Source organism: Luteibacter sp. P1_D3 (assembly GCF_056406135.1).
Map to the genome: position 1 here is coordinate 386,086 of NZ_JBFUAT010000001.1, position 46,396 is coordinate 432,481.

At 64.9% G+C, this 46,396-nt stretch carries 48 protein-coding genes and 1 riboswitch (1 of these 49 cut by a window edge); of the genes, 19 read left to right on the forward strand and 29 right to left on the reverse strand.

Annotated features, from left to right (window positions below):
• The 3 genes in view from AC1DYM_RS01825 to AC1DYM_RS01835 are tightly spaced (at most 8 nt apart) and all read left to right on the forward strand, a layout consistent with a single transcriptional unit that may run on beyond the window.
• Positions 1–50 carry the 3' portion of a cytochrome b gene (locus AC1DYM_RS01825; RefSeq protein ID WP_477335368.1) on the forward strand. It extends 535 nt beyond the left edge of the window, so only the last 50 of its 585 coding nucleotides appear in the window; its start codon lies off the left edge, out of view; the stop codon is at positions 48–50.
• Positions 47–607 (forward strand): YceI family protein, encoded by a 561-nt coding sequence (locus tag AC1DYM_RS01830; protein WP_477335370.1) that lies wholly within the window; start codon positions 47–49, stop codon positions 605–607. Before AC1DYM_RS01825 ends, AC1DYM_RS01830 begins: the two co-directional genes overlap by 4 nt.
• Before the next feature lie 8 nt (positions 608–615).
• Positions 616–1,962 carry a DUF697 domain-containing protein gene (locus tag AC1DYM_RS01835; protein WP_477335372.1) on the forward strand — a complete coding sequence of 449 codons (1,347 nt, stop codon included), beginning with the start codon at positions 616–618 and terminating at the stop codon, positions 1,960–1,962.
• 117 nt (positions 1,963–2,079) lie between these two features.
• On the opposite strand, the gene AC1DYM_RS01840 is transcribed toward AC1DYM_RS01835, so the two are convergent.
• Complete coding sequence (locus AC1DYM_RS01840) at positions 2,080–2,319, reverse strand: glutaredoxin family protein (protein WP_477335374.1); 240 nt, start codon at positions 2,317–2,319, stop codon at positions 2,080–2,082.
• Between the two features lie 73 nt (positions 2,320–2,392).
• On the opposite strand from AC1DYM_RS01840, the gene AC1DYM_RS01845 reads away from it, so the two are divergent.
• Complete coding sequence (locus AC1DYM_RS01845; RefSeq protein ID WP_477335376.1) at positions 2,393–3,775, forward strand: L-serine ammonia-lyase; 1,383 nt, start codon at positions 2,393–2,395, stop codon at positions 3,773–3,775.
• 100 nt (positions 3,776–3,875) lie between these two features.
• On the opposite strand, the gene AC1DYM_RS01850 is transcribed toward AC1DYM_RS01845, so the two are convergent.
• Positions 3,876–4,256: a hypothetical protein gene (locus AC1DYM_RS01850; RefSeq protein ID WP_477335378.1), complete on the reverse strand. Its 381-nt coding sequence runs from the start codon at positions 4,254–4,256 to the stop codon at positions 3,876–3,878.
• 159 nt (positions 4,257–4,415) lie between these two features.
• Here AC1DYM_RS01850 and AC1DYM_RS01855 point away from each other — a divergent pair, with 159 nt between their 5' ends.
• Together AC1DYM_RS01855 and AC1DYM_RS01860 are read left to right on the forward strand one after the other, a co-directional pair.
• Positions 4,416–6,086 (forward strand): APC family permease, encoded by a 1,671-nt coding sequence (locus AC1DYM_RS01855; RefSeq protein WP_477335380.1) that lies wholly within the window; start codon positions 4,416–4,418, stop codon positions 6,084–6,086.
• 78 nt (positions 6,087–6,164) lie between these two features.
• On the forward strand, positions 6,165–6,647 hold the full coding sequence (locus AC1DYM_RS01860; RefSeq protein ID WP_477335381.1) for a DUF3800 domain-containing protein: 483 nt from the start codon (positions 6,165–6,167) through the stop codon (positions 6,645–6,647).
• A gap of 115 nt (positions 6,648–6,762) precedes the next feature.
• On the opposite strand, the gene AC1DYM_RS01865 is transcribed toward AC1DYM_RS01860, so the two are convergent.
• From AC1DYM_RS01865 to metX, 3 genes are read right to left on the reverse strand one after another with little or no spacing between them, the layout of a single operon-like run.
• Positions 6,763–7,830 carry a homoserine dehydrogenase family protein gene (locus tag AC1DYM_RS01865; protein WP_477335383.1) on the reverse strand — a complete coding sequence of 356 codons (1,068 nt, stop codon included), beginning with the start codon at positions 7,828–7,830 and terminating at the stop codon, positions 6,763–6,765.
• Entirely contained in the window at positions 7,827–9,020 is a 1,194-nt protein-coding gene (gene metB / locus AC1DYM_RS01870) for a cystathionine gamma-synthase (protein WP_477335385.1), read from the reverse strand. Before metB ends, AC1DYM_RS01865 begins: the two co-directional genes overlap by 4 nt.
• A 3-nt stretch (positions 9,021–9,023) precedes the next feature.
• Positions 9,024–10,061, reverse strand: coding sequence for a homoserine O-succinyltransferase MetX (gene metX, locus AC1DYM_RS01875; protein WP_477335387.1), 1,038 nt, complete (start codon positions 10,059–10,061; stop codon positions 9,024–9,026).
• A gap of 92 nt (positions 10,062–10,153) precedes the next feature.
• A riboswitch (SAM riboswitch) is annotated at positions 10,154–10,267 on the reverse strand.
• 229 nt (positions 10,268–10,496) lie between these two features.
• On the opposite strand from metX, the gene AC1DYM_RS01880 reads away from it, so the two are divergent.
• Both AC1DYM_RS01880 and AC1DYM_RS01885 read left to right on the forward strand, forming a co-directional pair.
• A complete protein-coding gene (locus tag AC1DYM_RS01880; protein WP_477335389.1) occupies positions 10,497–11,525 on the forward strand; it encodes a cysteine synthase A in 1,029 nt (342 codons plus the stop codon).
• Between the two features lie 159 nt (positions 11,526–11,684).
• A complete protein-coding gene (locus tag AC1DYM_RS01885) occupies positions 11,685–13,286 on the forward strand; it encodes a peptide chain release factor 3 (protein ID WP_477335391.1) in 1,602 nt (533 codons plus the stop codon).
• Between the two features lie 6 nt (positions 13,287–13,292).
• On the opposite strand, the gene AC1DYM_RS01890 is transcribed toward AC1DYM_RS01885, so the two are convergent.
• Positions 13,293–14,951, reverse strand: coding sequence for an FAD-dependent oxidoreductase (locus AC1DYM_RS01890; protein WP_477335393.1), 1,659 nt, complete (start codon positions 14,949–14,951; stop codon positions 13,293–13,295).
• Positions 14,952–15,084: 133 nt separating this feature from the next.
• On the opposite strand from AC1DYM_RS01890, the gene AC1DYM_RS01895 reads away from it, so the two are divergent.
• The 5 genes from AC1DYM_RS01895 to AC1DYM_RS01915 all read left to right on the forward strand — a co-directional run bounded on the left by AC1DYM_RS01895 (position 15,085) and on the right by AC1DYM_RS01915 (position 22,110).
• Positions 15,085–15,990, forward strand: coding sequence for a lysostaphin resistance A-like protein (locus AC1DYM_RS01895; protein WP_477335395.1), 906 nt, complete (start codon positions 15,085–15,087; stop codon positions 15,988–15,990).
• 73 nt (positions 15,991–16,063) lie between these two features.
• A complete protein-coding gene (locus tag AC1DYM_RS01900) occupies positions 16,064–19,717 on the forward strand; it encodes a response regulator (RefSeq protein ID WP_477335397.1) in 3,654 nt (1,217 codons plus the stop codon).
• A gap of 1 nt (position 19,718) precedes the next feature.
• A complete protein-coding gene (locus AC1DYM_RS01905; protein ID WP_477335399.1) occupies positions 19,719–20,558 on the forward strand; it encodes a CheR family methyltransferase in 840 nt (279 codons plus the stop codon).
• Positions 20,555–21,124 carry a chemotaxis protein CheB gene (locus AC1DYM_RS01910; RefSeq protein ID WP_477335401.1) on the forward strand — a complete coding sequence of 190 codons (570 nt, stop codon included), beginning with the start codon at positions 20,555–20,557 and terminating at the stop codon, positions 21,122–21,124. Before AC1DYM_RS01905 ends, AC1DYM_RS01910 begins: the two co-directional genes overlap by 4 nt.
• The gene (locus AC1DYM_RS01915) at positions 21,121–22,110 is read left to right on the forward strand and encodes a diguanylate cyclase domain-containing protein (protein ID WP_477335403.1); all 990 of its coding nucleotides are present in this window, start codon (positions 21,121–21,123) and stop codon (positions 22,108–22,110) included. Before AC1DYM_RS01910 ends, AC1DYM_RS01915 begins: the two co-directional genes overlap by 4 nt.
• Before the next feature lies 1 nt (position 22,111).
• Here the strand turns inward: AC1DYM_RS01915 and AC1DYM_RS01920 are convergent, their stop codons facing one another.
• Positions 22,112–22,987, reverse strand: coding sequence for a LysR substrate-binding domain-containing protein (locus AC1DYM_RS01920; protein WP_477335405.1), 876 nt, complete (start codon positions 22,985–22,987; stop codon positions 22,112–22,114).
• Between the two features lie 91 nt (positions 22,988–23,078).
• Here AC1DYM_RS01920 and AC1DYM_RS01925 point away from each other — a divergent pair, with 91 nt between their 5' ends.
• Positions 23,079–24,092 carry a YeiH family protein gene (locus tag AC1DYM_RS01925; RefSeq protein ID WP_477335407.1) on the forward strand — a complete coding sequence of 338 codons (1,014 nt, stop codon included), beginning with the start codon at positions 23,079–23,081 and terminating at the stop codon, positions 24,090–24,092.
• A gap of 136 nt (positions 24,093–24,228) precedes the next feature.
• Here the strand turns inward: AC1DYM_RS01925 and AC1DYM_RS01930 are convergent, their stop codons facing one another.
• A complete protein-coding gene (locus AC1DYM_RS01930; protein ID WP_477335409.1) occupies positions 24,229–25,632 on the reverse strand; it encodes an aspartate aminotransferase family protein in 1,404 nt (467 codons plus the stop codon).
• Complete coding sequence (locus AC1DYM_RS01935; RefSeq protein ID WP_477335474.1) at positions 25,629–26,342, reverse strand: MtnX-like HAD-IB family phosphatase; 714 nt, start codon at positions 26,340–26,342, stop codon at positions 25,629–25,631. The genes AC1DYM_RS01930 and AC1DYM_RS01935 overlap by 4 nt, the downstream gene beginning before the upstream one ends.
• A gap of 134 nt (positions 26,343–26,476) precedes the next feature.
• On the opposite strand from AC1DYM_RS01935, the gene AC1DYM_RS01940 reads away from it, so the two are divergent.
• Positions 26,477–27,241: a MipA/OmpV family protein gene (locus AC1DYM_RS01940; RefSeq protein ID WP_477335411.1), complete on the forward strand. Its 765-nt coding sequence runs from the start codon at positions 26,477–26,479 to the stop codon at positions 27,239–27,241.
• A 24-nt stretch (positions 27,242–27,265) separates the two neighbouring features.
• Here the strand turns inward: AC1DYM_RS01940 and AC1DYM_RS01945 are convergent, their stop codons facing one another.
• From AC1DYM_RS01945 to AC1DYM_RS02000, 12 genes are all read right to left on the reverse strand, one after another.
• The gene (locus AC1DYM_RS01945; protein WP_477335413.1) at positions 27,266–28,045 is read right to left on the reverse strand and encodes a lysostaphin resistance A-like protein; all 780 of its coding nucleotides are present in this window, start codon (positions 28,043–28,045) and stop codon (positions 27,266–27,268) included.
• A gap of 88 nt (positions 28,046–28,133) precedes the next feature.
• Positions 28,134–28,448, reverse strand: coding sequence for a non-heme iron oxygenase ferredoxin subunit (locus AC1DYM_RS01950; RefSeq protein ID WP_477335415.1), 315 nt, complete (start codon positions 28,446–28,448; stop codon positions 28,134–28,136).
• Complete coding sequence (locus tag AC1DYM_RS01955) at positions 28,445–28,978, reverse strand: GNAT family N-acetyltransferase (protein WP_477335476.1); 534 nt, start codon at positions 28,976–28,978, stop codon at positions 28,445–28,447. The genes AC1DYM_RS01950 and AC1DYM_RS01955 overlap by 4 nt, the downstream gene beginning before the upstream one ends.
• Before the next feature lie 149 nt (positions 28,979–29,127).
• A complete protein-coding gene (locus AC1DYM_RS01960) occupies positions 29,128–30,375 on the reverse strand; it encodes an aminotransferase class V-fold PLP-dependent enzyme (protein ID WP_477335417.1) in 1,248 nt (415 codons plus the stop codon).
• Between the two features lie 31 nt (positions 30,376–30,406).
• A complete protein-coding gene (gene sufD, locus AC1DYM_RS01965; RefSeq protein ID WP_477335419.1) occupies positions 30,407–31,738 on the reverse strand; it encodes a Fe-S cluster assembly protein SufD in 1,332 nt (443 codons plus the stop codon).
• Positions 31,735–32,520 (reverse strand): Fe-S cluster assembly ATPase SufC, encoded by a 786-nt coding sequence (gene sufC / locus AC1DYM_RS01970; RefSeq protein ID WP_477335478.1) that lies wholly within the window; start codon positions 32,518–32,520, stop codon positions 31,735–31,737. Before sufC ends, sufD begins: the two co-directional genes overlap by 4 nt.
• Before the next feature lie 17 nt (positions 32,521–32,537).
• Positions 32,538–32,945 (reverse strand): ACT domain-containing protein, encoded by a 408-nt coding sequence (locus tag AC1DYM_RS01975; protein WP_477335421.1) that lies wholly within the window; start codon positions 32,943–32,945, stop codon positions 32,538–32,540.
• Positions 32,946–32,947: 2 nt separating this feature from the next.
• Positions 32,948–34,408: a Fe-S cluster assembly protein SufB gene (gene sufB / locus AC1DYM_RS01980; protein ID WP_477335480.1), complete on the reverse strand. Its 1,461-nt coding sequence runs from the start codon at positions 34,406–34,408 to the stop codon at positions 32,948–32,950.
• 14 nt (positions 34,409–34,422) lie between these two features.
• On the reverse strand, positions 34,423–34,875 hold the full coding sequence (locus AC1DYM_RS01985) for an SUF system Fe-S cluster assembly regulator (RefSeq protein WP_477335423.1): 453 nt from the start codon (positions 34,873–34,875) through the stop codon (positions 34,423–34,425).
• Between the two features lie 279 nt (positions 34,876–35,154).
• Complete coding sequence (locus tag AC1DYM_RS01990; protein WP_477335425.1) at positions 35,155–35,532, reverse strand: hypothetical protein; 378 nt, start codon at positions 35,530–35,532, stop codon at positions 35,155–35,157.
• 277 nt (positions 35,533–35,809) lie between these two features.
• A complete protein-coding gene (locus AC1DYM_RS01995; RefSeq protein ID WP_477335427.1) occupies positions 35,810–36,019 on the reverse strand; it encodes a hypothetical protein in 210 nt (69 codons plus the stop codon).
• A 10-nt stretch (positions 36,020–36,029) separates the two neighbouring features.
• Complete coding sequence (locus AC1DYM_RS02000; RefSeq protein WP_477335428.1) at positions 36,030–36,959, reverse strand: MlaA family lipoprotein; 930 nt, start codon at positions 36,957–36,959, stop codon at positions 36,030–36,032.
• Positions 36,960–36,978: 19 nt separating this feature from the next.
• Between AC1DYM_RS02000 and AC1DYM_RS02005 the strand changes: the two genes are divergently transcribed.
• Positions 36,979–37,692 (forward strand): response regulator, encoded by a 714-nt coding sequence (locus tag AC1DYM_RS02005; RefSeq protein ID WP_477335429.1) that lies wholly within the window; start codon positions 36,979–36,981, stop codon positions 37,690–37,692.
• Complete coding sequence (locus AC1DYM_RS02010; RefSeq protein WP_477335431.1) at positions 37,689–39,032, forward strand: sensor histidine kinase; 1,344 nt, start codon at positions 37,689–37,691, stop codon at positions 39,030–39,032. The genes AC1DYM_RS02005 and AC1DYM_RS02010 overlap by 4 nt, the downstream gene beginning before the upstream one ends.
• A gap of 46 nt (positions 39,033–39,078) precedes the next feature.
• On the opposite strand, the gene AC1DYM_RS02015 is transcribed toward AC1DYM_RS02010, so the two are convergent.
• The 3 genes from AC1DYM_RS02015 to AC1DYM_RS02025 are packed head-to-tail and all read right to left on the reverse strand — an operon-like array spanning position 39,079 to position 40,453.
• Positions 39,079–39,474: a hypothetical protein gene (locus AC1DYM_RS02015; RefSeq protein WP_477335433.1), complete on the reverse strand. Its 396-nt coding sequence runs from the start codon at positions 39,472–39,474 to the stop codon at positions 39,079–39,081.
• Positions 39,475–39,503: 29 nt separating this feature from the next.
• The gene (locus AC1DYM_RS02020) at positions 39,504–39,971 is read right to left on the reverse strand and encodes a hypothetical protein (RefSeq protein ID WP_477335435.1); all 468 of its coding nucleotides are present in this window, start codon (positions 39,969–39,971) and stop codon (positions 39,504–39,506) included.
• Between the two features lie 23 nt (positions 39,972–39,994).
• Entirely contained in the window at positions 39,995–40,453 is a 459-nt protein-coding gene (locus AC1DYM_RS02025) for a hypothetical protein (RefSeq protein WP_477335437.1), read from the reverse strand.
• Positions 40,454–40,909: 456 nt separating this feature from the next.
• Here AC1DYM_RS02025 and AC1DYM_RS02030 point away from each other — a divergent pair, with 456 nt between their 5' ends.
• Both AC1DYM_RS02030 and AC1DYM_RS02035 read left to right on the forward strand, forming a co-directional pair.
• On the forward strand, positions 40,910–41,248 hold the full coding sequence (locus AC1DYM_RS02030) for a P-II family nitrogen regulator (RefSeq protein ID WP_063572994.1): 339 nt from the start codon (positions 40,910–40,912) through the stop codon (positions 41,246–41,248).
• The gene (locus tag AC1DYM_RS02035; RefSeq protein ID WP_477335439.1) at positions 41,238–42,572 is read left to right on the forward strand and encodes an ammonium transporter; all 1,335 of its coding nucleotides are present in this window, start codon (positions 41,238–41,240) and stop codon (positions 42,570–42,572) included. The genes AC1DYM_RS02030 and AC1DYM_RS02035 overlap by 11 nt, the downstream gene beginning before the upstream one ends.
• Positions 42,573–42,739: 167 nt before the next feature.
• Here the strand turns inward: AC1DYM_RS02035 and AC1DYM_RS02040 are convergent, their stop codons facing one another.
• From AC1DYM_RS02040 to AC1DYM_RS02060, 5 genes are all read right to left on the reverse strand, one after another.
• Positions 42,740–42,952: a hypothetical protein gene (locus AC1DYM_RS02040; RefSeq protein WP_477335441.1), complete on the reverse strand. Its 213-nt coding sequence runs from the start codon at positions 42,950–42,952 to the stop codon at positions 42,740–42,742.
• A 126-nt stretch (positions 42,953–43,078) separates the two neighbouring features.
• Complete coding sequence (locus tag AC1DYM_RS02045; protein WP_477335443.1) at positions 43,079–44,356, reverse strand: nucleotide sugar dehydrogenase; 1,278 nt, start codon at positions 44,354–44,356, stop codon at positions 43,079–43,081.
• A 77-nt stretch (positions 44,357–44,433) separates the two neighbouring features.
• Complete coding sequence (locus tag AC1DYM_RS02050; protein ID WP_046965996.1) at positions 44,434–44,925, reverse strand: RidA family protein; 492 nt, start codon at positions 44,923–44,925, stop codon at positions 44,434–44,436.
• A 2-nt stretch (positions 44,926–44,927) separates the two neighbouring features.
• Positions 44,928–45,341, reverse strand: a complete 414-nt coding sequence (locus tag AC1DYM_RS02055) for a c-type cytochrome (protein ID WP_477335446.1) — start codon at positions 45,339–45,341, stop codon at positions 44,928–44,930.
• Positions 45,338–46,396 (reverse strand): flavin monoamine oxidase family protein (locus AC1DYM_RS02060; protein ID WP_477335448.1); only part of this gene is annotated, 1,059 nt, incomplete at its 5' end. The genes AC1DYM_RS02055 and AC1DYM_RS02060, both read right to left, overlap by 4 nt.

Consider the following 46,396-nt stretch of genomic DNA (forward strand, 5'->3'; position numbering starts at 1 on the left):
TCGGCCGTGCAAAGCGGACGCCCCCCACCTCTCCCGGAGATACGCCATGACCTCGACCCTCCGCCGCCTCTCGGCGCTTGCCCTTGCCCTCGCCCTCCCCCTGGCCGCTTCCGCGGCGGACTACAAAGTCGGCCCGGGCAGCACGCTGGGCTTCAGTGGCAAGTTCCAGGGCCAGCAGTTCGACGGTACGTTCGGCAAATTCGACGCCGCGATCAGCTACGACGCCGCGAATCTGGCTGCCTCGAAGTTCGATGTCACCGTGGATACGTCGACGGCGAAAACCGGTGACGGCGATCGTGACAACGCCCTGCCCGGCTCCGATTTCTTCGACACGAAGAAGTTCGCCACCGCGCACTACGTCACGACCGGCTTCAGCAAGAACGCCAAGGGCGACGTCATCGCCAACGGCAACCTCACCCTGCACGGCGTGACCAAGCCGGTCGCGCTGAAGGTCGTCTTCTCGCCGAACGCCGGCGGCGCACGTCTCTCCGTGACGGGCACGTTGAAGCGTCTCGACTTCGGCGTCGGCAGCGGCGAGTACAAGGACACTTCGACCATCGCCGACGAGGTTCTGGTGAATGGTTCACTGAACTTGCTGCCGAAGTAAGCGCCGCCATGGCGGGTTTCCGCGAACGCTTTCGCGGTCTCGCCGACCGCTTCCGCCGCAGCGCGCCCCGCGCTCCTGCGGCGGAAGCGATGCGCGGCGGCCCCGTGGCAGCCAGCCTGCGCGGCCTGCTCGACGACCCCGCCATTCCGGCGAGTGTGCGCGAGGCGATGGCCTCCGATTTCCGTCGTGTCGAGACCATGCTCGACCGACTCCAACGCGACGAGCTCCATGTGGCTGTCTTCGGCCGCGTCTCCGCGGGCAAGTCCGCCCTCGGCAACGCGCTGCTGGGCCGGGATGCGTTCGCGGTGGGCGTGCTCCACGGCACGACCACCGAGGCGGACGCGGCCCGCCTGGACGAGGCGAGCCGTGCCGGCCTGGTGCTCATCGATACGCCCGGCATCAATGAGCTGGGCGGCGAAGCACGCGAAAAGCTCGCGTTCGAAGTCGCCGAGGTCAGCGACCTGATCGTCTTTGTCGCCGATGGCGACCTCACGCGCGAAGAGCGCGACGCGTTGCGCACGCTCGCCTCGACGCAACGCCCCTTGCTGCTCGTGTTGAACAAGGCGGACCGCTACTCCGACGAGGAACGCGAAGGCCTGCTCGAACAGCTGCGCCAGCACGGCGCCGGTCTGGTCCGACGTGAAGACGTGATCGCGGTGGCGGCGCGGCCCAGCGCTCGTGAGGTCGTCGACATCGATGCGCAAGGCCACGAACAACGCAAGCCGGAAGCTGCGCCTGCGGATGTCGCCGCGTTGAAGATCCGTCTGCTCGCCATCGCCGAACGCGAAGGCAAGACCCTCTCGGCCATCAACGCCGGCCTCTTCGCCGGACGACTCACCGACCAGGTCACCGAGCGGGTCGCCGCCACGCGTCGCGATGTGGCGTCCGGGGTCATCCGGCAGTACTGCATCGCCAAGTCCGTCGCAGTGGCGCTCAACCCCATCCCCGTCGCCGACCTCCTGCTCGCGGGAGGCCTGGACGCGGCGATGGTGGTGCAGCTGGGGCGGGTCTATGGACTTCCCCTCACGCGCAGCGAGTCCGGTCGCCTCGTTGCCGTGATCACCACCCAACTCGCCGCGCTCATGGGAGCGGTCTGGGGCGTGCAACTGGTGGCGTCCGCTTTGAAGGGAATTAGCGGCGGCCTGTCCGTGGTCGTCACGGCGGCTGCCCAGGGGGCCCTCGGCTGGTACGCCACCGTCCTGATCGGACGCGCCGCCGAGCACTACCTCATCACCGGCAAGTCCTGGGGCGAGCATGGGGCCAAGCGAGCTGTCGCCGATATCGTCGCCAGCCTGGACCGCGATTCCATCCTGCGCGAAGCCCGCGAGGAGATCCTCCGCCTCCTGCGAAATTAAAGACGTGTAGGAGCCGATTCATCGGCGAATGGTGAACAAACCCGCTGCGCAGCAGCGCTCCCACAAGGTTGCTGGCCTCAGTCAGCATCGGGGGAGAGCTCGCCGATGAATCGGCTCCTACCGCGACCCATCCTCACCCGCGAATGATCTCGCGGCTTCCACATCGAACGGCCAGTCCAGCTCCGCCCCGTCGCTGCGCCGTAACACCGGGACCCGCGCACCATAACGTGCCTCGAGCCTATCGTCCTCATCGATCCAGACGGGCGTGAAGTCCGGAAACCGTGCCTGCGCCAGGACATCGAGCGCAAGGTCGCAAAGATGGCAATCGTCGCGCTGGAACAGGGTGAACTCGGACATGCGCAGGTGTATGGGGTCAGTGGCGGGCAGGCGTAGAATAGCCGGCTACTCCCCGTAGCCAACTCCCCAAGCCATGGCAGTCAGCGTTTTCGACCTCTTCAAGATCGGTATCGGTCCGTCTTCCTCCCATACCGTCGGGCCGATGCGCGCAGGCGCACGCTTTGCCGAGCACTGGCTGGCCGAGAAAGGCGTCCTCGAACGCGTCGCGCGCGTGCGCTGCGAACTGTTCGGTTCGCTGGCGATGACGGGTCGCGGCCACGGTACGGATAAAGCCGTGCTGCTTGGCTTCGAAGGCGAATGGCCGGACAAGGTCGACCCGGACGCCATCCCGGCGACGCTGGAGCGCATCCGTTCCAGCAAGCGCATCCGCATCCTCGGCCGCCACGAAATCGTCTTCGATGAGAAAGCCGACCTGGTTTTCAACAAGCGGCAGAAGCTCCCGTTCCACACCAACGGCATGCGTTTTTCGGCCTACGATGCGGACGGTAACGAGCTGGCGACTCGCGACTATTACTCGGTCGGTGGCGGCTTCGTCGTCAATCCCGACGAGGCGGCCGAAGACCGTATCGTCGCGGACACCAGCGAGCAGCCCTTCCCCTTCAGCAGCGGCGACCAGATGCTCTCGCTGTGCGAAGAGCACGGTCTGACCATCGCGCAACTGATGATGCGTAACGAAAGCATCTGGCGCCCCGAGGCGGAAACCCGGGCCGGGCTGCTGGTCATCTGGAAGGCCATGCAGGACTGCGTGTCGCGGGGCCTGCGGTCGCCGGGCACCCTGCCGGGCGGCCTCAAGGTCCAGCGCCGCGCCCCGTCGATGGTCGCCGAACTGCGTTCGCAACCGGAAGCCGCGCTGCGCGACCCGCTCACCATCCTCGACTGGGTGAACCTCTATGCCCTGGCAGTGAACGAAGAGAACGCGGCAGGCGGCAGCGTGGTCACCGCACCGACCAATGGCGCCGCGGGCATCGTTCCCGCCGTACTCCACTACTACCGTCACTTCTGCCCGAACGCGTCGGAAGATGGTGTGATTGAGTTTCTTCTCACGGCAGGCGCCATCGGCATCCTCTACAAGGAGAACGCCTCCATCTCCGGCGCCGAGGTCGGTTGCCAGGGTGAGGTGGGCGTCGCGTGTTCGATGGCCGCCGGTGGCCTCACCGCCGCGCTCGGCGGCAGTGTCCGCCAGGTGGAAAATGCCGCCGAGATCGGCATGGAGCACAACCTCGGCCTCACCTGCGACCCGATCGGCGGCCTGGTGCAGATTCCCTGCATCGAGCGCAATGCGATGGGCGCGGTCAAGGCGATCAATGCGAGCCGCATGTCGCTCAAGAGCGACGGCAAGCATCACGTCTCGCTGGACAAGGTCATCGCCACCATGCGCGACACCGGGCGCGACATGAAGGACAAGTACAAGGAAACCTCGCGCGGAGGCCTGGCCGTCAATGTCATCGAGTGCTGATAGGTAGCGGCGAAGCCAGCGGTTGTGGGAGCCGATTCATCGGCGAATGGCAAATAACCCCGCTGCGCAGCAGCGCTGATCCCTGGTTGCTGGCCTCGACTCAGCGCGTCGGGCACATCCGGGGCAGCCGGCCGACGGTCTCGACACGGACCGGCTCGTCCTGTCCCCACCAGTTCGCGACCGCCGAGTAGCAGATGCGCAGCTTGCCCCGGCGGGTGTCGAAGCGCTGCTTGCTGGTATAGGCGAAGCACGACACCGAGGCCAGATGCCCCATCTCGCGCATCGTGATGGCGCAGCGCCGCACGGATTCGACCGGGTCCTCGCCAGGGTAGAGAGTGAAGTAAAAACCCTTGGCAGTACGGTCGTAGGACTCTGAATCGATCAGCCGGCCTTTGTCGTTCCATTGCTCATCGGTTGCGGCAACGCCGCATACCGAAATCGCAATGAACAACACGCCGCTGGCGACCACCTTCGAACGCATCCGAACCCCTTTAGCCCTACCGCGTCGGCCAGTGTATATCGACGCGAGCCCGGTTGGGCGACGGCGCGCGCTGGCTGACATGCGCGGCCGGGGCTGTCATGATCCCGCCCTTGTGCCGCCATGGGCCGGGTTCCCCCGTCCCGTCCGACCGGAGTCATCATGTCCCACCACGCTATCCGCCGCGACGTCGGCGCTTTCGCCCTGATGCTGACCGGCCTGGGCTCGATCATCGGCTCAGGCTGGCTGTTCGGCGCCTGGCACGCCGCCCAGCTCGCTGGTCCCGGCGCCGTCTACGCCTGGATCATCGGCGCCRTCATCATCCTCTTCATCGCCCTGACCTACGCGGAACTGGGTGCGATGTTCCCCGAGTCCGGCGGCATGGTGCGCTATGGCCACTACTCCCACGGGTCGCTGGTCGGCTTCATCGCCGGCTGGGCCAACTGGATCGCCATCGTCTCGGTGATCCCCGTCGAGGCCGAAGCCTCCGTCCAGTACATGGCCTCCTGGCCGTGGGAATGGGCACAGTGGACCAAGGGCCTCTACGTCGTCACCGCCGGCCACGGCGAGCTGACGCCGCCGGGCCTGGCGATCGCCGCCGTGCTGGTGATGGTCTACTTCTTCCTGAACTTCTGGAGCGTGAAGCTGTTCGCCAAGAGCAACACGGCGATCACCGTCTTCAAGCTCGTCGTTCCGGCGGCCACGGGCATCGCGCTCATCTGCACGAGCTACAACCCGGGCAACTTCCACATCGGCGCTACCGGCGGCACGCACGCCATCGACATCTCGTCGATCCTCACCGCCGTCGCCATCTCGGGCATCGTCTTCAGCTTCAACGGCTTCCAGAGCCCGGTGAACCTGGCCGGCGAAGCACGCAATCCCGGTCGCAGCGTGCCCTTCGCGGTGATCGGCTCGATCCTGCTGGCGACCGTGGTCTACGTGTTGCTGCAGATCGCCTTCATCGGCGCCGTTCCGCCCGACCAGCTCGGCAAGGGCTGGGCCGGCCTCGAATACGCCTCGCCGTTCGCCCAGCTGGCCACGGCCCTGATGATCAATTGGATGGCGATCCTGCTGTACGCGGACGCCTTCGTCAGCCCCAGCGGCACGGGCGCCACCTACACGGCAACCACCGCGCGCATGATCTACGCCATGGAGCGCAACGGCCAGCTGCCGAAGATCTTCGGCCACATCCACCCGCGCTTCGGCATTCCGCGCCCGGCCATGTGGCTGAACCTGGTGGTGAGCTTCCTGTTCCTGTTCTTCTTCCGCGGCTGGGGCACCCTGGCAGCGGTGATCTCGGTGTCGACGATCATTTCGTACCTCACCGGCCCGGTCAGCGTCATGACCCTGCGTCGCACCGCACCGGAGATGAAGCGTCCGCTGCGCATCCCCGGCCTGCCGCTGCTCGCCGCCCTCGCCTTCATCTTCGCCACCGAACTGCTGTACTGGGCGAAATGGCCGCTCACCGGCGAGATCATCCTGCTGATGGTCATCGCCTTGCCGCTGTACTTCTATTACACCGCCAAGAGCGGCTGGGACGACTTCCGCCGTCACCTCGCCGGTGCCTGGTGGCTCATCGCTTACCTGCCGACGATTGCACTCGTGTCTTACGCGGGTAGCTCGACCTTCGGCGGACACAACTACATCCCTTACGGCTACGACCTCGCCGTCGTCGCGGTGATCGGCATCGTCTTCTATTTCTGGGGCATTTCCGCCGGCTGGCGGACGCCGATGGTCGAAGCCGCGCGCTTCAACCACGACGAGATGCACGGGGATGAGCCGGTGGTGCCGCCCAGTGCGGATGAGGCGGCCAGGGTTACGGGCCAGCGCTGATACGAAAAATCGCCCTTCGGGGCGATTTTTTTGTGTGGTCGACCAATCAAATAAACGAGGAAAGTCTGACGCTCAAGAATGCCTGAGCTCTCGGTCATAAACGTTGTGATAGACAAGCACGGCAAGACGGATGACCGCGATGTCTTTGACCTTGCGTGGCAAACGCTCTTGCAGCGATTTGAGAACACTCTCACGCGCAACAACTTTCCTCATGCGACGGCGAAGGGGGAATGCGGAATGGTCTTCGCCGACGGCCATCCCTCCGCAAAGCTAATCGCGATGTACGCCCAAATGCGCTACTGCAATCTGGTGCCAAATCAGACCGGGGGTGGTTACAGGAACATCGTGATGAGAAATGTCATCAAGGACCCGTGCTTCCGGGACTCTGCTCACTCGCTCCTGATACAGGCCGCGGACCTGATTGCCTTTCTGCTCTATCAGCAGGAGCAACCAAACCAGTACATGCGGAAATCAGGAGGCCGAGGATACTTTTCACGCCTCGCACCGATCTTGTTCCGGCGTGCCTGCCCCGCGGATGCACAGGGCATCGTGCGGCTATAAAAAAGGGGCGCTTGAGAGCGCCCCGGAGACATCCTACTAGGTGGACCAGCCACCGGCCGGATGTGCGATTGAATCTACTCTGGCAGCAGATCGGTTGCAAGGTCTACGGAAGCGTCTACAACGCCAGCACGTCGCCGAGCAGCGCTTGCGCCGTAATTTCCGGCCCGGCGCCCGGGCCCTGGATGACCAGCGGGGTCGCGTGATAGCGCGTGGTCGTGAGCGCGAACTGGTTGTCGGTACCCGAAAGACGCGACGCGGGATGCTCTGGGCCAACTTCGAACAGTCCGACGCGAGCGCGACCGCGCTGATTCAACCTCGCCAGGTAGCGCAACACTTTACCGTTGGCTTTCGCCGCGACCTGTCGCTGATGCAGTGGCTCGTCGAGCTCTTCGAGGCGATCCAGAAACGTTTTAGTGTCCAGCGTGCGCAATGCTTCCGGTACGAGACTCTCGATTTCCACCTCTTCGCTGCCCAGCGAAAACCCGGCGTTGCGCGCGATGATCAACAACTTGCGTGCCACGTCTTCGCCAGAAAGATCTGAGCGAGGATCGGGCTCGGTGAAACCGAGGCGACGGGCATCGCGCAGCAAGGCGGAGAATGGACGGCTACCGTCGTACTGGTTGAACAACCAAGACAACGACCCGGAGAAAACGCCTTCGAGGGTCAACAGGCTGTCGCCGCACTGGCGCAGGCGACGCAGGGTCGACAGGACCGGCAGGCCGGCACCGACGGTCGCGGCGTCGCCATAGATGCTTCCGTTCGCAGAGGCCGCCTGAAGCGCGCGCCAGCCCGAGAGCTGGCCACCGGCAAGCGCCTTGTTTGCCGTCACGACGTGATACCCCGCCGAAAGCCACTCGGCATGACGGCTCGCCTCGATCGCGCAGGCCGTGGCGTCGATCACCACCTTACGTTCTGCGCCCGTCTCGTCCAGCGCGGCGAGCAGCGACGCATTCTCGCGCCCATCCCTGCCCTTGCTCAGCCGCTCGGCGATCTCGCCAGCGACGACACCACCGGCGAACGCGTGCTGCCGCTTCGAATTGGCGGCACCGACGAGGCGTAGCGAGCGTGCCGCTGGCGTGGCTAACAGCGTCAGCAGCGCGCGGCCCACGACACCCGTGCCCAGCAGTACGACAGCCGTGCGCGGCGGCACGTCGACGACAGGAGCCGCGACCACCGCGCTCATGCGCCGACCTTGCGTTTCGAGGTGACGGAGGCGACCGCTGCGGCACGGGCCAGTGCCGCATCGAGGTCGGCCAGCAGGTCGTCACCGTCTTCGATGCCAACCGACAGACGCAGAAGACTGTCCGAAATGCCCGCCACCGCACGAGCCTCGGGAGCCATCGATGCGTGCGTCATCGTTGCCGGATGAGCGACGAGGCTTTCCACGCCACCGAGCGACTCGGCCAGCGAGAAATAGCGCAGGCCGTCGACGAAGGCTTCGATCGCGTCATTGCCGCCGGCGACCTCGAAGCTGAGCATCGCGCCGAAGCCCTTCTGCTGACGCTGAGCCAACGCGTGACCCGGGTGCGAGGCAAGACCAGGATAGTAAATGCGCGAGACGGCATCGTGCTTGTCCAGTCGCTCGGCGATGCGGCGGGCATTCTCTTCGTGTGCGCGCAGGCGGACGGCGAGCGTGCGCACGCCGCGCAGGGTGAGGAAGCTGTCGAACGGCGAGCCAGTGAGGCCATTGCAATTACCCCACCACTTCAGCTGCTCGGCGACGGCCTGGTCCGCGGCGATGACCGCGCCGCCGACGACGTCGCTATGGCCGTTGATGTACTTCGTGGTCGAGTGCACCACGATGTCGGCGCCGAGCTTCAGCGGCTGCTGAAGGGCCGGCGACAGGAAGGTATTGTCGACCACGACGAGTGCGCCCACTGCGTGCGCGGCCTGCGATACGTGGCGCACGTCGGTGATGCGGAGCAATGGATTCGACGGCGTTTCGATCCAGACCAGCGCGGGCTTCGCGGCGAGGCCATCCGCGAGCGCCGTAGGGTCGGTGAAGTCGACGAAGCGAACGCTGAAGCGACCCTTCTTCGCCCAGGCGTCGAGCAGACGCCAGGTGCCGCCGTAGCAATCATGGGCGGCGAGCACGAGTGCGCCGGCTGGAACGAGTTCAAGGGCGAGCGCCACGGCCGACATGCCGCTACCGGTCACGACTGCACCGGCGCCCTCTTCGAGCTCGGTCAGTGCTTCACCGAGGAGATCGCGCGTGGGATTGCCGCTGCGCGAATAGTCATAGGCACGCTTGCGACCGAAACCTTCGAACGCGTAGTTCGTGGACAGGTGCAATGGCGGCACGACGGCGCCGTGCTGCGTGTCGGATTCGATGCCGGCGCGCACGGCGCGGGTACAAAGGCGGGATTCGGTCATGACTTAGTGGTCTCCGCGACAGTCGTTGAGTGCGTGACGCAGCACGGGAGCGAGCTGCACGGTTTCTTTCAGGAAGGCGTCGTGGCCATAGGGCGATTCCACGACTTCGAGGGTGGCGGTGCCGGCGAGACGACGCTGCAGTTCGCAGAGGTCGGCCAGCGGCACGAGACGATCGGACGGGAAGCCGACCAGGGTGGTCGGTGCCGCGACACGCTCCGGCGCCACGTCGTGCAGATCGATCGATTCGGACAGGGCGAGGAAGCGTTCCGCCTCGAACCGTTCGACGAAACGACGACCGGCGTGCTCGAGGTAATCCTCCACAGGGAAGTGGAAGCGACCGTCGCGCAGCTCCGGACCGGCGGCGAAGCGACGCGAGAACTCCTCGCTACCGCGGTAGGTCGTCATGGCCAGCTGCCGTGCGAGGGCGAGTGCCTCGTCCGTACGGCCGGACTCCACGCCGAGCCGAACAATGCTGCGCTGGATCGAACGCTGCGCGGTGGACAGCGGATGCGGACGGTGGGCGCCAGCAAGGAGGACGAGCGACCTGAGCTTGTCCGGGTGATTGGCCGCGAAGGCAAGCCCGGTCATCGCGCCGTAGGACGAGCCAACGAAGGCGTGCACGCGACCAATGCCCAGCTCGTCGACCAGTGCCGCCAGCGCCGCGGCCTGGTCTTCGCTCGAGACCGAGTCGGCGCCGCCGAGATCGGCCGGCACCAGCCAGTCGATCGACAGCACGCGGTAGTGATCGAGGTCGAGGGCAGCGCCACGACCGACCAGCTCCTGCCACCAGCCGCTGGATCGCTCGCGCCCGGTGCAGACATCACGGTCGGCGGAGATGCCGCCCTGCACGATGATCGTCGGCGCGTGAGCCGCGCCACACCACAGATAGTGGACATCCACCTGGACCGCGTCGCTGCCGTACTTCGGCGTGAACGAGACCTGGCGGGTACCGCGCTGCTCGGTGAGATCGGCCGCGGTGCGCGGCGCGGACGAGACGACCGCTTCGGAGAGGGATATCACGGTATGTGGCTCTGCTGACATGTCCGGGTTCCTGCGTTCGGGATCGAGCCCCGCGGGGAACCGGCAGTCGGAGGTGCCCTGAGCGGATGCGCGAACGCATGCCCGCAAAGGACATCCCATCTATCGGCTGACGTGAAGACACGCCCCGCAGGAGTTGGCACCGTCGCGGAAATCCGCAGGTTGCCCCGGCTTCAAAGGGCCTGTCCCTCAGCCGGTCTCGATGAGTGAAACCGACGATACGCCCGCTCCAGACATGTGTCAACAGCCGTTTAGACGTCCAGATGTCCAGAAGGCTGTACGTGCAAACACTGCGTGGATGGCATGGAAGCCCTTGTAGGAGCCGATTCATCGGCGAACAGGCATTGCTACGTAGCCAAGCCTGATCGCCGATGAATCGGCTCCTACAGGGGGCGTGACCCGCCGACAACGACGCCTGGAAGGCGCTAGCATGGGGCCATGACGACCTACGCCAGCTTCGCCGCCGCTGTCGGCAACACACCCCTCCTCCGCCTGCGGCATGCCTCGGAGGCCACCGGCTGCGAGATCCTGGGCAAGGCCGAGTTCCTTAACCCGGGCGGCTCGGTGAAGGACCGTACCGCGCTCGGCCTGCTCGACGATGCCGAGCGGCAGGGCCTGCTACGCCCCGGCGCCACCCTGGTCGAGGGTACGGCCGGCAATACCGGCATCGGCCTGGCCCTGCTCGGTGCCAGCCGCGGCTACCGCACCCTGGTGGTCATGCCAGACACCCAGAGCCGGGAAAAGATCGACGCGCTTCACGTCGCCGGCGCCCAGGTCCGCCTGGTCCCCGTGGTTCCGTTCACGGACCCCGGCCACTACGCGCGAACCGCCCGCCGGCTGGCCGAGGAAATGAATGCGGCAGACCCCGGCAGCGCCTGGTTCGCCAATCAGTTCGACAACACCGCCAATCGCGACTGGCACGAAGCCCACACCGGCCGGGAGATCTGGGAACAGACCGGCGGCCGGATCGACGGCTTCGTCTGCGCGGCCGGCACCGGGGGCACGATTGCCGGCGTGGGCCGGGCCCTGAAACGCCACCGTCCCGGCATCCGGATCGCCCTGGCCGACCCCGCCGGCTCGATCTTCGCCCGCTATGTCCAGACGGGAGAGCTGGTCGGGGAAGGCAGTTCGATCAGTGAGGGCATCGGCAACAGCCGCATCACGGCCAATTTCGAGGGAGCGCCGATCGACGTCGCTTACTCCATTCCGGACGACGAGTCGGTCCCCGTGCTCCACGACCTGCTCCACCGCGAGGGCTACTGCGTTGGCGGCTCGAGCGGCGTTAACGTAGCCGGCGCCCTGCGGCTGGCCCGCGAACTGGGCCCCGGCCATACCATCGTCACCGTCCTGTGCGACGGCGGCATGCGCTACCAGGCCAAGCTGTTCAATCCGGACTTCCTGCGCAGCAAGAGCATCCCCGTGCCGGCGTGGCTCGACGAGGCTTTTCCGGCCGCCGCGGACCGGTAGGAGCCGATTCATGAGGGAGCCGTTTCAGCGGCGAATGGGTGCTTGCCACACCCTCGCCCGCTGCCGCGGGATCGCCGATGAATCGGCTCCTACCAGGCACGGGAGGCGTGAACGCCTGATAGAATAAGCGGTTAGCCTATCCATTCCGGCCCGAAGACCATGTCCTCACACCTCACCGAAACCCGCCGTCGGCGCAGCTTCGCCATCGTCAGCCACCCTGACGCCGGCAAGACGACCCTGACCGAAAAGCTGCTGCTGTTCGGCGGCGCGATCCAGATGGCCGGTTCGGTGAAGAGCCGCAAGGCGGCGCGCCACGCCACGTCCGACTGGATGGCACTGGAAAAGGAACGCGGCATCTCGGTGACCTCGTCGGTCATGCAGTTTCCGTACGACGACGCCATCGTGAACCTGCTGGACACCCCGGGCCACGCGGACTTCTCCGAAGATACCTATCGCGTGCTCACGGCGGTCGACTCGGCCCTGATGGTGATCGACTGCGCGAAGGGCGTCGAGGAACGCACCATCAAGCTGATGGAAGTCTGCCGGCTGCGTGACACGCCGATCATGACCTTCATCAACAAGCTCGATCGCGAGGGTCGCTCGCCGATCGAACTGCTCGATGAAGTCGAGTCCGTGCTCGGCATCGCCTGCGCGCCGCTCACCTGGCCGATCGGCATGGGTTCGCGCCTGAAGGGCGTTTACCATGTGCTTCTGGACGAAGTGCATGTCTTCGAACCGGGCAAGAACGCCACCCGCCAGGACTCGACCATCTTCAAGGGTCTCGACCATCCGGATCTCGCCGCGCGCATCGGCCAGGCCGCGCTGGACGAACTGCGTGAGGAACTCGAACTGGTGATCGGCGCATCGAATCCGTTCGACATCGATGCCTACCTCGCAGGCAAGCAGACACCGGTATTCTTCGGCTCGGCAGTGAACAACTTCGGCGTGCAGCTGCTGCTCGACTTCTTCGTCGAGCACGCGCCGTCGCCGCGCTCGCGTGACACGCTTACGCGCGAAGTGAAGCCTGAAGAAGAGAAGCTCACCGGCTTCGTCTTCAAGATCCAGGCAAACATGGATCCGGCCCATCGCGACCGCGTGGCGTTCATGCGCGTGTGCTCGGGCACGTACACCGCGGGCATGAAAATGCAGCAGACGCGCACCGGTAAGGAAGTCCGCATCGCCAATGCGCTGACCTTCATGGCCTCCGATCGCGAGATCGTCGAGCGCGCCTATCCCGGTGACGTCATCGGCCTGCACAACCACGGCAGCATTACCATCGGCGACACGTTCACCGAAGGCGAAGCGCTCTCATTCACCGGCATCCCCAACTTCGCGCCGGAGCTGTTCCGCCGTGCGCGTCTGCGCGACCCGATGAAGATGAAGGCGCTGCAAAAGGGTCTTGCACAGCTGTCCGAGGAAGGCGCCACGCAGTTCTTCCGCCCGCTGATGTCGAACGACCTCATCCTCGGCGCGGTCGGAGTGCTGCAGTTCGATGTCGTCGCGTACCGGCTGAAGGACGAGTACAACGTCGACTCGGCGTTCGAGCAGGTAGGCGTCTCCACCGCCAGGTGGATCCACTGCGACGATCCGAAAAAGCTCGAGGAATTCCGCGAGAAGAACGCCGGCAACCTGGCGATCGATGGCGCAGGCGAGCTGGTTTACCTGGCCCCGACCCGCGTGAACCTGCAGCTCGCCCAGGAACGCTGGCCGACCGTGCGCTTCGCCGCCACCCGCGAACACGCCGCCTCAGTCGACGTGTAACACCGTTTACAACGGTGGATTGAGGAATCGGTGGATGGCCTGGACCACCACCGAGCCCTCGCCCACGCCGGACGCCACGCGCTTGACCGACCCCGAACGCACGTCACCGACCGCGAAGACACCGCGTAGCGTCGTCGCATAAGGCGACGGGGTGGCATAGCCGTCCGCATCGCGACCGGTGAGCACGAAACCTTTCTTGTCCAGATCCAGGCAGCCCTGCAACCAGGACGTATTCGGCTCGGCGCCGATCATCACGAACAACGCGCCGATTTTCTTGCGTTCCTGCGCGCCACCGGCACTGCACGACCAACCCACTTCACGCAGGTAGGCATCGCCGTCGAGGTGATCGATCTGGCAGTGCGTGTGCAGGGTGATGCGTGGGGACTGCAGGATGCGCTGCACGAGATAGTCCGACATGGTCGCGGCCAGTCCATTGCCGCGAACCAGGATGTGCACGTGCGCGACCGTCCGGGCCAGGAACATCGCTGCCTGCCCTGCGCTGTTGCCGCCACCGACCACGGCGACTTCTTCGCCGGCGCACAGCTGCGCCTCCATGGCGGTGGCCGCATAGTGGATACCCTGCCCTTCGAAGCGCTCGTAATCGACATGCTCGAGCTTGCGATAGCGTGCACCGGTGGCGATGACGATGGCACGGGCCGACGCGACGCTACCGTCATCCAGGGTGAGCCGGTACGGGTGACCACCGCAATCCACGCTTTCCACGGTGCGCGCGATCGCCATGTGCGCGCCAAACTTCATCGCCTGCACCTGTGCGCGGCCGGAGAGCGCCTGACCCGAAATGCCGGTGGGGAAGCCCAGATAGTTCTCGATCTTCGAACTGGTGCCGGCCTGGCCGCCGGGCGCGAGCGCTTCGATGACCAGGGTGTCGAGCCCTTCGGAGGCCGCGTAGACGGCGGCGGCCAGGCCGGCCGGTCCGGCACCGACCACCACGACGTCGTGGACGTGATCCTTATCAAGCTCGATGCTGATCCCGAGGTCATCGGCGAGCTCGCCATTGGTCGGGCAACGCAGCACGCGCCGGTCCGGCATGATCACCACGGGGCATTCGCTGGGATCGAGCCCGAAGCCGTCGAGCAGGTGCCGGGCGTCCTCGTCGATATCCGTGTCGAGCAGACGGTACGGATAGCCATTGCGGATCAGGAAGCTGCGCAGACGGGCGGTATCCGCGGCATGTGCCGAGCCCGCCAGGATCACGCCGCCCTGGCCGCTCTGGATCAGTCCCACGCGGCGCAGGATGAAGGCGCGCATGATGATTTCGCCGATGTCCGGCTCGCCCGAGACCAGCTTGCGGAAGCTGGTCGGATTCATGCGCACCAGTCGGGTTTCCATGCCCGCCCGTCCGTTGACCATGATCTTGCGTTCGCTGAAGAGGTCCACCTCACCGGTGAACTGATTGGGCCCATGCACGACGAAGATGTTCGGCGTGCCGTCCTCGGCCGTGTCGTAGACCTCGATGGCACCCTCGATCACGAAGAAATAGTCGACACGGCGCTCGCCGCGACGGAACAGCATCGTGCCGGCGGGCACGACCTCCTCCACCCCGTATTTCACCAGGCGCGCGGACATCTCCTCGTTGAGGTGGGGAAAGGTCTGCTCACGGCGATTCATCGGGCTCGACGGATCGTTTTCGGAGGGTATGGCCATCGTGCAATTCCAGTGGGTATCGGGCGCGACAGCCCGCGGCTGTCACGTTAGCGGACGCGCCGCCGGCCTTCTTGTATCGGAGCACCATCATGCCTGCGTAGACTGCGGCCGCAAGCCCCACACCGAGACATTCATGTTCGCTGCCGAGACCGTCGTCACACCACCGGGCCGCCCGGCCCGCCTGCTTCGATCGCCGGTCGCCAGGCTGGTCGTGTTCTTCACCTTGCTGAAGCTGTTCCAGTGGGTCGCCGGTGAAGCGTGGACGGCGCTGGGGCTACCCGCCGGCTTCATCCCCTTTCGCGACACCACGCTGACGATGGAACTGCTGCGACTGGGACCCATCGTGCTGGCCTACGCCCTGTTGGTGGGACTCGTGGAGCGGCGTCGGGCCGACGAACTCGCGGTGGCGAAGGCCGCGCCCCACCTGCTCCTCGGCCTGGCGGGAGGTGCCCTGTGTTTCTCCCTGATCGTGGCGGCCCTGTGGGCACTGGGCGCCTTCGTCGTCGAGGGCGTGAACCGCGACGTCGACTGGGTCGGACGCCTCCTCGTCATGGGGCTCGGGGCGGGTATCGGCGAGGAAATCATCAGTCGCGGCGTCCTCTTCCGCCTCATCGAGGAAGGCCTCGGCACCTGGGCCGCGTTGCTGATCTCGGCCGCGGTATTCGGCGGCCTGCACGCCTGGAACCCCAACGCGAGCGCCTGGAGCGTCGTGGCCATCGCCCTGGAGGCGGGCCTGCTGTTCGGCCTCCTCTACCATGTCACCCGCTCCCTCTGGGTCTGTATGGGCGCCCATGCCGCCTGGAACGTCGCGCAGGGGCCGCTCTACGGCATCCCCGTCTCGGGGTTCGAGCAACGTGGCCTGCTCGCGTCGCACATGCAGGGGCCCGACTGGCTCACCGGCGGTGCGTTCGGTGTCGAAGCCTCCATCGTCGCCCTCTGCATCTGTTCGCTCGCCACCGCCGTATGTCTTGCCGTGGCGATGCGCCGCGGCAGCCTCGTCCCGCCGCCGTGGCGGAGGCCCGGCGCTCAACCTGGCTGAGCAAACGCCGTTAACGTGCAGAACACCACCGAACGGTGGCATTGTTATCTCCTGAACCCCAACCGGTCATCGCATGTCTTCCAACGAAAAGCAGCGCAACTGGCTCGCCGACCAGCCGCTACAACGCAAGATCGTCATCGCCATCGGCGCCCTGCTGGCCCTCTTCATCGCGGCCTGCATTGCCAACCTCGGGTCGCTGTGGCGCGAAAACGACACCCGGGACTGGTCCAAGCACACCTACGTGGTGTTGCTCACCCTCGACGACGTGAACAACGACGCACAAATGCGCCAGGTCGCATCGCGCGGGTTCCTGCTCACCCAGTCGGACACCGAGTACGCCGACTTCGAGACCGCGGACCGGGACCTCGTCCGGAGCCTGGCCAGCCTGCGCCAGCTCACCGCCGACAACCCGCTGCAGCAGTCGCGCATCGACCGCCTGCAGGACATGCTCGACCGCTGGAAGGCCGAGGTCACGAAGTATGCCCTCGAGCCCATGCGGGCCATCGGCAATGCCGATACGCCGGAGGGTGCGGTTGCGCGCGAATCCATCCGCCACGACTACCTCAGTCACCGCACCGTCATCATGACCGACGTGCGCAAGCTGATCGACGAGATGTCGGCGACGGAACGCGTCCTGCTCGACACCCGTAATGGCGCGCTGGACGACGTCCTCGTCGCGACCAAGTACATCGACATCGTGTCGCTGCTGGCCTGCCTGGCCTTCGGCCTGTTCGTGATCAGCATGACCTTCCGCCTGATCACCCGCCCGATCGTGCGCATGACCGAGCTGATGTCGCGCCTGGCCGCTCATGACCACAGCATCGAGGTGCGCCAGCTCACCCGCCGCGACGAGATCGGCGAGATCGCACGCGCCCTGCAGGTCTTCAAGGAAATGTCGATCGAGACCGCCGGCCAGACCTGGCTGAAATCCACGGTGACCTCGATCTCCAACAAGTTGCAGGGCGCGACGACGTACCGCGAGTTTGCCGACGTGCTGGTGACCGAACTGGTTCCCGTGATGAAGGCCGGCCTGGGCGTCTTCTACCTGTTCCACGAAGAGACGGCGCGCCTCGAGCGGCTGGGCACCTACGGCTTCAAGGAACGCCGCCATGTCACGGCCGAGTACCAGCTCGGCGAGGGGCTGGTCGGCCAGGCGGCAGTGGAGCGCCGCACGATCGTCCTGCAGGACGTCCCCGAGGACTACACCCGTATCCATTCCGGGACGGGCGAAGGCGCACCGCGCAGTATCGTGGTGCTGCCTGTCACCTCGCGCGAAAGCCTGCTCGGCGTCGTGGAGATCGGCAGCTTCACCCACCTCACCGCCATCGAGGATCGCCTGCTCGAAGAGCTGATGCCGATCGTCGCGCTATCACTGGAAAACCTCGGCCGCGCAATCAGCACCCGCGCACTGCTCGAGCAGACGCAGAGCCAGGCCGACGAGCTGCGCGCCTCGGAAGAGGCCTTGCGCAGCCAGCAGGAAGACCTGCGCTCGACCAATGAAGAACTGAAGACCAAGACCAACGAGCTGCAGGAACAGTCGCAACGACTGGTCGCCTCCGAGGAAGAGCTGCGCGTGCAAACCGAGGAGTTGCACGCCTCCAACGAGGAACTGCGCGAGAAAAGCGTCACCCTCAACGAACAGAAAGACGCACTCGAAGCCTTGCAGAAGGACACCCAGGGCAAGGCCGAGGAGCTTGCACGCGCGAGCCAGTACAAGTCCGAATTCCTGGCCAACATGTCGCACGAGCTGCGCACCCCGCTGAACAGCCTGCTGATCCTCTCTCGCAGCCTCGCCGACAACGACGAGGAGAACCTTTCGGGTGAGCAGGTGGAATCGGCACGGATCATCCACGATGCCGGCTCCAACCTGTTGCGCCTGATCAACGACATCCTCGACCTGTCCAAGGTCGAGGCCGGCAAGATGGACCTGGTAGTCGACACCTTCCCCCTGGCCGATCTCTCCCGCACGCTCGCCCGCACGTTCAACCACGTGGCCCAGGAGAAGAAGCTGGCCTTCACCGTGGACATGGATCCGGGATTGCCGGCCACCATCCGCACGGACGGCGCCAAGCTGGAGCAGGTCGCCAACAACCTGCTCAGCAACGCCTTCAAATTCACGGCCCGGGGCAACGTGCGCCTGCACGTCTCCCGTCCGCAGCCAGGTGCCGTCCTTCCCGCTGGACTCGCGCCGGAGACGACGATCGCCATCGCGGTCAGCGACACCGGCATCGGTATTCCGGACGACAAGATGCAGCGCATCTTCCATGCCTTCGAACAGGTAGATGCGAGCACCAGCCGCCAGTACGGTGGCACGGGGCTGGGCCTGGCCATTTCGCGTCGCATCGCCATGCTGCTCGGCGGCGACATCGTACTGGCGAGCGAGGCGGGGCAAGGCAGCACGTTCACTGTCTACCTGCCTGAAGAAGCCCCCGACACCGGCCGCCAGGCCGAGGCCGTGCCGCTGCAGCAGGCCGCAGCCGAAGCGACGCTGCCGCTATCGCCCGGGCTGATCACCGAGACCATCGACGACGACCGCGCATCCATCAGTCCCGGCGACACGGTCATCCTGGTGATCGAGGACGATCCGGCCTTCGCTCGCATCCTCGCCGACATGGTCCATCGCAAGGGCCATCGCGTGCTTGCCGCAGGCGATGGCGAATCCGGGCTCGCGCTGGCAAAGCGCTATCGCCCCACCGGTATCCTGCTCGACGTCATGCTCCCCGGCATGGACGGCTGGACTGTCATCGAACGCCTGAAGGGCGACGTCGCCACGCGGCACATTCCTGTGCACTTCATCTCGGCGACCGACGACGCCACACGCGGCATGGAACTCGGCGCCGTCGGCTTCCTGACCAAGCCGGTCAGCCGTGAATCCATCGCGACTGCCTTCGACCGCATGCTGCATTTCGCCACCGGTCGCACGCGTCATCTGCTCGTGGTCGACGACGACGCCAGCGCGCGGACCGCCGTGCGCACCCTCCTCAAGGACGACTCCGTCGTGATCGAGGAAGCCGCATCGGGCGAGGAAGCCCTGGCGAAGACGTCGCAGACCGTGTTCGACTGCATCGTGCTCGATCTCGGCTTGCCGGGCATGTCCGGCATCGACTTCCTCGAACACCTCTCGCGCGGCGGCCACACGCCGCCGGTGGTGGTGTATTCGGGACGCGACCTGAGCCGCGAAGAGAGCATGAAGATACGCCAGTACACTGACAGCATCGTGGTCAAGGGCGCGCGCTCGCCGGACCGCCTGCTCGATGAGGTGAGCCTGTTCCTGCACTCGATTCGCCACGGTGGCGGCGCACGCGACGAGGCCGCCACCGCAGCCGGCGGTGTCGACGAAGCCGGCCTGCGCGGCCGTCGCCTTTTGCTGGTCGACGACGACATGCGCAACCTGTTCGCCTTGTCGAAGGTGCTACGTGCCAAGGGCATCGACGTGGTGATGGCGCAGGACGGTCAGAAAGCGCTCGATACCATGGACAGCGACAAAGGCATCGAACTGGTCCTCATGGACATCATGATGCCGGTGATGGACGGCTACGAGACGATGCGTGCGATCCGCGCCCGGCCGGAGGTCGCCAAGGTACCGATCATCGCACTCACCGCCAAGGCGATGCGCGGAGATCGCGAGAAATGCCTCGAGGCCGGTGCCAGCGACTATCTGTCCAAGCCGATCGACGTCGACCGCTTGCTGTCGATGATCCGCGTCTGGCTACCGACCAGGAGCTGAGGTGGATATCGAAGACATCGAGGTCCAGCTCTTCGTCCGCGCCATGCAACTGCGCCATGGCTACGACTTCAGCGAGTACGCGCCCGCGTCGCTGAAGCGGCGCATACAGCAGCTGGTTCGTACCCATGGCGTGGCTTCGATCAGCGAGCTGAACAGCAGGCTCCTTCACGAGGACGGTTTCGTCGCCCGCGTGATCGAGGGCCTGTCGGTGCCGGTGTCCGAAATGTTCCGCGATCCGCCCGTGTTCCGCGCCCTGCGGGACAAGGTGTTTCCGGTGCTGGCGTCGTACCCGGAGATCAATATCTGGCAAGCGGGCTGTGCGCATGGCCAGGAAGTCTATTCGCTGGCGATCCTGCTCGAGGAAGCCGGACTGTACGAACGCTCGCGCATCTACGCCACAGACTTCAACGATGCAGCGCTGGCCATCGCCACGGATGGCATCTACGCGACGCGCGAGGCGCGCGACTGGTCTCGCAACTACATGGAGGCCGGCGGAAGCCACTCACTGAGTGACTACTACAGCGCGCGCTACGACTTCATCAAGCTCGATAAGCGTCTTCGTCGCAACGTCACCTTCTTCAACCACAACCTGGTCACCGACGAGGTGTTCTGCGAAGCACATCTGATCCTGTGCCGGAACGTGCTCATCTACTTCAGCAATCCCTTGCAGGATCGTACGCTCGGACTGTTTCGCGACAGCCTGGTCCGCGGCGGTTTCCTCTGCCTCGGCACGCGCGAGAACATCGACTTTTCGCCGGCAGGCGCCGGCTTCACGGACGTGGAGCACGCGCTGCGCATCTACCAGGTCGGCGGTACCGGCGCGCGGGCGCTGAGCCGATGAAGCCGCGGCAGGCCATCGTGATCGGCTGCAGCGCCGGGGGACTGACTGCCCTTCAACGCGTGCTGCCCGGCATCGACACCCGCCTTGGCGCACCCGTCGTCGTCTGCTGTCACACCGCATCGGCCGACGTGACCATCCTGGTCGACCTGCTCGGTCGATACGCCAGCCTGCCCGTCGTCGAAGCCACCGAAAGAGCCCCCGTCGATCCCGGCGTGATCCACGTCGCCCCAAGCGGCTATCACCTCATGGTCGAGCCGAACTTTCATTTCTCGCTCAGCGTCGATGCGAAGGTCGCCTACGCGCGCCCTTCGATCGACGTGCTTTTCGAAACCGCGGCGGACGCCTGGCGCGATGGACTCATCGCCGTGCTCCTGACCGGGGCCAACTCCGACGGTGCCCAGGGCCTGGTCGCCGTCCGTCATGCCGGTGGATACGCCATCGTGCAGGACCCCCTGACCGCGGAATCGGATGTCATGCCCCGCGCCGGCCTCGAGGCCGCGGGTGCCGATGCCTGCCTGCCACTGGAAGCCATTGCGGCCAAGCTCAACGAACTATGCCTTTCATGAATACGAATCGCCCCAAGATCCTCGTCGTCGACGACACCCCCGCCAACCTCGTCGCCATGCGACGCCTGCTCGCCCGTGCGGACGCCGACATCTTCGAAGCCGCGAGCGGCAATGAAGCGCTCGCCCTTTGCCTGGACCACCAGTTCGCGCTCGTCCTGCTGGACGTGAACATGCCGGAGATGGACGGCTTCGAGGTGGCCCAGTTCATCTCCGAGAGCGATCACCTCAGCGAGACGCCGATCATCTTCGTTACCGCGGCTTATGCGGATGACATCAACCGCATCAAGGGCTATACGGCGGGCGCGGTCGACTACATCGCCAAGCCGATCAACGACGTCATCCTGCAGTCGAAGGTGAAAATCTTCCTGGAGCTCTATCGCGCCCGCGCCTTGCTGCAACAGGCGCTGGACGAGCTGTCGACGCGTAACCAGCAGCTCACCTCCGAAGTCGCCGAGCGCACGCGGATGGAACAGCTGGTCCGCCACCAGGCGACCCACGACGCACTGACCGGCCTGCCCAACCGCATTCTCTTCCGCGAGCGCCTGGAGGATGCCATCGTCGCCGGCGATGCGGACGGTGGTTCGTTCGCGCTGGCTTATATCGATATCGATGGCTTCAAGGGTGTCAACGACAATCACGGACACGCCGCCGGCGATGCCTTGCTCAGGGCCATTGCCGGGCGACTCGGCGGCCGCACGCGCGATACCGACACCGTGGCGCGCCTGGGCGGTGACGAGTTCGCCGTACTCCTGAACGATGCGGCCGATGCGGACGCCGCCCTGGCCCGTTGCCAGACGCTATGCGATGCGATCGCCGAGCCATACACGCTCGACGTCAATGGTTCACGGCTGGGCGTCACGATCGGCGCGAGCATCGGCGTGACGCTCTTCCTTCCGGGTGACGCTTACGACCGTCTCGTGGTCGCCGCCGATACGGCCATGTACGACGCCAAACGATCGGGCAAGAATCGCTGCGTGCTCGGCTGAATCAAAGGCTGGCCAGGAACGCTTCCAGCACCGCCCCGCGATAGCGCTGCCGATGCAACAGGATCGACAGCGTTCGCTTCAGGTCGAGGAAGGGCGTCGGCAGGACCACGAGCCGTTCCGTCTTCACCGCATCCACGATCGCCACCTCGGGCAGGCACGCCAGGCCGAGGCCGGCGATCACCGCCTGCTTGATCGCCTCGGACTGGTCCAGCTCCAGCACGACCTTGCCCTCCGGTAGCGCGGCCAGCGCCTGCTCGCTGAGTGCACGTGTCGCCGAGCCGCGTTCGCGCAGCACCCAGCGTTCGCCCGCAAAGTGCTCGCGCTTGAGCCGGGCCTTCCCGGCGAGCGGATGGTCGGGACGCGCACATACCACGAGGCGATCCTCGCGCCATGGCCGGGCTTCGATCGAGGGGTGATTGACGGGCCCTTCGACACAGCCAATGTCGAAATCGTGATCGAGCACGCCCTGGGCGATGCGCGCCGTATTGGCGACGCCCAGCCGCAACGCCACGCCGGGGTGCTCGGAAGCGAAAGGGCCGATCAGATCGCCGACCAGATAATTCCCGACCGTGTTGCTTGCGCCGATGCCGATATCGCCGGTGAGCTCCGCCACCGAGCCTTCGGCCCGGCGACCGAACTCGGCGTGGCGTTCGACGAGCTCCCGTGCCAGCGGCAGCAACTCACGGCCGCGATCGTTCAACCGGAGTCGCCCTCGCTCACGCGCAAACAGTGGCGAGCCGATCTGTCGCTCCAGCTCGGCGAGCGCCATGCTCGCCGCAGGCTGACTGAGGAACAGTCGCTCACTGGCAGCGCGTACGCCACCCACCGTGGCGACAGCCACGAAGACTTCAAGTTGGCGGGGGCTGACGGCATGCATAAGCACTTCTTATACGCCTTATCAGACATTTTCAATATCCTTATGCCACCAGGCGCCGGACAATGGCTTATCGCCTGAAGGAAACGCCGCCGTGTCCGCCGTCACCGTCCCGCCCCCCTCCGCACCCCGCCTTTCCGGCATTCTCCTGGCCCTGTCCGTCGCTGCCGTGGCGTTCGGCCTGGGTCGACTGATGCCCCTGATCGGCGGCGCCGTCTGCGGTATCGTCCTTGGCATCCTCGTCCGCCACTTCGCGCCGCCGGAAGAACGCTTCCAGCCGGGTATCCGCTTCGCCTCGAAGCAGGTGCTGCAGTGGTCGATCATCGCGCTAGGTTTCGGTCTCAGCCTCACGCAGGTCGCCCATACCGGCATGGAGTCCCTATCGGTCACGCTGGCCACGGTAGCCGCGGCGGGACTCGCCGCATGGATCCTCGGCCGCGTCCTCGGCGTGCATGACAAGTTGAAGCTGCTGATTGGTGTCGGCACCGCGATTTGTGGTGGCTCGGCGATCGCCGCCGTGGTTCCGATCATCAAGCCGGACGAGCACGACACCGCCTTCGCCATCTCGACGATCTTCCTGTTCAACCTGGTCGCGGTGCTGCTCTTTCCGGCCCTGGGCCACTGGATGGGCCTCTCCGACCTGGGCTTCGGCCTCTGGGCGGGCACCGCGATTAACGACACCTCCTCGGTGGTCGCCGCCGGTTACAGCTACAGCCACGCCGCCGGTGACTTCGCGACAATCGTGAAGCTCACGCGCGCTACGCTGATCATCCCGATCAGCCTCGGCATCGCCCTGATCGTCGCCTGGCGCGAGAAGCGCAGTGGAGCGACCGACTTCAGCCTGGCGAAGATCTTTCCCTGGTTCATCCTCTGGTTTCTCGTCGCCTCAGGCATTCGTACGGCCGGCCTCGTTCCCGAAGTCGCCCTGCCCGTCATTCACTTCGTGGCGGAGTGCCTGATCATCGTGGCGTTGACGGCCATCGGCCTGTCGGCCGACCTGCGTCGCATGGCATCGACAGGGCCGCGACCGATCCTGCTGGGGCTCGGCGTCTGGGCAGCCGTCGCGCTGACAAGCCTCCTGGTGCAGCACCTGATCGGCCGCTGGTAAAAAAAATGTGGGAGCCGCTTCAGCGGCGAAAAGCCAACAGGGCGGTGACGCCGCAAGGCCAATCGCCGATGAATCGGCTCCCACATAGAACATCAAACATCGCCGATAAATCGGCTCCCACAGGGACTGCCGGGTATCAGCCCCGCTTGGCCAGCGTCAACAGCTGGTCGAGCAACGCGATGGCCAGGTCGATTTCGTCGTGCGAGATATCGAGCGACGGGGCGAACGTGATCACGTTCTTGTACCAGCCGCCGACATCGAGCACGAGACCGATCTTCTTGCCGTTATGGGTGAGACCGCCGGCCAGGCCGATGTCGACCATGCGGTCGAGCAGCGCCTTGTTCGGCGTGAAGCCGTCGTCGGTGCAGATCTCGGCACGCAGCGCGAGGCCCAGGCCGTCCACGTCACCGATTTCCTTGTGACGCTTCTGCAGGTCGCGCAGGCCGTCGAGGAAGTGCTTGCCCTTCTCGGCGACACGCGTGCCGTAGTCGAGCTCGTAGCCCATCTTGATCACTTCCAGGCCCAGTGCGGTACCGAGCGGGTTGGAATTGAACGTGGAGTGGGTCGAACCCGGCGGGAAGATCTCGGGATTGATCAGCTCTTCGCGCGCCCAGATGCCGGACAACGGATTGAGGCCATTGGTCAGCGCCTTGCCGAACACCAGCACGTCCGGATTGACGCCGAAGTGCTCGATCGACCACAACTTGCCGGTGCGCCAGAAACCCATCTGGATTTCGTCGACGACCATCAGGATGCCGTACTTGTCCAGGACCTTCTTGAGGTCGATGAAGAAGTTCTTCGGCGGAATCACGTAGCCGCCGGTGCCCTGGATCGGCTCGACGTAGAACGCGGCGTATTCGGCCTCACCGACCTTTGGATCCCACACGCCGTTGTATTCGGTTTCGAACAGGCGCTCGAACTGGCGCACGCAGGCGTCGGAATACTCTTCCGGCGTCATGCCCTTCGGGCGACGGAACGGATACGGGAACGGGATGAACTGCGCGCGCTCGCCGAAGTGGCCGAAGCGACGACGGTAGCGGTAGCTGGAGGTGATCGAGGAAGCGCCGAGGGTGCGACCGTGGTACCCACCCTCGAAGGCGAACATCAGGCTCTTGCCGCCACGCGCGTTGCGCACGATCTTCAGCGAATCTTCCACGGCCTGCGCGCCGCCGACGTTGAAGTGRCAGCGACCGTCGAGACCGAACTTCTGCTTGGCGTCGACCGCGATGGTCTTGGCGAGTTCGATCTTGCCCTGGTGCAGGTACTGGCTGGCCACCTGCGGCAGCAGGTCGATCTGCGCCTTCAGGGTGTCGTTGAGTCGCTTGTTGCCGTAACCGAAGTTCACGGCCGAGTACCACATCTGCAAATCGAGGAACGGGATGTTCTCGCTGTCGTAGATGTAGCTGCCTTCGGCGTGACGGAAGATCTTCGGCGGGTCCACGTAATGCACGGTGTCGCCAAAGGAGCAGTATTTCGCTTCGTCGGCGAGAAGGGTCGCGTCGTCGATGACGACCTGCGGGGTCTYGGAGAGGATGGTCATGCGGAAATTTCCTGGACGTTCGTCGCGGTAATGGGCATAGCGGTCTGCGGCAGCAGCGTGCCGTCAATCAGGGCGGGAAGCAGTTCGACGGCTTCGTCGAAGCTGGCAATCGGCACATAGGGAATACCGGCGGCGCGGCAGTGCTCGATGAGGCGGTTCTTGGCGAAAACGAAGTCGACGCGATCGGCAGCGCAGAAATCCGACGCGCCATCGCCGATCAGCAGGGTCTTGCCGCCACGCGACTTGGCGACGTCGACGCGAGCGCACTTGCAGGTGCCACTGCGGCAACCGGCGGCGCTGAACGGCGAGGTGAGGTTCCACGCGCGCGTGTCGACCTGGTTCAGGTGATTGGCCACGGTCGGCAGGCTGTCGATACCGTGATGGGCGAGGATGGCGTGAATCGCATGGTCGAGGCCGTCACTGACGATCTCCATGGGAATGCCGTACTCGATCGTCGCCTTCACGAACGCGGCAAAACCGTGATCGATGTGCAGGCCGTCGAGATGGCGATCCAGCTCGGCACGGCTCATGTCGAGCAAGGCGACCTGGCCGGCCATGCACACGGCCGAACCGATCACGCCGGCGCGCCAGTCGCGCTCGAGGATTTCCCAGCCCGGACGGCCGAACCGGTCCAGCAATGAGTCGATGACGTCCTCGACGGCGATCGTGCCATCGAAGTCGCAAAGGATGTTCCAGTCAGGTGAGCTCAGCACAACGTAAGCAGCCGTTTTTCGGGATGCTGCGCAGGCTACGTGGCCTCCCTTTCCCACCCCTTTCCCGTGAAGACAGCGTGAGCTAAGGCGCTTGTGGCATCCTTCACGCCTCCCCATCCCGGCTTTTGCGCATGCGTCGTCCGTGTTTTGCCGCCCTGTCCCTGCTCGTGGCCTGCGCGGCCGTCCACGCCGAAGACGATGACGCGCCGACCTATGCCTTTGGCGCGGGTGCGCAGCGCCTGCCCGCCTGGCAGGGATCGAAGGATCACCGCAACCAGGCCATCCCGTATATCGACATCGAGATCCCCGGCGTGGGCGAACTGTCGACCTCGGATGGGCTCAAGGTCGACCTTCTCCACGGCGAGCATTGGCATGGGGGCGCCTATGGCAGCTGGCTGTGGGGCCGCACGCGCGATGCCCTGGGCCCGCTCGGCGGCAAGGTCCCCTCGCTTTCGCCGCGCTTCCAGGGGGGCGGCTACCTCGAATACGCGTTCACCAAGAAGTTCACCGTGGGCGGCCATGTCGCCCATGACACCGATGGCGCCGGCGCCTATGGCGCGCTTTACGCCGACTACCAGCTGCCTGATGTCTGGTACATCCAGCACTCGCTCGAGCTGCAGGTGCAAGGCATGAATGGTCCGGCCATGCGTCGCTTCTTCGGTGTCACGCCTGCCGAGGCCGCCAACCTCGGCACGCCTGCCTGGCGCCCCGGCGCGGGTGGCCAGTCGGCGGATATCGAGTACGACGCGTTCATTCCGACGTCACTGCAGACCGGCTTTGCACTTGCCGTGAGCTACGGGAAACTCTACGGCGGCGCCGGCTCGAGTCCACTGGTCAGCCGCTTCGGGTCCACCCGTCAGGTCACCGAAACACTCGCCTTCGTCTACCACTTCTGAGGCGTCGGGCCCTGAGGCGTTGCGTCAGGCCAGGTCGGCGTCCAGCCCATCGCGTTCGAATGGCGACGGAAGCGCAAACAGCACCGCCAGCATGACCAGGTGCGCCGCCGCGGAAAGGCACGGCGCCCACGTGTCGGACAGCACGTCGTGCGGAAGGATGTCGCCGATCAGCACGTTGGCCAGGTTCCAGCCCCAGTGCATAMCGACCGCGAGCCATAGCGACCCCGTGCGCGCCACGGCTGTCGCATACGCGAGGCCGAAACAGAACAGCGTCGCCCATTCGGTCGGTCCGCGCTGCAGCCGGTAGATATGGTCCAGGACATAAAGCACGCTGGACGCGAGCACGAACACCCAGGGCTGCCAGCGGATGCGGGCGGCACGATAAGGAAACCCACGCGTGATGATGTCTTCGGCCAGCGAGGGAACGAAGGTCACCAGCAGTGCCCAGGGAATCGACGACAGGAAGGACACCGCTGCGGCGGGCGCCGCCTCGGGCGCCCGCGCGGCATAGACGTTCAACGCCATGCCCACGCAGACCGCGACGTACTTCATCAGCAAGGCCAGTGCGAGACCGCCTGCCAGCAGGAGCGGCGCGGTGCGACGCCACTCCAGCGCGTAGGCCTCGTAGCCGCGGAAACCGAGCCAGCGACCCAGCGGCCACGCGGCTCCGAGCACGGCGAGCAGGAAGGCCGCCTGGACGGCCACGCTACCGAGCAGGCGAGCACCGATACCTTCGGCGGCCTGGTACAGGACGAACAGGAGCGCGAACGCGAGCGCAATGCGCCTACGGTCGTTAGAAAACATGGATTCCCCGGTACGATGTCGCCGGGACCAAGCTTAAGGCGTGAACGCGTTGCGCGCCATAGTCTGTAGCCAGGTGTCGCCGCGCGGCTCAGCGGTCGTCGCGGGTCCAGATGGCGTCGTCGCGCTCCTGCACCGGGAACACCGTGACCGGCTCGTACGCCGGCGGGCAAGTCACCTCGCCCGTACGCAGATCGAACCGCGCGCCGTGGCGTACGCACTCCACGTCGAAACCGACGACCGGGCCACCGGCCAGTTCGCCGCCATCGTGCGTGCAAACGTCTTCGATGGCATAGAGGGCGCCGTCGATGTTGTAGACGGCGATAGCCGTATCACCATCCCAGACGACCTTGAACTCGCCCGGCAGGAGTTCGCTACGCGTACCGACGCGAATCCAGTGACTCATCGGCCCAGGTCCTTGACCAGGTACTCGAAGCGAAGATCGTCGCGCTGCGGCAGGCCGAAGCGCTCGTCGCCGTACGGAAAGGCCTTGGTGCGACCCGTGCGGACGTAGCCGCGGCGCTCGTACCAGGCGATCAGTTCGGCGCGGATATCGATCACGGTCATCTCGATCCGTTCGCAGCCCCATTCCTCGCGCGCGATTCGCTCGACTTCCTCGATCACCAGCCGGCCGATGCCTGCGCCCTGGAGCGGCGGGTGCACGGAGAACATACCGAAATAACACACCGGCCCCTGGTGCTCGATATAGCAGGAGGCACCGATGGCGCCGTCGCGCTCGAACAGGACGAAGCGGCCGTTCTCGCCGACCAGGAGCGCGTCGATCTCGGTGACATCGGTGCGCCGGCCATGCAGGAAGTCGGCCTCGGTGGTCCAGCCCGCGCGACTGGCGTCGCCGCGGTAAGCGGACTCGACCAGGGCGGCGATCAGCGGGGCATCGGCGGCGGTAGCGGTTCGGAACGTATGCGTCGGCGTCATGAGCGGGCGGCAGTAGTTTTCAGGTAGGAGCCGATTCATCGGCGAACAGGTGCTTGCGATCATGCCGAAAATTCCGCTCCGCAGGAATCGCCGATAAATCGGCTCCTACCAAGAGCGGGCGGGCCGACGACGAATCGGATCGGCCTGCCTCAAAGCAAGAGCTTGCGTACCTTGCCGATCGCCTCGATGAAACCATCCACCTCGGCCTTCGTGTTGTAGAAAGCCAACGACGCGCGCAGGGTCGCGGGTACGCCGAAGAAATGCATCAACGGGTGCGCACAGTGATGGCCCGATCGGACGGCCACGCCCTGCAGGTCCAGCAGGGTCGCCATGTCGTTGGCATGGGCGCCCTCGATCAGGAACGAGATGACCGGTTCCTTTTCTTTCGCGCGACCGAAGATCCGCACGCCGGGCAGGTTCTCCACCGCCTTCGTGGCATACGCCAGCAGGTCCTGTTCGTAGGCCGCAAGGCGATCGAAGCCAAGGTTCTCGATGTAGCCGATGGCAGCCGCCATGCCCGCGAAGCCAGCGATATTCGGCGTGCCGGCCTCGAACCGATGCGGCGGATCGGCGAAGACCGTGCCTTCGAAACGCACCTCGCGAATCATCTCGCCGCCGCCGAAGAACGGAGGCATCGCCATCAGGTGTTCACGCTTTGCCCAGAGCGCGCCGGTACCGGTGGGCGCCAGCATCTTGTGACCGGTGATGGCGTAGAAGTCACAGCCAAGGGCCTGCACGTCGATGCGACGGTGCGGTGCCGCCTGCGAGCCGTCCACCAGCAGCGGAATACCGCGCTTGCGGCATTCGCGCGCGATCTCGCGAATCGGGTTGACCGTTCCCAGCACGTTCGAAACGTGCCCGACACAGGCGAGCTTGACCTCCGGCGTGAGCATCTCGAAGAACCGCTCGAGGATCAGGTCGCCATTCGCGTCGATCGGCGCCGCCTTGACCGTCGCGCCGGTACGCTCGGCGACCAGCTGCCAGGGCACGATATTGGCGTGATGCTCCATCACCGTAGTGAGGATCGCGTCACCCGGTTTCAGGCGCGGCAGCGCGTAGCTGTAGGCGACCAGGTTGATCGCCTGCGTCGTACCGGAGGTCAGGATCACTTCGTCGCGCGAGGGCGCATGGATGAAACGCGCGATCGCATCGCGCGCACCTTCGTACGAAGCCGTCGCCTCCTCGCCCAGCGTATGCACCGCACGCGCCACGTTGGCGTTGTGCTGGCGATAGTGGCGATCCACCGCCTCGATCACCGACACCGGCTTCTGGCTCGTGTTGGCGTTGTCGAAGTAGATCAGCGGCTTGCCGTGGACGGTGCGCGACAGCAGCGGAAAATCCTCGCGGATGCGCTCTACATCGAGCGGCAACACCGCTGGCTCGGGCTTGGCGTTCATGGCTGGCTCCGGTATTCGGTGTTCGGTGTAATTAGGCGAGCGCCTCGGAGGGACTGGTCGGCAGGTGACCGACCAGCAGGTCGCCCAGGTGCTCGCGCAAGGCCTCGTTCGGCAGCGATTCGAGCGCGGCGCGGCAGAAGGCCAGCGTGAGCAGGCTCCGCGCCTGTGCCAGCGGGATGCCACGCGACCGCAGGTAGAACAGCGAGCGTTCGTCGAGCTGGCCGATCGTCGCGCCGTGCGCGGCCTTGACCTCGTCGGCGTAAATCTCGAGCTCCGGCTTGGTGTCGATCTCGGCCTGGGCCGACAGCAACAGGTTCTTGTTGCTCAGCGAGGCATCGCTGCCATCGGCACCTTCCGCCACCACGATGGCGCCACGGAAGACACCGCGCGCGCGACCGTCCGCGATCCCGCGCCAGAGGGCATCCGACGCGGTATCGCGCGCGTTGTGGCGCACTTCGAGCTGGGTATCGGTGTGCTGGCGGCCGCTCAGGGCAAAAACGCCGCGCGAGTCGAAGCGCGCACCGTCACCGACCAGTTCGGTCGTGAGTTCGTGGCGAACCAGGGCGCCACCGAGCTCAAGCGCATGGACGGTCGCCGCCGCGGCAGCTTCGACGCGCACGTGGCTGCGACGGACGAGCGTGGTCGTCGCCGATGCGTCCTGCAGGAGCACCATGCCCAGCGTCGCCCCGTCGCGCACGACGACGTCGGTAACGACGGTACCCAGCTGGGCGGCATCACCCTGGGAGACGAAATGTTCCACGACATCGGCGCGGGCGCCCTGCCCCACGTCGATCAGCACGCGAACGTGCCAGGCGGTGTCGGCCTGCGTGCCACTGGAGACGTGGACGATATGCAGCGGCTTCTCGATCGTGGCGTTGCCGGCGACGTGCAGGACGACCCCATCGACGGCAAGCGCCGCATTCAGGTGAGCGAAGGCATCGGCCGCGCCACGACGATAACGATTCGCCAGTGCGAAACGAAGCGGCTCCGGCTGTGCGGCAAGCGCGACGCCGAGCGGCGAGAGCGAGACGCCCTCACCGGCGTCCAGCGACGAAAGATCCGCACGGAACACGCCGTCGACGAAGACGATGCGTGCGCCGTCGACACCCGGCAGCGCATAGCGCGACGGATCGACAACGACGCACTTCGCCACACCGGCGTCAGCGAGCGCGAACGCGCGCTGCGACAGCGCCCGCAGTGACGTGTACTTCCAGGCCTCATTGCGGGCCTCGGGCAAGCCGGTCTCGGCGAGCGTGTCGAGATTTTCGCGACGCGCGGCATCGAGCCAGGCAATGCCGCTGGGCGGTACGGCCGCGGCGGCATCCAGTGCCGCCCGCACGAACGGGGACGGCGCGGGATTCATGCCGGAGCTCCGGCCAGATCGGCCTTGCGCAGTTCCGGATGGTGATCCGCCAACCAGGCGTAGCCCTGCTCCTCGAGTTTGAGCGCGAGGGACTTGTCGCCGCTCTCCACGATCCGTCCACCCGCAAGCACATGCACGAAATCGGGCTCGATGTAGTCCAGCAGGCGCTGGTAGTGGGTGACGATCAGGAACGACCGGTCCGGCGACCGCAGGGCGTTGACGCCTTCGGCGACCTGCTTCAGCGCATCGATGTCGAGGCCGGAGTCGGTCTCGTCGAGAATCGCCAGCTTTGGCTCCAACACGGCCATCTGGAAAATCTCGTTGCGCTTCTTCTCGCCGCCGGAGAAGCCCTCGTTCACCGCGCGATGCAGCAGGTCGTCGGAAATCTGCATGACCTTCAGCTTCTCGCGCACCAGCTTCAGGAAGCGCATGGAGTCCAGCTCTTCCTCACCACGGAACTTCCGCTGCGCGTTGAGCGCGGCACGCAGGAAGTAGGTGTTGTTGACGCCGGGARTCTCCACCGGGTACTGGAAGGCGAGGAACATGCCGACGGCAGCGCGTTCTTCCGGCTCCAGCGCCAGCAAGTCGCGACCATCGAAGTTTACCGAACCGTCGGTGACCTCGTAACCATCACGTCCGGAAAGAACATTGGCCAGCGTGGATTTACCCGCGCCGTTCGGACCCATGATCGCGTGCACTTCACCGGGCTTCACGGCGAGCGAAAGGCCTTTGAGGATCTCCTTGCCTTCGACGCGGGCATGGAGGTTGTCGATCGTAAGCATGTGCATGGTGCTATCCATCAGGGCGTGAGGTGCGACAGCGCGTCGAGCGCGTCATCGCGGCGATCCCAGGGCACGAAGAGGTGATCGTGCAGGAACGCGGAAACGGGGTTGCAGGGAATGCCGCGCTTGGCCAGCGCAGCGGAAACGGCGGCCATCAGGCCGACCGCGGTAAGACTCGACTGCACGCGCAGGGTGATGCGCGCCCACAGCATGCGGTCGTTTCCGGGGGTCTCGTCATCGACGTCGACGATCAACGTCGTGCCCTCGGCTTCGCGGAACATCATCAGGGCGTCGGCCATGCGTTCCCGCGCCTTCTCATGCGAGGCGTGCAGGAAACGCTTGGGCACCGGATCGAGTTCCGGATCGAGCGCGGCCAACAGGGCGCGCAGATCGGTCAGGCCCGGAGCGGAGCCGGCAATACCCATGCTCAGCCCACCGCGCCTTCGAGGGAGACCTCGAGCAGCTTCTTGGCTTCGACGGCGAATTCCATCGGCAGCTCACGGAACACCTGCTTGCAGAAGCCGTCGACAATCATCGAGACCGCGTCTTCCTCGCCGATACCGCGCGAGAGGCAGTAAAACAGCTGGTCGTCGGAAATCTTCGAGGTGGTCGCCTCGTGCTCGACGATCGCGCTGGGGTTCTTCACTTCCATGTACGGGAAGGTGTGCGCGCCGCACTTCTTACCGATCAGCAGCGAATCGCACTGCGTGTAGTTACGCGCGCCATCGGCGCCCTTCTCGATCTTCACCAGGCCACGGTAGCTGTTCGAACTACGGCCGGCGCTGATGCCCTTGGCGACGATCTTCGACTTGGTGCCCTTGCCGATGTGGATCATCTTGGTGCCGGTGTCGGCCTGCTGGCGGTGGTGCGTGAGCGCCACCGAGTAGAACTCACCGACGGAGCGGTCACCGCGAAGCACGCAGCTGGGGTACTTCCAGGTGATCGCCGAACCGGTCTCGACCTGGGTCCAGGAGATCTTCGAATCCGCGCCGCGGCAGTCGCCGCGCTTGGTCACGAAGTTGTAGATACCGCCGACGCCGTTTTCGTCGCCCGGGTACCAGTTCTGCACCGTGGAATACTTGATCTGCGCGCGCTCGAGCGCGACCAGCTCGACGACCGCCGCATGCAGCTGGTTCTCGTCGCGCATCGGCGCAGTGCAACCTTCGAGGTAGGACACGTAGGCGTCGTCTTCGACGACGATCAGCGTGCGTTCGAACTGCCCCGTGTTGATCGCATTGATGCGGAAATAGGTCGACAGTTCCATCGGGCAACGCACGCCCTTGGGAATGAAGACGAAGCTGCCGTCCGAGAAGACGGCCGAGTTGAGCGCCGCGAAATAGTTGTCGCCGGTCGGCACGACGCTGCCCAGATACTGCCGGACCAGCTCGCCGTGCTCGCGGATCGCTTCGGACATCGAGCAGAAGATCACGCCGGCCTCGGCCAGTTCCTTGCGGAAGGTCGTGCCGACGGAAACCGAATCGAACACCGCATCGACGGCTACGCCGGCAAGGCGGGCACGCTCGTGCAGTGGCACACCGAGCTTCTCGTAAGTCTCGAGCAGCTTCGGGTCGACTTCATCGAGCGACTTCGGGCCAGCCTTCGGCGCGGAGTAATAGCTGACGGACTGGTAGTCGATCGGCGCGATGTCGAGCTTGGCCCAGTCCGGCTCCGGCATGGTCAGCCAGTGTCGATACGCGGCCAGGCGCCACTCGGTCATCCACTCCGGCTCGCCCTTGATCGCGGAGAGCTGGCGGACGGTGTCCTCGCTCAGGCCGGGCGGAAGGCTGTCGGATTCGATATCGGTGACGAAGCCGGCCTCGTAGCGGCGATTGAGCGCCTCTACGACTTCAGCGTTGTCGCGCACCGGGGCTGCCACGTCGCGTGTCATGTTCTCACTCTCGTTCATGCGTTCGCCTGCGCGACCGGAGTCGCGTCCTTTGCCGGCGCCGTGGGGCGCCCGGCCAGCATCTGGGCCAGGGTCATGGCGCGCAGCACGCCGCCGATGGCCCCGGAAACCGAGCGCCAGCTGTCGCTGACGCCACATTGGGACTGACGGTCGCACTGACCCTGGGCCACGCTGCACTCCGTCATCCCGATCGGCCCTTCCATCGCCTCGACGATGTCGGCGAGGCTGATCGCCTCGGCCGGACGCGCCAGGCGGTAGCCGCCGTTGACGCCTCGAAACGACTCCACCAGGCCCGCATGGCCGAGCAGCTTGAGCAGCTTCGACACCGTGGGCAGCTCCAGGCGCGCCTCGTCGGCGATCTGAGCGGTACTCAGAACGTCGGCAGGATGCGCGGCGATGCAGGTCATCACCACGGTCGCGTAATCGGTCAAACGGCTGACACGGAGCATCGGGGAAGGGGGACAGTCAATACCGGACCAAAATGGTACTGTTTTCCGGCCGACTGTGCAATGCGAACGGCCCCGACACGCCCCTTGTAGGAGCCGATTCATCGGCGATCCCGCGGCAGCGGGCCAGTCCCGCAGCCCGATCCGGTCTAGCGCGAGCACCCTATCGCCGCTGAAGCGGCGCCTACAACGGCCTGGCCTGCTGCCGGGCGCGGCTCGGCTCCACATGGCGCGCCGCGGTCATCACCCAGGCCGCATCACTAAGATCAGCTTCCGAGCCCCTTATTTCGTCGGTTCCTTGTCTATCCAGTCGCATCGCCGCTTCCAAAATACGCCCCGCGCCCGAAGGGCCACATCTGCGTCATTCCTATAGGCGATTGCTAAGCGACATGCCGCATTGCGATCGCCGTTCTCTGCCGCGATCTTGTACCAATCCATTGCCGTCGAAGTGTCTTTAGCGGCAAGTTCGAAGTACATGGCCACTCGCATGCCCGCAAGGGGGTCCCCCGACGCCGCCGCGAGCTTCAGCCGCGCCAGCTCGCTCTGACTGAGCCCGAGATCGTCGTTCAGCCCTATCGCGGGCTCGACCTGTCCTGCGAGCGCCGAAGTACTCATGGCGACGAGAGTCGATATCGCAAGAAGGAAAAAGTGCCTCTTCATGGTCCACCGCTCGGGGTATAAACGTGAAGGGATTGATACACGGGGTACATCGGCGTCCCATATTGCCCAGTGTTGTCCGGATAAGCGAGGCCGGACCAATATTTTCCGCGCTGCGTGATGAATAGCGTGGTGGGCGACGCCTGCACGGGAACGTTTGTCAGATCCGCGAGACGCTGAGCAAATGAATCGGTGCCGCCTCCCGCGTCACATACGAGCAGTTTGATTGGTGTCCCTGGTTTGTAAGTTGGGTCATTGGCGAGCGACCTGGCGAGATCCTTCAGCGGCTTCGCTCGTGGGACCGGATCGCCTCGATCATGGCGATCAGACGCGAGGTCTCGCCCGCCTCCACCAAGTCCTCGGCGGTCCGGAACCCCAGCTCGGCAATGGGATCTTCGACATACCACGCCCGACGCCGGGCGCGGTTCGGCTCGATGTGGCGGGCGGCGGCCATCACCCGGGCGGTGTCGCACAACAGGCCAACGGACATACCGGCGGCCTCAGGGATTGACCGGCAGGCCGGTGGCGGCCCGCCCGTCGCTGTTCGGCACGGTCGGCTGGACGGCGCCCACTCGCCCGTCCTCGACCAGTGCAACACGGCGCGACGCGGCAGCATCGCGCAGCGCGGCGTAATAGTCGGGCGACTGCTCCAGCTTGTCGGTCAGGGGCAGCGCGCGCGAACGCCCGTCTACGATGCCGCCCGCGGTCCCGGCCAGCTGGAGGTCGCCCACGGTGTCGGAGTTGTCGCCGAGCCGGTTGAAGGCCAGGGTCAGGATGCGCCCGACGGAGTCCCGCACGTTCGACGAGCCGAACACCGGAAGCTCCACCGTATGCCCCGGCCCCATCCCCCAGACCCCAAAGGTCTGGCCGAGATCGGCGGCGTGGTGAGGCATGCCCCAATGATTCGCGACATCGAAGATGCCGACCACGCCCACCGTGCTGTTCACCACGAAACGGCCGGCTGTGTTGAGCGATCGCAGGAAGTTGGCCTGGAGCAGGTCATTGGCAAAAACCAGAGGCTCCTGGAGATTCTGCGCGAAGTTACGCACACCGTTCCGCACCGGCTTGCCCAGATGGGAATAGCCCCGCGCCACCGGGCGAAGGACGGCATGGTCCACCGCCTTGTTGAAGGCGAACACCTTCCGGTTGATCGGCTCGTTGGTCGCGATGGGGGCGGCCGTGTCCGCTTCGTCCTTCCTCACACCATGGGAACAGGCCGAGAGCACCAGCGCGGAGAACAGGGCCAGGAACGTCGGGGTTGAACGCAGGGAAGCGGGCATCGGAATCTCTCGGGTGGGCGGGCTTGACCTGAGAGTGACGACCGTTTGCGTATCGCGTTTTTCCACTTCGCGTCTGGCCGGACATAGTGTTTCCAGCCGGAAATAAATGACAAAACAGGTGCTCGAACCGATATATATAGCGTCACGCACAACAGAATCCGGCCCACCCATGCAACGCCTTCTCATCGTGGACGACGACGAGGAAATCCGCTCGCTGCTGCAGCGGTTCTTCCTCCGGAACGGGTTCGAGACCGATATGGCCGCCTCGGGAAAGGAGATGGACGCCCGCCTCGCGAAGGCGTCTTACGATCTCGTCCTGCTCGATGTCATGCTCCCCGACGAGGACGGCTTCAGCCTGTGCAAACGGATCCGGGCGGCGGGACGGATGGCGATCATCATGGTTACGGGTGTCGTCGAAGCGACGGACCGCATCGTCGGTCTCGAACTCGGCGCGGACGACTACGTCACCAAACCCTTCGACGCACGCGAATTGCTCGCTCGTGTGCGCGCCGTGCTCCGTCGCAGTGAGGCGCCCGCCGCACGGGAGTCGCTCGCCAATCACTCGCCCACGCTGTGTTTCAGCGGCTGGCGGCTCGACATCGTGCGCCGCGAGCTACGTTCGTCCGACTTCACGCTGACGCCCCTCTCCGGCGGCGAGTTCGAACTGCTCGTTGCGTTTGCACAGCATCCGCAACGTGTCCTGACGCGCGAGCAACTCATCGACATGTCGCGCGGCCCCGCTCACGAAGCCTTCGATCGCAGCATCGACGTGCAGGTAAGCCGGCTGCGCCGCAAGATCGAGGAAGATCCCGGCGATCCGGAAATCATCCGCACGGTGCGCAACGTGGGCTATCTGTTCGCATCCACCGTGGAACGCAAGTGATCCGCCCGGGGCGCTGGGCTTCCGACACGATCGGACGGTGGTTCGCCATCAACATCGTCGTCGCGGTGATCATCGCGGCGGGCATGAATGCGGCGTTCGTCGCCGTCGCCGGTGTTTGGGCGAAGCCGGGCATCGACGAGACCGGTATTGTCGACCAGGCCGTGGCCATCACCCGCGTTCTCGATGGCATGCCTCCCACCCTGCGACCGCAGCTTGCTGCCTCGGCAAACAACCCGTCCTACCGCGCGACGTGGTTGCCGAACGATGCGGCACTTCCGATCCCGATCGCAACGTCGACGTTTCATATCGGCAGGGAAAAGGTCAGGACACTGCTCCGACGCCCGGACGCCCGCGTCCTGGCCTACGAGCCCGGCGACCCCGGCCTGCATGGACCGGAAGACCACTACGGACTGGCGATCAGCCTGTCGGACCGGTCGTGGGTACTCTTCGTCACCTCCGAGCGCAGCTGGGGACTGGGTGGTGGCAAGCGCAGCCTGTTGACCGCCGCTTTCATCGTGGCATGTAGCCTTGTCGTGGCGGCCCTGGCCAGCCGGCGCCTGGCGCGACCCATGGAGCGCTTCGCGCGACAGGCCCAGCGCTTCGGCACCGACGTCAATGCGCCGCCCGTCGAGGCCACCGGCCCCCTCGAGATCCGCCTCGTCGGCCAGGCCTTCAACGAAATGCAGGCGCGCGTGCAGCGTTACGTCGCCGACCGGACCCACATGCTCGCCGCGATATCGCACGACCTGCGCGCCCCACTCACGCGCATGCGCCTGCGCGGGGAGTTCATCGAGGACGAGGAGCAGCAGCGGAAGCTGTTCCGTGACGTGGACGAGATGCAGGCGATGGTGAACGCCTCGCTGAACTTCTTCCGTGACGACAGCGAGCAGGAGGTCGCGACGCGCTTCAACCTCTCCGAGCTGGTCGACACGGTGCTGGACGACTTTCGCGACGCTGGCGACGATGTCACGTTCCACGCTGGGGAAAGCATCGCTTACGTGGGCCGCCCGCTTACGCTGCGCCGGGCGATTGCTAACGTTGTCGAGAATGCGATCAAGTACGGCACTCGCGCTACCGCTTATCTATCCGCGAGCAGCGACTGGGTCGAGATCGTCATCGACGACGACGGCAACGGCATTCCCGAGCATCTTCGCGAAGATGTTTTTCGCCCGTTCTTCCGCGTCGAGAGTTCACGCAATCGAAAGACGGGCGGCGTGGGACTAGGCCTTGCCGCGGCACGCTCAGCGGTGCGGGGCCATGGTGGGGATATCTCCCTGGAGAGTCACGAATCAGGCGGGCTTCGCGTTCGGATTCGGCTGCCGGTGGTCACCGGTACCTGAGCCGCTGAAAATCAACACTACGTCGGCAATCCAATAAGGAGGCTGGCTACCGGTACACAAACTCGGCAGATCCACCCGACCCGGGACTCAAGCCGACGACCAGATACCGCACGCCGCCCACAAGAGTCGACGCCTTCGTCGTTTCGGCAAACCCGCTCGGGACGGCTCCATACATCACGCGCGAAAGCGGCTTGGCAGACCCGGGCCCAACCTTGAAAGCCCACATGGGATGTTTGTAATCCCATTCGTCAGATGCATTCAACCTGACAACGAGCATCGTATTTATCTCGACGTTGTTATCAACATTGAGCGGACCTCTCTTGGTCAACTCGAAAGAAGGGACCTCGCCTGTCTGTGACACCTCTATGGTGAATTTCGATGAGAATCCGCATAAAGCAAGAACGAGAGTGCCCAGAACAAATGTTCTTGATGCTGCGTTCATGCGGCTCTTCAGGGATCTCTGCCGTATCGTCATTTCCCTGGTCGCTCGTCAGCACCCGCTTCATCGCTGGTCCGCTCGCCGGTCAGTTCTTTCTGTGCCGGCGGATAGCCCTGGCCAGCGGCTCGCTTCAACCAGAACCGCGCTCTCGCTCGCTCATCCGCTGCAGCGCGGATGTTGAGAAGGGAGAAAGCGAGCCACTGTGACCTGACATCGCCGTTCTCAGCGCCAATGATCGCCCACCGAAGCGATGCCTCCAGGTCGACCTTCGTCATGCCGTAGTACATCGCCAGGTGATAGGCGTCGGCTCCAGACCCAGCGAGCGCCGAAGAACTGAAACCCGACTCTTCCTTCTCGCTCAGTGAGCCATAGGGATCAGAGCGGGCTGGTTGCTTGTCGATCCTTAGTCCCAAGACGGGTTCGTGCGAAGCCGCTTGCCCAGAAACCGCCTGGCAGGCGAACAACAGCGCAAGAAGGGTCACCACCTTGCAGCTCTTCATACGGCGTCCTCGAGCACACTTTTTTACCGGCCGTCCGATCGCGAGCGCGTCTCGGCGTTTTTCCGGGGAGGCGTCTTCTGCGCCCTCTCAATGTCTTTGAGCTCGTCCCGAGCCATCTGATCTCCCGACGCAGCCGACTTCTTCAACCAGAACAAGGCGCGCTCCCTGTCGAGTTCCGTGTCGTAATGCATGAAGTCCTGATACGCATTGAATTGGGCGACAGCATCACCGTTTTCCGCGGCAATGATGACCCACCGATGTTGCTCGGTGGGGTTTAGCGCCACAAACCCGTAGAACACGGCAATCTTCGTCGCAGCTTCGGATGAGCCCCTCATCGCCTGTACCGCGAGCTCCGTACGCTGCTGCGGGGTAAGGAAGAGGCTTTGGTTAAGGTTGATCGGCTCGTCTGCGTTCGCTTCTTCGTAAAACAAATGAGCCGAAAAGAGAACGACTAAAACGGCTAATTTCCCTCGCATTCTCATGCTTTCATCTCATCCTGACGGGTCGAGCAGACGAAGTGCACTGGCACTGGCGTGACCCCCACTGGCATCCTCCCCATGCAGCGCAACATCAATGAGCCGGTTACCGCGAATCCGACATATTGGAGCCCGCTCTCTTCGGTGACTGTAAGGGCCTAGTCGCACAACGACTATCAGGGAAGTCCTACATACGGACGGGATCGGTGCCCAAATTCGGCAGCCGGGGACTGCGTGACCGCACCCCTCATGACTTGGCGCATCCAGGGAAAATATCAACCGCGCAACGACAAGCGATGCACCAGAATGGATCATTGTCTTGGTCCATGATGGTGCTGTTCTATTGAAGTCGGTCGCGCTGAAGCGCTATCGGTCGCCTCGTAGGGGACCTGCCACGCATCCATCCAACTGGCACGCATCCTGCTCCGTCCCCTGATACAACCAAAAGGGGAACTGCGGCACATGAAGTGGATCAACGCCATCATCAAGCCGTTCACGCTGGACGACGTCCGCGAAGCCCTTGCCGAAGCCGGGGTGCAGGGCATGACCGTGACCGAGGTCAAAGGGTTCGGACGCCAGCACGGGCATACCGAGCTCTATCGCGGCGCTGAATACGTCGTCGACTTCCTGCCCAAGCTGAAGATCGAGATCGCCGTGACCGACGAGCAGCTCGAACGGGCCGTCGAGGCCATCATGACTGCGGCGAAGACGGGCAAGATCGGCGACGGCAAAATTTTCGTCATCGACCTGGAGCAGGCGATCCGCATCCGCACGCAGGAGGTCGACGCCGATGCGCTCTGACACTTTCTTCCGTAGGGCCGCCGCGGTGGCAGCGCTCGCCGCCCTTCCCTGTACCGCTTTCGCCCAAGCCACCGCACCCGCGAAGCTCGATTCCGGCGACACCGCCTGGATGCTCACGGCCACGATGCTTGTACTGCTGATGACCATCCCGGGCCTCGCCCTCTTCTACGGTGGCATGGTCCGCGCGAAGAACCTGCTCTCCGTGCTGATGCAGTGCTTCGCCATCACTGCACTGGTTACCGTTCTCTGGGTGGTCTACGGCTACTCCCTCGCGTTCGACACCACCGGCATGACCGCCGGCGTGACGAACCTGCATTCGTTCATCGGCGGCCTCGGTCACGGCATGCTCGCCGGGCTGACACCGGGCAGCCTCTATCAGACAGTGCCCGAAGCTGTGTTCGTGATGTTCCAGATGACCTTCGCGATCATCACGCCCGCCCTTATCGTGGGTGCGATTGCCGAGCGCATGAAGTTTTCCGCCCTTCTGGTCTTCACGGCGTTGTGGTTCACCCTCGTCTACCTGCCCGTCGCGCACATGGTCTGGGGCGGTCCGGGCTCTTTCCTCGGCGATCTGGGCGTGCTCGATTTCGCGGGCGGCACGGTGGTGCATATCAACGCCGGTATCGCCGGCCTGATCGGCTGCCTCGTCATCGGCAAGCGTCGCGGTTACCCGACCACCGCGATGCCGCCGCACAACCTCGGCTACACGCTCGTCGGCGCGAGCATGCTGTGGCTGGGCTGGTTCGGCTTCAACGCGGGTTCGGCGGTCGCCGCCAACGGCAGCGCCGGCATGGCCATGCTGGTGACGCAGATCGCCACGGCTGCGGCGGCTATCGGGTGGACGGCGATCGAGTGGATCATCCACCGCCGCGCCAGTGTGCTCGGTATTGCCTCGGGCGCTGTCGCCGGCCTCGTCGCGATCACGCCGGCAGCGGGTACGTGTGGACCAGGTGGCGCGCTGGTACTCGGTCTCATCGCTGGCTTCGTCTGTTTCTTCAGCGCCACGACTCTCAAGCGCAAGTTCGGCTACGACGACTCGCTCGACGTCTTCGGTGTGCACGCGGTGGCCGGCATCATCGGCGCCCTGCTCACCGGCCCGCTTGCCGCGCCGACGCTTGGCGGCTTCGGCACGGTGACGGATCTGGGCCTGCAGCTGTGGATCCAGTTCAAGGGCGTGTCGTTCACCGTGGTCTACAGCGCCGTGCTCAGCTACGTGATCTTCAAGGGGATCGCGGTGACGATGGGCTTGCGCGTGGACGAGGAGCAGGAGCAGATCGGCCTGGACCTCGCGTTGCATGAGGAGCGGGGTTACAACCTGTCTTGATCTGATTTATGTGGGAGCCGATTAATGTGGGAGCTGATTCATCGGCGATTCCGCGGCAGCGGGCCGGGTTTTGGCTAGCACCCGATCGCCGATGAATCGGCTCCTACAGAAAGCGCGCGCAAAAAAAAAGCCGGCGATTGCCGGCTCTTTTTTTATCGCTCCGACGATCAGCGATTGACCCAATGGCACTGGCGGGTGTTGTGGTAGTGACCGTGGTGATCGGACACGCGCACGTTGTGACAGACCTGATGGCGATGGTGCGGCGGATGATGATCGTCGGCGTTGGCGGCCAGCGGTGCCATGATCGCGGCGCCCATCACGAGTAGCGCCACGATACGCGAGCGATGGCGGGTGGTGCTTCCGGCGGTTTGAATAGTCATGCTGGTCTCCTCTGTGGGGAGCCCAACGTCGCTGTTCCTGTGTGATGAGTCAATACTTACGGAATGCGCATGCTTTGCTGCATTCAGCTATGTTCATGCGAGGCGAAATAACGCAAGTTATTGCGCTTACAGACGACCGTCGACGCTGTCTTGGGGCAGGACGGATTTGACGTCGTAGACGACGGCGCCTTGCTTGCCGAAGCCGCGGATCTTTTCCGGGCCGAAGGCGCGGAACTCGTCATGGGCGACGGCGATGATCACCGCATCGTAGACGCCCTCTTCGATCGCATCGATCGTACGCACACCGTATTCGCGCGCGCACTCTTCGTTATCGACCCATGGATCGTAGACATCGACCTGCGCCATCGACTGCTTCAGATCACGCACGATATCGATCACGCGGGTGTTGCGCAGGTCCGGGCAGTTCTCCTTGAAGGCGAAACCGAGAACCAGCACGCGCGCATCGACGATGTGCAGGCGGCGCTCGCTCATCAGGCGAATGACGCGGTCTGCCACGTAGGTGCCCATCCGGCTGTTGATACGACGCGCGGCGAGGATCAGCTCCGGGTGATAGCCGGTGACTTCCGCCTTGTGCGTCAGGTAGTAAGGATCGACACCGATGCAATGCCCGCCGACGAGACCGGGACGGAAGGGCAGGAAGTTCCACTTCGTACCGGCCGCCTCGAGCACTTCGCCCGTGTCGATGCCCAGCCGGTTGAAGATCAGCGCGAGCTCATTGACCAGGGCGATGTTGACGTCGCGCTGCACGTTCTCGATGACCTTGGCCGACTCGGCGATGCGGATCGACGAGGTCTTGTGCGTGCCGGCGTGGATGATCGTCCGATACAGCGCATCCACGCGATCGGCCGCCTCGGGTGTGGAGCCCGAGGTGAGCTTGCGGATGTCGACGACACGGCGTGCGTGGTCGCCCGGATTGATGCGCTCGGGGCTGTAGCCACAATGAAAGTCGACGTTGAAGACCAGGCCTGAGCCGGCTTCGAGGATCGGCACACAGATTTCTTCGGTCGTCCCCGGATACACCGTGGACTCGAAGATCACCAGGTCACCGGCGCGAATGACGCCGCCGAGCATGCGGCAGGCCTTCTCCAGCGGCTCGAGATCCGGACGCTGCGCCTCGTCGATCGGCGTGGGGACGGTGACGATGTAGACGTTGCGATCCGCCAGGTCGGCGACGTCGCCGCTGTAGCGCAGGCGGGCCGCGGCCGAGAGGGCGTCACCGGTGACTTCCATCGTATGGTCGCGACCGGCGCGGAGCTGCTCGAGCCGGTGCGGATCGATGTCGAAGCCAAGCGTGTCGAAGTGCCGGCCGAACTCGACCGCCAGGGGCAGGCCGACGTAACCGAGACCGATGATGCCGATCCGTGGATCAGGAGTAAGAGCCATGGGGCGCCCGGGCGTCCAAAAGAAACGAAGCGTACACGGCGGAGCGGCGGCGTAGTACCACCGCCCCACCCTGGGCCTCAGGGACGGACCGCAGTTACCTCGATCTCGACCAGGAAATTCGGGCTGGCCAGCCCCGCGACCTGCATCGCCGACCGGGACGGCAGGTTCGGCTGGGCCGGGGTGCCGAAGAACTGCGTGTAGCCCGCCATGAAGCCCGCGAAGTCCATCTTGCCGCCCTTGGCCGGGTCACCCACCAGGAACACCTGCATCTTGACCACGTCGCCCAGCGACAACCCCATGCCCTTGAGCTGCTTGTCGATTGAGGTCAGGACACCGACGGTCTGGGTACGGGTGTCGCCGTACGCCTGGGGCGTGTCCTTCGGCGCGCTGGCGTCGGCCACCGGCGGCACGGCGCCACTGAGAAAGACCAGGGTCTTGCCTGCCGGCACTTCGACCGCCGCCGAAATCGGGAACGTGCTGTTCGGGATCTTGTGCCGAACCACGTCGGCGGCAAACGCAGGCATCGCGGCCATGAGCAACAGGGGGACGAGGATCACTCTCTTCATCATGGTCACATGCCCTCCTCGGGCGGCTTGGCGGGATGGAATGGTTTGATGTCTTCCGGACGCAGCGTATCGGTGTAAGCGTTGCCGAAATGAGTGCGCACGTAGTTCACGACCTCGGCGATCTGTGCATCGGACAATCCGCTACCGAACGATGGCATCGCGCCGCGGCCATTGACCACCATCACGACCGGGTAGGCAGCGGAGGCAAGCTTCGGATTGTTCGCCAGCGCCGGGTAATGCCCTGCGCCCACCGCGCCCTTGCCGTCGGGCATGTGGCAGCCCTGGCAGATGTGGGTGAATAGCTGTTCGCCCGTGGCGTGCGGGATGTCCTTGCTGGCGATGAAGTCGGGGTCGCTGCTCTGCGCGCGTGCCGCTGCAGCCACCATCATCAAGGCGAGTGTCGTGACGTGTCGCCTCATGAGCGACCTCCCGCGACAACCCGTGCATGCAAGGCGTCGATCGCCGACAGCGACGAAAGAATCGCACCCTCCTGCCACGCCGGCAGGTAGGACGCATGCTCGCCCGCGAGCACGATACGCCCGTCCATCGAGCAGATATCCGCGTAGTGCTTGGCGCGACTCGCATCGTTCCAGCCGCCGAAGCAGCCCAGCGTAAAGGGCGAACGATGCCAGGCCACGGCGATGCCGTTCTCGAACGAGCCCCTGTACTGGGGATGGATCATCGCGCCGTACTCGACACCCTTGCGCACGCGCTCGGCGGGCGTGAGCGCGGTGAACTCGAAGGCTTCCGTCGAGAAGGTATACGACCCGAGCAACACACCCTTCTTCGTGCCAAAGCCGTGGCTGGGGTACGAGATCATGCCGATGGGCAGATCGGTACTGGTGATGCCGCCGTAGATGGCTTCGTCTTCTTCCCAGAAGCGACGATCGAACTGCAGACCGATCTTCGACGACGCCCAGTACGGTACGGCCGAGATCGCCTCGACCTTGGCAGCCGATACCTGGATCGGAATCTGACTGAGGATGGATAGCGGGATCGTGCAGACGCACCAGTCGGCTTTCGCCTGACGGGACTGACCAGCGGCTCTGGCGTCCTCGTAGGTCACGGTGACGCCGTGCTCGTCCTGCGCGATCGCGGTGACTTTCGCGTTATAGGTCACGACCTTGCCGATACGCTCGACGAAGGCCTTAGAGATGGCGTCCATGCCACCGATCGGCTGCATCAACGTCGTCTGGTATTCCTGCTGTTCGTTGGTGCCCAGTGAGCCCCAGAGCTTTGCCTGGAGCACGTCGGACAAGCCATTCGGCTTTGAAAACTGCGGCTTGCCGTCCGGACCGCCGCCAGCATGTTTGGCGAAACCGCGACGCTCACTGCTGTCATGCCCCTCGAGGTAACGGTAGTCCTTGTCGAGCCCGCCCATCACGCGCAGCGCTTCCAGGAGGACTTCGCGATCCTCCTTGCTCACCATATCGTCGAGGCGGCCCTTGCCGTTCGCCTTGGCAAGAAGCTCCGC

What these genes read in the sequence shown, in the direction of transcription:
- AC1DYM_RS01830 (WP_477335370.1), top strand. Translation starts at nt 47, where the DNA reads ATGACCTCGACCCTCCGCCGCCTCTCGGCGCTTGCCCTTGCCCTCGCC.
- AC1DYM_RS01835 (WP_477335372.1), top strand. Translation starts at nt 616, where the DNA reads ATGGCGGGTTTCCGCGAACGCTTTCGCGGTCTCGCCGACCGCTTCCGC.
- AC1DYM_RS01840 (WP_477335374.1), bottom strand. Translation starts at nt 2,319, where the DNA reads ATGTCCGAGTTCACCCTGTTCCAGCGCGACGATTGCCATCTTTGCGAC.
- AC1DYM_RS01845 (WP_477335376.1), top strand. Translation starts at nt 2,393, where the DNA reads ATGGCAGTCAGCGTTTTCGACCTCTTCAAGATCGGTATCGGTCCGTCT.
- AC1DYM_RS01850 (WP_477335378.1), bottom strand. Translation starts at nt 4,256, where the DNA reads ATGCGTTCGAAGGTGGTCGCCAGCGGCGTGTTGTTCATTGCGATTTCG.
- AC1DYM_RS01860 (WP_477335381.1), top strand. Translation starts at nt 6,165, where the DNA reads ATGCCTGAGCTCTCGGTCATAAACGTTGTGATAGACAAGCACGGCAAG.
- AC1DYM_RS01865 (WP_477335383.1), bottom strand. Translation starts at nt 7,830, where the DNA reads ATGAGCGCGGTGGTCGCGGCTCCTGTCGTCGACGTGCCGCCGCGCACG.
- metB (WP_477335385.1), bottom strand. Translation starts at nt 9,020, where the DNA reads ATGACCGAATCCCGCCTTTGTACCCGCGCCGTGCGCGCCGGCATCGAA.
- metX (WP_477335387.1), bottom strand. Translation starts at nt 10,061, where the DNA reads ATGTCAGCAGAGCCACATACCGTGATATCCCTCTCCGAAGCGGTCGTC.
- AC1DYM_RS01880 (WP_477335389.1), top strand. Translation starts at nt 10,497, where the DNA reads ATGACGACCTACGCCAGCTTCGCCGCCGCTGTCGGCAACACACCCCTC.
- AC1DYM_RS01885 (WP_477335391.1), top strand. Translation starts at nt 11,685, where the DNA reads ATGTCCTCACACCTCACCGAAACCCGCCGTCGGCGCAGCTTCGCCATC.
- AC1DYM_RS01890 (WP_477335393.1), bottom strand. Translation starts at nt 14,951, where the DNA reads ATGGCCATACCCTCCGAAAACGATCCGTCGAGCCCGATGAATCGCCGT.
- AC1DYM_RS01895 (WP_477335395.1), top strand. Translation starts at nt 15,085, where the DNA reads ATGTTCGCTGCCGAGACCGTCGTCACACCACCGGGCCGCCCGGCCCGC.
- AC1DYM_RS01900 (WP_477335397.1), top strand. Translation starts at nt 16,064, where the DNA reads ATGTCTTCCAACGAAAAGCAGCGCAACTGGCTCGCCGACCAGCCGCTA.
- AC1DYM_RS01910 (WP_477335401.1), top strand. Translation starts at nt 20,555, where the DNA reads ATGAAGCCGCGGCAGGCCATCGTGATCGGCTGCAGCGCCGGGGGACTG.
- AC1DYM_RS01915 (WP_477335403.1), top strand. Translation starts at nt 21,121, where the DNA reads ATGAATACGAATCGCCCCAAGATCCTCGTCGTCGACGACACCCCCGCC.
- AC1DYM_RS01920 (WP_477335405.1), bottom strand. Translation starts at nt 22,987, where the DNA reads ATGCATGCCGTCAGCCCCCGCCAACTTGAAGTCTTCGTGGCTGTCGCC.
- AC1DYM_RS01940 (WP_477335411.1), top strand. Translation starts at nt 26,477, where the DNA reads ATGCGTCGTCCGTGTTTTGCCGCCCTGTCCCTGCTCGTGGCCTGCGCG.
- AC1DYM_RS01950 (WP_477335415.1), bottom strand. Translation starts at nt 28,448, where the DNA reads ATGAGTCACTGGATTCGCGTCGGTACGCGTAGCGAACTCCTGCCGGGC.
- AC1DYM_RS01955 (WP_477335476.1), bottom strand. Translation starts at nt 28,978, where the DNA reads ATGACGCCGACGCATACGTTCCGAACCGCTACCGCCGCCGATGCCCCG.
- AC1DYM_RS01960 (WP_477335417.1), bottom strand. Translation starts at nt 30,375, where the DNA reads ATGAACGCCAAGCCCGAGCCAGCGGTGTTGCCGCTCGATGTAGAGCGC.
- sufD (WP_477335419.1), bottom strand. Translation starts at nt 31,738, where the DNA reads ATGAATCCCGCGCCGTCCCCGTTCGTGCGGGCGGCACTGGATGCCGCC.
- AC1DYM_RS01975 (WP_477335421.1), bottom strand. Translation starts at nt 32,945, where the DNA reads ATGGGTATTGCCGGCTCCGCTCCGGGCCTGACCGATCTGCGCGCCCTG.
- sufB (WP_477335480.1), bottom strand. Translation starts at nt 34,408, where the DNA reads ATGACACGCGACGTGGCAGCCCCGGTGCGCGACAACGCTGAAGTCGTA.
- AC1DYM_RS01985 (WP_477335423.1), bottom strand. Translation starts at nt 34,875, where the DNA reads ATGCTCCGTGTCAGCCGTTTGACCGATTACGCGACCGTGGTGATGACC.
- AC1DYM_RS01990 (WP_477335425.1), bottom strand. Translation starts at nt 35,532, where the DNA reads ATGAAGAGGCACTTTTTCCTTCTTGCGATATCGACTCTCGTCGCCATG.
- AC1DYM_RS01995 (WP_477335427.1), bottom strand. Translation starts at nt 36,019, where the DNA reads ATGTCCGTTGGCCTGTTGTGCGACACCGCCCGGGTGATGGCCGCCGCC.
- AC1DYM_RS02005 (WP_477335429.1), top strand. Translation starts at nt 36,979, where the DNA reads ATGCAACGCCTTCTCATCGTGGACGACGACGAGGAAATCCGCTCGCTG.
- AC1DYM_RS02015 (WP_477335433.1), bottom strand. Translation starts at nt 39,474, where the DNA reads ATGAACGCAGCATCAAGAACATTTGTTCTGGGCACTCTCGTTCTTGCT.
- AC1DYM_RS02020 (WP_477335435.1), bottom strand. Translation starts at nt 39,971, where the DNA reads ATGAAGAGCTGCAAGGTGGTGACCCTTCTTGCGCTGTTGTTCGCCTGC.
- AC1DYM_RS02025 (WP_477335437.1), bottom strand. Translation starts at nt 40,453, where the DNA reads ATGAGAATGCGAGGGAAATTAGCCGTTTTAGTCGTTCTCTTTTCGGCT.
- AC1DYM_RS02030 (WP_063572994.1), top strand. Translation starts at nt 40,910, where the DNA reads ATGAAGTGGATCAACGCCATCATCAAGCCGTTCACGCTGGACGACGTC.
- AC1DYM_RS02035 (WP_477335439.1), top strand. Translation starts at nt 41,238, where the DNA reads ATGCGCTCTGACACTTTCTTCCGTAGGGCCGCCGCGGTGGCAGCGCTC.
- AC1DYM_RS02040 (WP_477335441.1), bottom strand. Translation starts at nt 42,952, where the DNA reads ATGACTATTCAAACCGCCGGAAGCACCACCCGCCATCGCTCGCGTATC.
- AC1DYM_RS02045 (WP_477335443.1), bottom strand. Translation starts at nt 44,356, where the DNA reads ATGGCTCTTACTCCTGATCCACGGATCGGCATCATCGGTCTCGGTTAC.
- AC1DYM_RS02050 (WP_046965996.1), bottom strand. Translation starts at nt 44,925, where the DNA reads ATGATGAAGAGAGTGATCCTCGTCCCCCTGTTGCTCATGGCCGCGATG.
- AC1DYM_RS02055 (WP_477335446.1), bottom strand. Translation starts at nt 45,341, where the DNA reads ATGAGGCGACACGTCACGACACTCGCCTTGATGATGGTGGCTGCAGCG.